This is a genomic window from Blautia sp. TM10-2 (assembly GCF_003480845.1).
In the GTDB taxonomy this organism is placed as follows: Bacteria; Bacillota; Clostridia; order Lachnospirales; family Lachnospiraceae; genus Fusicatenibacter; species Fusicatenibacter saccharivorans.
Genome location: NZ_QUJZ01000007.1, coordinates 173,696 through 214,342, shown reverse-complemented (window position 1 = coordinate 214,342; position 40,647 = coordinate 173,696). Strand labels below are relative to the sequence as shown.

Below are 40,647 nucleotides of genomic sequence, written 5' to 3'. Positions count from 1 at the left end.
TTCAAAAAAATTTCAAAATTCTCTTGACTGTTTATAGTTTGTCACCTCATTTCCTACTCTGGCAATTCAAAGATACCGTGTTCCGTTACTAAAAATTCCCCGTGTTCCTGCAAGTGAGAAGCATAGGCTTCAAAGTCAAAGTAGTATTCTTGACAGTCGTCGGACAGATGTTTGAACGTCGGGTCGTTCATCAGCTTTTGCCTTGCAACATCTATCATGCTTTTGCAGTCGGGATAAACCGTAATCACGTTCCTGCAAATATAAAGTGCTTCTAAATTCTCAAACACCGTAAGTAGTGATACATATTCTTCCTGCATATCACTTGAAAGCTGGCGGTACATAAAATCTAATTCGTTGAGCTGGTACACGCTGGTGTGTTCGTGGACTTCATCAGCATAAGGCAACACCTTTTCGATAATACGATAATCCCCACTTTCTGCACCGATACCTAACTTTTCTTCAAACTCGGCAACATCTATCGGCAGGTCGAACCAGTATGATATTGTTTCTTCGCCAGTTGTTCCTCTCGTTTCCACCAGCACCCTTGTTTCCTGCATTGTTCCTCACGTCCTTTCTGTTGCTTCATCACATCTTTTAAGCTCTGGTACGACATACCAAACACATACTTTGAAAAATCTTCTAACTGTTTTATATCATAATTCGTAAGCGGTAATCGCTTCATTTCATGCCACACTTTACGCTTGTAAGAGGGCAGGTTAGAAATATAATCACAGCCGACGTTTGCCTGCATATCCTTAAAAATATCGCTCATTTCATCACTCCAATCTGATTTTAGGTAAGAAAAAAGCAGTCAATCCTAAGACTAACTGCTTTATGTATATGGATATAATTTGATTAAGTTTTAAAACCAGTTTGTTTTTTCATCTCTAAATTGAGGGTTATCGCTGTGTTGATATGGATTATAGTTATTCAGATTGCAACCATATTCTTTTAATGATTTGATTTTGTTATCTTCTGTCCATTCAATTAAGGAAATACCGTCAAATTCTTCAACGCTTCCCGTATTCATTTCATTTTTAAAATACCATTCTACGACAGTTTGATTTTCTTTATGAAAGAACTGTTTAATATCCCAAATAATGACTTTACCACGAGTATTCCATTCATTAAACCAATGTTTTACTGTTTTAAGATTTTCATATTTAGGACACCAGCTTTCCGTATAAACAACATCTTCTGTAAAAATTTTATCTATTCCTAAGTCTTGCTGTTTCAACCACATATCAAACCATAAACGAATAATTTTTTCTCTCTCATTCAAAATAGAACACCTCGATTACTTCTTTTTTCACATTATAGCACCCATACATCAGCCACACAATAAAATTTTATGCACCGATAATCTTATTGAACAGCTCTAACAGTACATCTTTCACACCGCCAGCATTGAATACCAAGCCGACAGCAATCAAGGCAACTACCAAGAAACCGATAAGTTTTGAAAACTCACGCTTGAACCCTAAGTAGATACCGATAACCACAATCGACATAAGCACTAAGCTCTGTGCGTTGCTTAAAAACCATTGATACAAATTTTGCCCGAAATTCATGTTATTTGTCCTCGCTTTCTTTTAATTTCTTCATTTCATAGTCAGCTCCTTTGCCAACACTTAAAATACACATCAAGGCTACGCCGATACCCGTTCCAACAGATACCAGCAGGAAGTCTTTCAATAATTCCCACATTTTTTCATCACTCCTAACTTTCTACTAAATCTTTTGCAGGGGTCGTCTGCTGTTTGATTATCATTTCATGCTTTTCTGTGAGCTTTGCCTGCTGTTCGATAGTTTTCATGTAGTCTGTTCCGTTTCCCTTATCAATCCTTTTCAGCATTTTCAAGGTCGGTGCTACCTGCCGTTGTACCCACCGCAATGTACGGTCTAAGGTGTAAGGCTCTGGCTTTGTCGTCAGCTTCAAGCTCTGTCTGTTATCGCCGATAAACCACGCCCAGCGGTCATTGAGTTTCCAGTCATTTTTTCGCTTGTCTGCTTCTTCATCAACAAACCGCACATACTGGTTGATGATAGAAAAGGCAGTCTGCTCTGCGTCATAATAGGTCAGCAAATCTCGTACTGCATAATAGGCACGTTCATTTCTAAGCCGTATCTCAAAACGGTTGATAATGTCGGCTTCTTCCAGCGGTGTCCCTAACTTGACGTACTGCTCATAGTCCTTTTCATAGATACAGAAATACACATCTGATTTTAGCGAACCAAGATAAAGGGTGCGTCCCATATATTCTCTGTCGTCCTCTCTATGCTTGATAAGCTCGCCCGACTGATAAAACTTATAACTTCTGGACTTTCCGATATATTCCCGTTTCCTGCATTTTTCCGCAAGCTCTGGAATATCCAAAATACCCGTATGGTCGTTGATAGCAAGGTCGATACGCTTCATCACGCCACCGTCTATGAGTGCGTCCATGAGAAAGTCATACCAACTTCTTTGTTGTGCCAGCAGGTAACTTTCAAACTGTCGGCAACCACGCCCCTTTAACTCTAAAAGGACACCTTTTTCTTCGTCAGCCGACGTATAGATAAAGATGTCCCCTAAAGAATAATGCTCCGTATAACTGTAATGTCCGTAATCTTCATGGAGCATATAATTGATATTCAGTTTTAATATATCTTTGATGATGTGCTGTATATCCAGCGTGGGAAAACGAATTTTCACATAATCAAACAGCATGGTAAGCGGTACTTCTGGATTGAACCTTGCCAGTTCCTTATGCAGAGTTTCCAGAAGTTCCTTTGACGGCTTCATTTTTCCACTTTCTATCTTGTTGAAATATTCCCTTGTGATACCAGAAGCCACCGCCAGCCTGCCTTGTGAGATACCGTAAGCAATCCGTTTCTCCCGTAATTCTTTTATCCGTTGTTCTTCATTCAGAACCATACCCCCAATCTGTAAAGTGTGAAGTTTTTTAAGGCGACTTCACAGCCGATTTTTGCTAGAAAACCATGCCAGAAGCCTTATGTTTCCTATGTTTTTTGTCTATTGTCTATTTGCAAACGTACCCCTCTGTTAGATACCGAGGGGTTTTACCTGCTGGCGTGGCTTCGCCACACCAGCAACGGCTAGTCCGTGCCGTCGCCTTTCGCTTCGCACGTCGCCGTCCCGTCCTGCCTTGCTTGTGCAAGAGAGCCGATAGTCTGCAAAAAATCATGTCCTTTCGGGACTAAAGGCGTGTAAAATTCGCTTATCACGCTTGTTCCCACATCACAGTAGCCACGCCCCTTGATACGCTTCTGAAAAAACTGCTTTTTCACATCTGAACCAAACAGCATACCGTAACCTAATTCGCTGATACGCCCCAATCCCACACGGAAATTGAAGTTATCTCGGATACCGTCCGAGAAATACTTTGCGTCTGGACGCTGGCAGGCAACGATAAGGAAATATCCAGCCTGCCGTCCCAGCATGACAATTTTCTTTAACTGGCTAAGCAGGCTCACGCTTTCTTTCGCCCCCAGCATTTCAAAAAATGCTACATATTCATCAAAGATAAGAAAACAGGGTGGCAGTCCCAGATAGGCGTAGTTTTCGCCCGTCTTATAGTTAGGGTGTCGCTTCATTTCCTCGCTTCGCTGTACCATGCCCTCATAAAAGGCATGGACGCAATCTATCATTTCTTCTTTAGTGTGATACACATTTCCCATAACTGTCCCCAAGTCTGCAAGGTCACCGTTCTTCGGGTCTAAGATATAAAGGACAGCGTTGGTATGCAGTAAGGCTTCAATGAGCGTCAGCAGAAAATAGGTTTTACCGCCACCAGTCCCACCAGCAATCAGAGCGTGTGGGAGTGCGTCATATTCCCAGACAAGATTTTTCATCAGTCTAAGACTGCCGTTTTCTGCCCGTACTTCATCAATGGTAATGCGGTTCGCTATCATATCATAAAGCAGGGTATATTCGATATATCCGTCATGCAGGGTCTTGTCGGTCAGCTCACAATACAAGCCACTTTCCAATTTATCCTCTAACCGTAAAAGCTGGTCTTGATATTTCCCCAGCGTAATTTCACAGCGGATATGAAGCAAGCCTTTTTCCATTTGATAATAAATCTTCGGAAACCAGACGATTTTTTCCCTTGATCTGCTTTGCAGGTCAGTAAAAAAACCGCTGTCTTGTATGGTATCGGCTTCATACCACTTATTTTCCAGTATCATTCTTGCCAGCTTTTGACGGTGCAGGAGCTTCTTGAAACTGTCATAACAGAAGCGGTAATACAGAAAAGCGACCAATGCACAAACACCAGTCGCTATCAGTATGGTTATGAAGTTGCAAGGGGAAAGCGTCAAGCCATTCTCAAACAAGCTGAAATGCTCCCAATCGGTACGCATGAGCTGTTTGATATTCAGTAGCAAAAGAACCGCTACAAATACAAACAGAAGCGTTCCTATGGAAAAGTGATAGACAAGGTGCTTGTCGCTGGCTCTGATACGGTGTCCTTTGTTCCAAATCTTACGCATAAATCAATCACTCCTTTCTGGGTACGAAAAAAGCAGTCAATCCAAAGACTAACTGCTATAAAAAGTTATTTTCACAAATCAAACACAATGCAAATATTAAGCATTTCATTATTATACTCGGCTGAAATTGTACCATTCATCTTTTCAACTAATGCTTTTGAAATAGACAATCCCAGTCCAGTTGAATTTCTAGCATTATTAACTGTATAAAATCGGTCAAATAATTTTCCAACTTCTATTTCAGTCAAATTTGAAGCATGGTTTATAAAATGAATTTCTCCATTTTCAAATAATGTAACTTCTAAATCACCATTACTGTACTTGACCACATTATTCAATAAATTTGCAAATATTCTTGATATTGCAGAACGGTCAAGATTACGAACTATCTTTTTCTGTGGAATGATAATCTTAGGAGAAATTTGCTTTTCTTTTAAAATTGTATAGAATGAAGCGATACTTTCCTCTAATACATTGTTAATAGTAATAGGTTCAATTTTTAAATCTTCTTCTGAAGTTAAAATCACAGAATAACGAAATAATTCTTCTGTTAGTTGTTTTAGCATTTCTGTACGATTTTTTATGACAGCAATATATCTATTCACTTTTTCACTTTTTTCTTCTTGTTCAAGTAAATCCAAATAGCCATATATTGCGGTTAGCGGTGTGCGTAAATCGTGAGAAACATTTGTAACAGCATTTTTTAATTCTATATCGCCTTTTTGAAATTTTCTGCGTTCAGCTCGGAGCTTTCGTAGCTGGATATTTATTTCATTTGCTAAATGACACATATATTTATCGTTGCTTGAAATATCAATCAGAGTATTACTATCGGTTATGAGCTTTTCAGCGAATGAACATTCTATTTCTTTTGCAGATTTTCGTAATAAATGTATCTTGATAAGTAACAAGACAATCACTAAAATCAGTCCACTTATGAAAAGCCATAACCATAGCATAATTTTTCACTCCTTTACTTTAAATCTTTTTTCTTGAAAATCCAAACACCTGCACCAGTTGTAAGTATAACGATTACTAAGGAATATATAGGCAATCGTGTTAAATTAACAACTTGCATTGTTGAACATTGAATTGCTTGACCGCCTGGATTTACATCATAAATGAATTGCACAATTTCTCGTTTTGTTCCGTCTAAATATTTTGGATTTTCCATTTCTTGAGCTGTGTTTTCTCCATTTTCTCCTATCGAATAAGCTGGAATAGTTTTTGGAGCGTCCAACATTCTATTACATATTGCACCAGCAAACAAAAGCCCAAATGAAAATAGAATACAAGCTACTGCAATAATAGCTTTATTTTGAGAGAGCATTGCTACAAGTGTAAAAAGAGAAGCAAATGTAACTGATAAAACCAAGACAGTTACTCCTATCATTACAATCATTTTCATATCAGCAACAAAAAATCCAAGTAAAGGAATTCCAACGCTGAGATACGGAACAAAAAACACAATACACATTGTAATTGCAATAATAGAACAAGTTACCATATTTGATAAATAAATAGTTTCTCTTTTCTGTCCTACGATAATTTTGTTTCTGATTGTCCCGTCATTATGTTCTGTACCGATAAAAAGACTACAAAATACAGCAAGAATAATTCCTATGAACAATGCACACATGAAAAATCCATTGTCAAGATTATTGATATATCCAGACTGTTTCATATCCCTATATCTCAATAGTGGGCTAGCTATTCCAATCACAAACATAAAAGCTAATGAACCCCAAAAACATTTATTTTTCCTTAATCGAAAGAAATTAGCAGATAATAATTTATTCATGTCTTGCACCCCCTACCAAGCTAACAAAATAACTTTCTAAACTTTCATCATGTTCATGTATCGAAATAACTTCACAATCTTTTTTGGATAATTCTGTCGTTAATTTTGAAATATTAACTTTTTCAAAAATATCCGCTTCTGTATTAGAAAGTATTTTATATTCAATGTTCATAGTGTCTAAAACATAAGCAAGGGTTTTTGTGCTTGATACTTTTAAATGAGTACATTTTCGGCATTTACTTTCCAATTCAATAGAGCTAATCTGTTTTATCATTTTACCATTGTCAATAAAGCCATAGTATGTTGCCAGTTTTGATAGCTCGTCTAATATATGACTAGAAATCAAAACGGTAATTCCATGTTCTTGATTGAGCTTCAAGATCAATTCCCTAATTTCTATAATTCCTTGTGGGTCAAGTCCATTGACTGGCTCATCAAGAACGAGAAAATCTGGCGAACCTGCAAGAGCAACCGCAATACCTAGTCTTTGACGCATACCAAGAGAAAAATTTTTTGCTTTTTTATTTCCCGTATTTTCAAGACCAACTAATTTTAATATTTCGGAAATTCCATCATCAGAGGGAATACCTAATACTTTGTATTGCTCCTTTAAATTTTCATACGCTGTTAAATCAACATAAATTGACGGTGTTTCTACGATTGCTCCCATTCTGCGACGAGATTTTGTAATGTCTTTATCTATGTGCTTTTTGCCATAAAGAACATAGTCGCCAGATGTAGGCTCTTGTAAACCACATATCAACCGTATAAGAGTTGTTTTGCCTGCTCCGTTTTTGCCGATAAGACCATAAATCGAACCTTTAGGCACATTCATTGATAAGCCGTTGAGTGCTTTAAAATGCCCGTAGTTCTTACATAAAGAATTTGTTTTAAGAACATATTCCATGATTTTTACCTCCTGTTTTCTGATATAGTTATTCTATCTTGTAAGAGTAAAGAAAACGGTAAAGAAAACAGTAAAGAAACAGTAAAGATTTATTCTGTTCTCATTTTAAATCCAATTCCCCAAACAGCTTCAATATAATCTTTTCCACTTATATCACGAAGTTTTTTTCTTAAATTACTAATGTGCATTTTTAATGAGCTTTCAGTACAGTCTGGTGTGTCCTCACTAATTTTTTCTAAAAGAAATGACTTTACAATAACTTGCTTCGGATTTTGTATTAACAATTTCAAAATAGCATATTCCGTTCTCGTCAGTTTTACTTTTTTGTCCTCTATGAACACTTCATAAGTAAATGTATCCAATGTAATATCTTCAAATTCTAATGTTCTGTTTAATGAGGGTGTTTTAACTCTAAGTGCAACAGTAATTCTTGCCAATAATTCTTTTGTATCAAAAGGCTTAGTAACATAATCAACTGCACCACCAAGTAAAAGAGATACCTTATCTTCAACATCTACTTTTGCACTCATAACAATAATGGGAATATCTGATATTTGTGGTAATAATTCTTCCCCAGACAATCCCGGTAACATTAAGTCTAGCAAAATCAAATCTGGTTTTGTATCTGCTAAAAATAATAATGCTTCTGTACCAGAGTAAGCATGGGAAACCATATATCTTTCATGTACTAAAACTTCGTCCAACATTTTGTTTATATGAATATCATCATCAACAATTAAGATATGCTTCATTTTCATCACTCCATTATATTTGATATGAAATAATTATACCGTTATGCAGTATGCTCTACAATATAATTTTTACTCGGCAATCCTATTTTTTCTGTTGTCCCTGCGGTGTAGGGTTCTGTGGATTACCTGCGTTCTGATTGCCTTTATTCTTCAATACAATATCCTCTGCCTTTACATACCAGTCCACATCTGCACCCGTATAGGTTTTTCTTGATACCGTATCGGCTACGGGATTGACAAGCTCCACAACCGCATTGTACGGAAATTCCCTTAACGGTACTTCTGGCGGTACGGACACGGGGATAATTCCACCATGCAGACTGCACTTCAAATCATAGATACGCTTTTTAAGCTGGGTACTCGGTGTCCCGTCCTCATTCTGCAAGAACACATCTCGCACCGCTGTAAATTTTAATTCTCCAAATGTTTTCTCTTTGTCAATAACAAACCCGTTTGATAATCTCATAAATTCTTCACTCCTTTACTTTTCTTCAACTGCTACAATATCATCAGCAACTAACACATAATCGGTATGTCCCATATCCCCGATTGCGTAACCTCTGCCGTATAACTTCGGATTGACAAGTTTTACTTTCTGTTCATACTTGAAATGCTTTTCGCCAGCCTGCACGGGAATTTCTACCACAACATTTTCGCCTTTCTGTACGTCAGAATAAAGGTTATAGCTTCGTCTGGCTAAGACCCTGCGGTTATTTTTATCTCTTTCAAAGACTGGCTCACTTTCGCCTGCAAATTCAAGAGTTCCAAAAGACTGTGCCATATCTGGCACGACATATTTCATTTCCATATTGTTTTACCTCGTTTCTTTCTATTTTTGATAAATTGATTGTGATTTCTTATTCTGGCGGTTCGGGAAGTACCAGCAATCCCCCAGATAGTAAAGGGTAAAATCAATGCTTACGCACCCTTGACTATCCGTGTTCTTGCAGGTTGTTGGCAGACAAGCCAGAATAAGCAAAAATCTGCCGTTTGACAGCTTCGGCGGAGAGCGTGATTTTTCTTTCCTCATACCGTTACCGCCTTATGATTTCTTCATTTTACGGCGTTTGTAAAGATATGTTCCAGCCAGTCCACCAGCAGACGCAAGCAACATCACGATAAATGCCATTACATTTGTACTGTCGCCCGTTTTGGGACTGTCGCTAGGTCTGTTAGGCTTTTCCGGTGTCGGTGGTGTTTCGGGTTTCTCTGGTTCTTCTGGCTTTTCCTTAAAGGTAATCGTCTGTCCCTTATCCTCAATATCCTTATGCTCGGTAACTTTCTTCGGCTCGTCTGGATTGCTTAAATCGTATAATTCCTCAAAAGTTACAAGCTGTTTGCCGTCAAGAGAAGTAGCGTCAAACGTAAAAGCAACTTCCACTTTCATAGCTTCGCTGTCAGCAATAAAAGTGTAATCACTTTCCACACGTTTTCCATTGATAAGAAGTTCTGCATTTTCTTCTTTCAACATCTGCCAGCCCACAAGTTTGTACTGTGTACCGACTTCTAAGCCCTCTAAGGTTACGGTATCAATGATTGTAACGTCTTTTCCTGCTTTAAGCTCTTTATTGCCGTCCTTATCGGTAACGGTAGTATGTATCTTGATGATACGCTCTGTGATAAGTACCGTTTGCCCGTCGTCCTCAATGTCTTTGTGTTCTGCAACTTTTACGGGTTCGTCTGAATTGCTGAAATCATATAATTCTTCAAAGGTAACAAGGTTTTTGCCACCTAAAGCAGACGCATTGAATGTATAGGAAATTTCCACTTTCATTTCTTCATCATCAGCGACAAAGGTATAATCGTTTTCTACACGTTTCCCGTCAATGATAAGCTCGGCGTTTTCTTCCTTTAACATCTGCCAGCCTTTGAGCTGATACTTTGTGCCTTTTGTAAGTCCGTCTAATTTGACTGTATCAACGATTGTAACCTCTTTTCCTGCAAGGATAGTCTTTTCGCCGTCTTTGCTGGTCGCTGTGGTATGGATAGAGATTTCTTTTTCGTATTCATCAGTCAGCGTTCCTAAATCAATCACAAGGTTATTTCTTGATACCACGATTTCAAATGGTGGGATAAGTTCAAAACCTTTGTTGCTGTCAGAGCGTAATTCTTCAATGATATAAGTATCGTAAGGTAACGCACCTTTGCTGTCGTCTGGTTCAGAAGTCCCAAACCATACACCGTCCTCGCTGGTCTTGCCTGCGTTGGTATTGTGCTTATGGGAAGCCCAGTCAGCAGAAGTGGAGAATTGCCCGTTATCATCAGTTACTACAACATGACTTTCCCCAGTCGTCTTGCTTGTGATCCTAAAGGGAACATCAGCAAGACGCTTGTGTGTGCCTGCACCGATTTTTACGCCCTCAATATCTCCACGCTTAATCTGATTGTAGATAGAATGGGCTTCGTCGGTTAAGTCCACGATTTTTCCATTCTCTGTGATTGCAAAATCAATCGGTTTTGCACCGTCTGTCAAATATCCGTTTGGAGCTTCACTTTCAGCGATACGGAATTTTCCATAAGGTAAAAGGTCAGCAGAAGTAGAAGCGACACCCTCAAGGTCTGTATGGATTGTTTTTACCACTTCATTTTTCTTATATAACTTGCCCTCAACCAATACTGCATTATCATTTAAGGAAATGATGTCAAAAGCAGTATCTTTCAAAGTGGCACTTCCTTGTGGCTTCGTATCGCCCGTTTCTAAATCTCGTTTCTGAATTTTGACACCGCCACGGATAACCTTGTCTGATACGGAAAACTGGTTACTTCCAGTAAGTACGGCAAGGTCGCCGTCCTCGGTAATCTGTGTTACATATAAGCCCTTAATCTGTTCGGACTTATCGCCAGCCTGCATATATGCACCCTCTAACAAGTAGCCGTTTGGAGCTTTTGTTTCCTCAACGGTTAGTGTCCCAAGTGGAAGAACTGCCTTGCCGTCCTGCATATAGAAACTGTCGCCAGATACTTTGTATGTGTCCGCTAATTTTGTAACATAATGGATTGTACCGTCGCTGTCTGTTTCGGCGATTGTCTTTGTAACCCATGTTCTTGTAGCTTCGGCAGGGAGATTGTCTTTATTGTAGAAGCCTGCATAATACTTCCATGTAAATTCCGCACCTGCTAAAGAAGCGCTCCCTTGCGGATTGTCTTTCTGTGTTTCCATATCAATCTTGAAGAGTTCAATCAAAGTGTCTGTTACCTTTGGTGTATCTGATACGTTCAAGGTCGCTGTCCTTCCAGCTTCAACCTTTAAGGAATATATATTTGTATCAACCTTATATCCTGCTGGTGCGGATAATTCCTTGATATAGACTGTGTCAGCCTTTACCTCTACGACATCTGTATTTCCGTTTTCATCAGTCGTAAGGGTGGCAAGCTGTTTCGTGCAGTCCTTATCAGCAAAGACACCGTATGTCGCACCAGCGATAGAGTAATTCCCGTTACCGTCTGTAATGCTGGTATTACTGGAAGTCTTTTGAAGTTTCGCATTTCCAACATTGAGTTTCGCCCAGAATTGTCCCAATTCCTGCCCCTCGCCAGAGTAGATATAACCGCCACATTCATAGCGTCCTTTATTCTCTTTGACAAAGGCTCTTGCACCAGAGAAAACTTCGTCCTGCGTAGCTTTTGGAATTTCATTATAAGAAGCTCGCACGTTATCGCATTGCCAGCCAAGATGTACGCTCAATCTTTGCCAGACAACCAGCTGTCTTAAAAGGTAAGCGTGATTTTTGCTTATTCCGCTGTGGCTGTCTGTGTACTGTTTTACATATTCGATAGATAAGGCAACGTCGCTTATCTGGTCGGCACTCATACGGGTGCTTGCGTCAGCTCTGGTCTTGTAGCCATTCTTAAAGTCTGTGTTAATGTCGATACAGTAAGCGTCCTCGCCCTCAACGGTCAAATGTCCCTCATTAAAGGTAGAACCAATCGAACCGTCATTCATTACTTTTTCAACGATACCGACACGCTGTTTTGACTCCGTCCAGTATTGCTTACTTTCTGCATGAACGGGTGTAGTCGGCAAAGCAGTAACGACAGTTGCAAGAGCTAAGAAGCCCGTACACAATCGTTTTAACATCTTTTTCATAAATCTAATGCTCCTTTCATTTTTGGTAATAAAATAACCGTCCATAATGAACGGCTGAAAATAGAAAAGGAACGTCATTTTAGGCGTTCCATAGTCTATAAGTTATTCAATTTTTTCTTGTTTCAATACTGATGTGCTGTACCATATCTTTGCATATCTAGGAAAACTTGCGTATCAAGGCTCATTCGTTAGTAGTAAATAAGTAGTAAATTGATGTGTTTGTTTCCTTGAAAATGCTGATAGATACTGTGTTTTAGCGGATAATCAGATTTTTATTGTGTTTTTAAATAAAGATAACATCAAATTTGTTTTACTTCCAGTCGCAAATCAAAGATTCAAGATCGATGTAGATCGAGTAGGAGGCGGCTTTCGCCGCCGACCTCTCACACCACCGGACATGCGGTTCCGCATCCGGCGGTTCAGTTAACTTAACATCTTGTTTGACAAAAATATTCCTCTGCTGAGAGTAACCCGAACTCTTTCAGACGTGCATTTGACATTGCATAGCAAATAGTTTCTGTACGACAAACCCGAGCATATCCATGGAACCCTGCCGCACTTTTTGCATTCTTTTTACTAACACCCAGTTTTACCAGATTTTTATATCTGGTTTTAGGATTTTTCCAATGTTTCCATATGCACATTCTGAACCTGTACCTAATAACCGTATCGAGTCTTCGGGTTGCTGTAAGAATTGAGCCAATTTTAAAGTAATTGATCCAGCCTCTTACCACTTCCGCTATCTTTTGGGCTTTATATGAGTTACTTACACCCCACTTGCGGCTCGTTAATTTTCTGACTTTCTTCATTACCTTATCCAATGACTTTTTAGGGACTTTTATCTTATATTTCTTTTCTTGAAACTGATAATAGAAGGCAAATCCCAGATATTGTATTTCTGTGGGTCTCCCTATTTTACTTTTGCCCCTGTTCACTTTCAGCCGCAGAACATTTTCAACATACTTCGTGACCGATTCCATTACCCTTGCCGCAGCTTTTTCGCTTTTGACAAAAATAATACAGTCATCTGCATATCGTGCAAATTTAAGTCCTCGGCTTTCAAGTTCCCAATCCAATTCATTGAGCAGTATGTTAGCGAGAAGTGGTGAAATATTTCCCCCTTGTGGGGTTCCGATTTCTGTTTCTTCTATCTGTTCTCCAACCATAACTCCACTTACTAGAAATTTTCGGATTAGCGAAAGTATTTTTCCATCCTTAATCTCTTTGTTCAAAACAGATATTAACTTGTCGTGTTCTACCGTATCAAAAAACTTTTCCAAGTCAATATCCACGACCCAGTTATATCCTTCATTCATGTATTCAACTGCTTTTAATACTGCCTTCTGTGCACTTTTTCCGGGTCTGAATCCATAGCTGTTCTCATGAAATTTTCTTTCATATATAGGTGTTAATACCTGTGCAGCTGCTTGTTGTACCATGCGATCTGTGACAGTTGGAATACCAAGTTTTCGTTTGCTTCCGTCTGCTTTAGGGATTTCCACTCTCTTTACTGGCATTGGTTTGTATGACTGATTTCTTATACTCTCTCTGAGTTGCTGGCCATTTACTTTCAAATGAGAAAGCAAATCGGCACATTCCATTCCGTCTATTCCTGCCGCACCTTTATTCTTTTTCACCTGTTTGTAGGCACGATTCATGTTTTCATTTGACAGAATGCGTTCTATAAATATTCCTTGTTCCTCCATGCACTGTTTCCTTTCCTTTTCGTGAGTTCCGACCACTTAGTACTTGTGGTACTCCTCTCGGCATGTGTTTCGTCTAAAACTCTCAATTAGGACGTACTCCAGATGATTAACTGTTCTGTCCTTTGCTCCATCCGGTTTCCCGGACTTCTTCGCTGTCGGGTAAGGGACAAACCTTACGGTTATTCCCTCCCCAAAGAACGGAACGTGCGACTTTCACCGCATTCCGCTCACGTATCTATAACGCATAATATCCCATTTGCGCGGCTCGATTGGAATTCATAGCTCTTTTTCGGTTCAGACGGTGCCTTTTTGCTCGGCATTCAAAGTATTCCCTGTCAAGAAATGGATTCTTGTTTAAAGATATTTGCCCTTTTCGCACAATTGGCATATCCATCATCAGAAATAGGATGTTTTTGTCCGACATAAATGTCCACTTTCTGCCTTTATGCTCTTTCCAGTATTTGTTAACTATCCAGTGCTTGTTTTTGTTTGGGTGTCTGCGTTTGGACCATCTCCACAACATTTCCCATATGCGATGATCCAACGTATGAAAGCACTTCTTAGCACATGATGAGTGATGATAATTTGCCCATCCTACTGTCACCTCATTTATTTTCTTTATGAGTATTTCCTGTGTGGCTGTCTGGTTTTCTTTTATTATTTCACTGATTTTTCTCGTAATTTTCTTCATAGATTTATGTGACGGCTTGATAATCAGTTTTCCTTTAAATTTACGAAAGTTCCAACCCAGAAAGTCGAATCCATCATTAATGTGAGTAATGACCGTTTTCTCTTCTGACAGTCTCAGTCCTCTTTCTTCAAGAAATCTTTCTATCATTGGTTTGATTTCTTTCAGTGTTTCTTTGTCAGATGCTGTAACGATAAAGTCGTCAGCAAATCTCACCACATGTACTTTATGCGCATTGTACTTCACACTAAATGTCCTTTTAACTTTGCTTCTCCAGTATACATCCAGTATCATGGGTTCTAATCCATCAAGTACCATGTTTGCATAAGTTGGCGAGATAACTCCTCCCTGTGGAGAGCCTTCTATAGTCGGATATAACTTTCCCTTTTCTACATATCCACAACGCATGAACTCTTTCATAATTCTTTTGTTTCCGGGAATGTTATCCATCATCCACCGATGGCTGATTTTATCAAAGCAGCTTTTTATATCCCCTTCCAGAATCCATTGTGGAGAATCCTTTCTGCTAAGTACACTAAACGCATACTCACGTGCATCTTCAGGACTTCTGTATTTCCGAAATCCAAAGGAGATCCTGTCGGCAGTTGTTTCTGCCACTGGTTCCAGCGCAAGAAGTTGTAATGCCTGCATAGCCCGGTCTCTCATAGTAGGTATTCCCAAAGGACGCTTTTCTTTCTTGCCAAACTTTTCGATATATACCCTTTTCAATGGTTTTGCATGATATGTCTGGCAGTCCAGGCTCCTTACTGCGTTTACTTTTTCTTTATCAGATTTCCAAAATTCTCCATCTATACCTGGAGTTTTCTTTCCTCTGTTGCTAACCACTCGTTTAACAGCCAGAGCCTTCGCGTAAAATGAATTAGTTATTAAATACTGTAATCTCTTAACCAATCTCAGCTTTTGTTCTAATGTTGCCTTTACAATTCGAATCTGTAGCCTGTTAACTTGTTCTTCTGCTTTCTTCCAATCTATCTGGTTCCATTGAAGTTTCATGTCTGTATTGTCCTCACAAATGTGCCATTGAACTTGATACATTCACAGTTTCCAGTTTCTTCATGTAATTGATACGCGTTGGAAGTCTGCTTCCTTTCGGACAGGGCAAATCTTGAACCCTTATTTCATGCATTACACATGAACTTTCGCTTTTTCCAACATCCTCTGCCTTCTGTGCATTGTGCTTTTCTTACGATTAGCCTACCTTTTCCCAGGAGCACATAAGGTTTACCTTGTTTCGTCATTTAAATAATCTTGATATGTTTAGGTTCTGCCTATAGACCGGGAGTTCTCTGTCCGTTTGGCATGATACCATAGTAATTATCATGTCCCTGACTCCGTACTATTTTAGTCAAGGTGTATCAACCACTTTCACCTTTTACACGAGTGACGACCCTTACGACAGTTCACATATGTTAACCTTGCATATCTTTTCCTTGCAATAGGACAGATGTGGTTTCTGTCTTTCTCACGTTGTCCCGCTGCTCCGCACCTTTCATTACTTACTGGGCACTATGCGGTAGAAATACTACAAACGGATGTAGTAGTGAATTTATCACAATTTAAATGACGACTTGCAAGTCGCACACTATGACATCTGCTGACTTCCTATGATTCGTTGTTACTATGGCTGATGAAACCACTCATAGGATCTCCCCGGTTAAAATACGCTATCTTTCTCATCACCTATCCGCCATGTCTACTACCAGTCCTCTGTTAGCTATTGGACTTCAACTTGTTCAGCAGTCTTATCCGAACTGTAAGCCTTATACATGATTTCTGTCCGTCGGACCAATGGTTTGCCTCAGGCTTCCTTCAGATTCCATCTCACAATGGACACCCTTGCCTTGTTGGCTATGTGCTTCCCGCTAACAGGCGCACTTAGGACTTTCACCTTTAAGAATAACGTTCGCGCCGGGCGAACTGACATCCTCCCCCGCCTACAGAGGCGGGGGCTTCCTTTCGCAAAAAGCGAACCGTCGGTTCTCGTTCGATGACACCACTGTGTCAAGCATAAGCGAGCTATCCCCGTGTGCCCCACGGTTTTTTCTATATTCCTGTCACTGCAGGCTGTACATAAGACGCATACCCTCATTCCGGATATTGACTGCAGCATTGACATCCCTGTCATGGTGTGTACCGCATTTCGGACAGATCCATGCACGGATTCGCAGATCCTTCGTTTCGGTATTCTTATACCCGCATACACTGCACAGCTGGCTGCTTGCAAAGAAACGGCCTACTTTCACCAGCTGTTTTCCCTGTTCTTCCATTTTGTACTTCAGGAAATTCACAAATATCCCCCAGCCGTTATCCAAAACGGATTTGCCAAAGTGCAGCGCCTGTGACATTGCTTTCATATCGAGATCTTCTATACAGACGCAATCATACGCATCTGCAATCTTTCGCGATTGTTTGTGTAAAAAATCTCTGCGCTGGGCCGCTACTTTCTCATGCATTCTGGCAACCCGGATCCGCTGCTTTCCACGGTTTTTGGAACCTTTCTGCATTTTTGAGAGCTTTCGTTGTTCTCTCTTTAATTTCTGTTCCGCTTTTCTGTAATATCCCGGATATTCCGGTTCTCTGCCTTCACTGTCCCTGTACAGTTCCTGCATGGAAAAATCCAAACCAAGAAATTGATGCATGGGCTGTTTTTGTACTTGGTTTTCGTACTCGAACAGAACGCTTGCATAATAGTCCCCGCCCGGATTTTGACTGATGGTGACCGATTTGATCCGGTAATCTTCCGGTATCGCTCTGTGCTGTTTGACCTTCACATACCCTGCTTTTGGAAGCTTCAGGTGCCCATTTTCAAGGGCTACCGTGCCCTTCTGGTTATTCGTTGTATAAGAAGCGCGGGTTTTATGTCTGGATTTGAATTTCGGAAATCCAACTTTCGGATCCCGGAAGAAGTTATTATATGCCTTTTGCAGATTCATCTGTGCATTTGCAAGGGCTAGACTGTCAACCTCTTTCAGCCACGGAAATTCTTTTTTGTACTGCGCCGGGGTATTGTTCCGTTTCTTTTTCGTTTTCTCGTAATATTTGATTTTATCATCCAGCATTTTATTATAGATGAACCGTACACAGCCAAACGTTTTGGCAAACAGTGTTTTTTGTTCCCTGTTCGGATATATCCTGAATTTATATGCTTTGTTTGCCATAAGACCTGCCCCTTTTGCGGCTTTTTTCTCCCTGTGACTCAATATATTTTCTGATGACTTCTATTGGTGCGCCGCCTGTTGTAAGCAGGCAGAAACTCTGGCTCCAGAAACATTCTTTCCACAGTTTCTGCCGTATCTGCGGAAATTCTTTTTTCAGGAGTCTGCTGCTTGCACTTTTATATGCATTTATGAATTTGCTGATTTCTGAATTTGGGTGCGCCCGAAATAAAATCTGGACATGATCTTTATCATAATTCCATTCCTGCAACATAATGTTATACTTCGGTGCAATATACACAAAGATTTCCTTTGAACGTTCGGAAACCGTTTCATCAAAGACCTGCCTGCGGTATTTGACAACAAGGACAAGATGGTAATACAGCAAAAATACCGAATGTGCATTATTGTCTAATTCCATATATGTTCAGCCTTTCTTTTTTTCTTCGACTGATTTTATTATAACGCTTCTTATCCTGTATTTCAATATTTTATGACGGACGCAATTCATCCCCCACTTTAGAAGTCGGGGACTTCTTGCTGAGCATAGTTAAAAACTGAAAATGATACCTTCTATATTGTTTGCGATGAAAAAAGCGTATATCTGGTTACAGAACAACTTCCCATTGATATGGATTTAGCGCTCATTATTGATGACACGATAAATCAGTATAAGCATAAAACTCCTATGCCACTCAAGTCAAAGTTTAAAAAAATTTTTGATGATGCCTGGGGAAAGGCTCATTTGATGCAAATGGAAGATCTGCCGGCTGAAGAAAAATATGCTTTCTCTCTCTTTTACAAAAAGGCAAACGACACCATGACAGATGAAGAGAAAGAAAAAGATGAGTGGAGTTGGGATGATGAAGATCCTGTTGCTGATAAAGCAGACTTTTTGTACAGCTATAAACTCGCTGCTGACGTATTACAAAAAAAACGGTTATAGCTATGAATACGTAAAATTCGTTGCCGAATTAGACCATCACGATGTGCCAACTTTTAAAAACGATCTTGAGTGGTTGTATGACGGATTCTTTTGGCGGAGCACAATGGCAAAGTATATGTAATATCAAATGAGGAAGAAAAAATGGAAATAAGAGAGATGCTTTCTGAATCAAGAGCTGAATTCTCCAGGCAGTATAATATTCCTGTGCGAACTTTGGAAAACTGGGAATCCGGTAAGAGCAGCTGTCCTGAATATGTTCGTCAGCTTCTTGAAAAAGCTGTAAGGGAAGATGTGATGTCACAATAAAAATATCTAAATAGGGTGTACGTTTTTATACATTGTCAAATGGACAATAAAATGTTAAAATAAAGTCAGAGATTCAATTATTGAACAAAATGTAGACCATATCTAAGAAGTTATTTGTACAAAGAGGAAAAAATGAGTAAAGGTAAGAATATTGCTTATGTAAGAGTATCAACGGTTGAACAAAATGAAGCCAGGCAACGAGAGGCACTGGGAAAATATAATATTGATAAGTGGTTTATTGAGAAGGCATCCGGTAAAACGATGAAAAGACCTAAACTTCAGGAAATGCTGGGGTTCATTCGTGAAGATGATGTCGTATATGTGGAAGAATTTTCCAGACTCGGCCGGACTGCATATGATCTCTTAAGTATCGTGAAAAGAATCGAGAATACTGGAGCAAAGTTCGTAAGTCTCAAAGAAAACTTTGATACATCGACACCGACAGGACGTTTGCAGCTCACCATGATGGCAGCCATTGCAGAGTTTGAGCGAGAAATGATTCTGGAACGGCAGCGGGAAGGAATAGCCATTGCCAAAAAAGAAGGACGCTACAAAGGAAGAAACAAAATCGTTGTTCCTGGAATCGAAGAATACTATAATCGTTATATGACCCGACAGGCAACGAAAACGCAGATTGCAAAAGAATTGAAAATAAGTAGATGTACGCTTGACCGCTTGTTCCGAGAATATAAAATAAGTCAATGAAGAAATGGAGGCGCAATTTATGTATGAAAAAAATATTAATATTATTATGGGAAACCAAATCGCCACTTCATATGTTCGGAAAAGGGATTGTTATAATCAATTGAAAGGTTTCATGCAGCATGAATATCCTGGAAAGATTTGTGCTTTATATGGCCTACGAAGAACCGGAAAAACAGTAATGATGTATCAGTATATATCAGAACTATCGGATAAAGACAAAGAAAAAACAGTATATATTCTTTGCCTACGGGAATGTGATATGCTTGAATTGCGGCAGGCAATGGAAGATTTATACGATAAAGGCGTTCGCAACTTTTTCCTAGATGAAATAACGGAAGTTACAGACTTTCAAAAATATGGAAATACTTTTTCAGATTATTTTGCAGCAAAAGGAGCTAAAATCGTTATCGCTGGAACGGACTCATTGGGAATTATGCTTGCGCAATCCGATATTTTATATGATAGGATTCAAATGATACATACATCCTATATTCCTTTTGCGGAGTTTTCAAAACTTATCGAAAATGATTCCGTAGATGAATATATTGAATACGGAGGAACATTAACAAAAAGTCCATATAAAACATTGCAGGCCAGCGAAGAATATCAAAATACCGCTATTGTTGGAAATATTTTACATTCATTGGAGAAAAGCGAAGATGCAAGAAGGTATGGAGCTGCAATAACTGAGTTGTACGAACAGAATGAATTGAAATCTGTTTTGAATAAAATGATTAATAAGTTCAGCTATTACACTACGGTCAAAGCAGTTAACAAGTGTTTTAAAAGTGCCCCGCTGTATTCTACGATCCATAATATTCAAGAACCATCTTATGTGTCACTAATTAACACGGAAGAAGCCAATCAGGCAACCAAGAATGCTTTGGGAATTAAGGATTTGGATGAAATGCAAACGTCTTTAAGTAAGCGACATCTGGATGAACTAAAGAATTACTTGTTGGAACTCGAACTATTTCTCGAAATTCCATCATATATTTCATTGAATAGTGGGGAACGTTCTGAAGATTTAGAAATTTTTATGCAACCAGGTATGATATATGCCCATTCAACTGCTTTGATCAAAAATTTGGCGGATGATTCTATGTGGAAGGATACTTGTGGTATAGCTGACAGAAATTTATTTATTTTAAGAGCAGATCATTTCGTAAAAGGAATTTTACTTGAAAATATAATTCTTGCGGAAACATATAAAACATTCCAAAAGATTGATCTGGATCGTTATTACGTATCACAATTAAGCATCACCTTGAGAAACAACAACCAGCATGTTGAAGCTGATATGATACTGGTTGATAAGCAAAAAGGAGAAAGCTATCTGTTTGAAGTAAAATACTCTAATCAGATCGTAATAGATCAAACAAAGCATTTAAGAAACACTGATTTTTTGGAATATATAGATGAAAATTTTGGAAAGGTGAAAAGCCGTTTGGTACTTTATACGGGAGCTTCTTCAAAACAAAATGATGTACTTTATTTGAATGCAGCAACGTATTTAAAACGACTTTCGATAGTTTCCAATACTCCACGGCCAGAGATAAAACAATTACTTAATGAAAACTGCAATACTTCCAAACCAAATCTCAAGACTACATCAAGAAAGAAACCACGTAAACTATAATGAATAGAGAGCTATCATAATCACATTAACTTTAAAATCCGTGTCAATTATTGACACGGATTTTTTTCATAGACGAGGAGTTGATTTTTTAATATTTTTCTTTTTAGGTTGATCGGGAGACATATATATTTTTTTTGATTTAAGGATAGATCTTGATTGATGGACTATTAATTTGTTTAATTCAGTTACTCTCCATTTTGGTAAACCGTTTGATGAATCAGAAAATTCAAAGTCCTGTAAATTTCTTAGATCTGATCTTATATCTGGAGTCATTACCATGGCTGCAGTTTCTGAAAAGTCTGTACCGATTCGTGGAATTTTTTCGCTCAAATAGGAATCGAGATCACGAAAATCATCTTCCATTGCGTATGGTAATAAACTTTGATTGTGATCGAATACAGGTGCCATTTTTATCGGTTGAAGAGTATCAGTTTGAAATAATATTCCATAATTTCCTTTGTGACGGTCAGTGTTGACTATAAGGGCATCTAAAACTAGCATTCTACGAAAAGCGTTTTCGCTACCAATAGAAGAAAAGTATTGCAGGGTTTGGGCAATACCGGCTTCTACTCCGATGCATTTATAAGTTGGAGCGAAACCATATTGCTCATTTGTAAAAAGCGGACATTTAGAGGCTTTTTTTTCATGGTAATTTACAACATCGTATGGAACGGAGTCTGGACAAAATACAGCGGCTAGTTGTGAAGCATACATCTCACTGTATGGCTCAAGCCCAGCATTCGCACCACCTTCAGACCCTCTTTTCATGAGGAAAATTTGATTGTCTAAACGAGTCCAACACTTTGCAAAAGTTCCATCAGTAGAAAATTCAGGGGAAGCTGTTGAAAAATGTTCACCATATAAACCACCTTCAAAGGCTATCCGAGCAACAACGTCATCGAAAGGATTTTGGAATAACGAAACATTATTCCAGGAAAGATGACTCTTTGCTGGACGAACCCAAAACGTATCATTTAAAGTTGCAGCATGTGTAACTTGAAGGAAGCCTTCTAAATCATAACAGTTGCAACGCTTAAGCAATTTTTCAATGTGCTGGCGATTGCTAGGTGCTCTACGATTTTCGATCCAGTCTTTAAATGTTTTGAAACCAATTGGTAATTGTGAAAATATATGATGAATTTCAAAATATAAGTCATTAAATTCATCTCTTGTACAGCTTACAGTTGCAACAATATTATCTTTATTCATTAATTCATATTCGTTTGTATTAAAATATGATACTGACATTTTTAAATCACCTCCGTAGTAATGGAACTATATTAATTTTATCATTTTCCTCAAAATAAAACAACAACTGTAAATGTGGAAGAAAGCTATTTATTATTTTTTTTTCTGTGAAGCTTTATGCAGCTGTTCTATTTTACGCTGTAATATTTTCATGCTGTCAATATCTGATTGTGCAGCAAGTGTTCGAAGATCTTCTAAGGTCCACTCTTCTGTTCCTGCTGCATCGAGAAAAAGCGCAGCCTGTTCTTCAGAATGGGATGGATCATAAATGTATTCCTTTGCAAGTCTCTCACGTTCAGCCTGTTCTTGAATGTCTAGTTCTTCTTTGCGTTTTATTTTAGAGTCATGAAAAAAAGATGACCAGATTATTCGACGTTTAACGGGAATGTGTTCAAGCTGCTTCTCTTCTTCCTGGGCAATTTCATTTTCTTTAGCTTGATATACTTCCAACTGCTTTTCAAGTTCATCAATTCTATTATTCAGAATAGCAATTTGTTTTTCATAAGAAGCTGCAGTTCCCTGAGATTTCTGCAGCGATTCAGTCGCATCAACGAGTTGTTGCTGAATGGAAATTTTTTCTTTCTCTGAATCCTGCAGCTGATGAAAAATATCTTCCTTCTCAATGGAAATTTTTTCATGCTCCTTCTGCATAGCATTTATTCTTTCTTGCAGGTCACCTTTAGATTTATGTAGATCATCTTTCTCTTGCTGGACGGCAAATTGCTGCTGCAACAAAGCGGACATTTCGTTGTAAGCGTCTAGTTGGTTATGAATCAATGGAACGTATTGCTCCATTGATTTTTGAATCTGTTCAATATCTGCACTGCTTTTTTTTTCAATATAATATTTCTTCCGAATAGACTGAAAAATTTCTACAGAAGAATTTTTTACGGAATCTTCCAACATGGCTACGAGATCTTCCGGATCTTGATCGAAAAGACTGATCATGCGTAATTGCCATGATGTAGTATCCTCATTTATATAAGGAAGCATTTTTTCAATCCAATCTTTGGGAAATCCCAAATTCAGTAATAAACTTATTTTTCCACGCGCATTTTTTTCCTGTTGAGAATCTAAAATTTCATTACGTTTTTCTTCAGAATATTTTTGGAAAGCCATTTTCACTACTCCTCTTTATCTCTTTTGGATCTTTTTTAATTTTGATAAACGTCTGGATGCCTGTTGCAAATTTTTGATTTCTTTCTGTAGTTGTTTTTCTTTTTTACTATTAGATTCTTTTTGGTGTATCAATTCTTCGATCGGATAGTTTTCTTCGATCTCATCCAATCGGTTTTCAAATTTCCCTTCCATTTCAATAGGAACAGCGGCATTCGCAAATGCACTTTGAATGGAAAGATATTCGGAAATGACATTCTCTGTTTCTGAATCTTCACGGCTAGACTGTATTGCACGAAGTTCTCTTCGAATGGAATCGGTCATTTGATTCAATTCATCCAAGCGGGAGGACAAATCCTGAACGGTTCGAATTTTATTATCTTGCACGGTTTGCAGGTCACGCAAATTTCTATCAGCCTCTTTTGAATATTCTCGAATGTTCCCTGTGCCACTAGTAACTGTGCGTTCGGAATTTTTTAACCTCCAGTATGGAATCATATAACGTTTTTGATGCTGCGTAAGGTATAAACCATTTGCTGAACGAAAACCAGAGCCGATGGAAGATTCAAAACCTCGAATATGTGGTGGCAGTCGTTTTAATGATTCTGGAATTTCCATCTTATTTAATGAAATGCGCTTTTGAATACTTGCGACAGTGTATGATTTTCCAAGAACGTAATTTCTACGGTATCGTCCGGCCGGAGTTTTAAAATCTTTAAATGAAAGATATTCAGAATTCCATTTTTGTGAAAACCCAATTTTTACTTGATATGACTTCCTCATTATAGAAAGAAAATCATCGTAGGAATCAGATTGCGCTATTGCCATGTCAATAGCTTCACGTAATCGTTGACTTCCGGATGGATCTTTCTTTTCCCTCCATGTTCCATAATCAACGCCTTTTCTTTTTCCTGGAACGTAAGTCAATTTTTTCAGTCCATATTTTTCGCAAAGCTGATCCGTTATCGGTTGAATGTTACTCTTCCACTGTCCATCTGAATAATGATACTTTACTCCGTCTACTAAACTGACAGAATTAAAAACTATGTGAGCGTGCATATGCGCGTGATCTGTATGGACAGAAAAAACGTATTCATATTTTCCGGCGAGATATTTTTCACAAAAATCCTGAGCAATATTGAAGCAGGTGATAGCATCCGTTTCGCCTGGTGCGAAACTAATAATGAAGTGATAACATTGTCGGCCATCCAATTTGCGAAATTCTTGTTTTGTTGCCATCATCCGGTTATATACTTCCTGTGTAGTGGAACCCGCGTTTCCTCCGATATAACGCTCTTCTGTTTTGTCAGGATTCAAAATATAATCAATGCAATTATAGAGTCCTGCGTTAGGATTTCCGGATTTCCGTTCTTTGACATGACTCAGTTTGGTGATTGCCATTTTGAAATCTCCTCTTCCAATTTTTGAAAATCAAACTCTAATTTTTCAAGCTGCCGTTTACATTCAGAGATTTTTTCCAACATTTCTTCCGGATAAAAAGATCCTGCCGAATTTTTTTCGATCTGCAAAAGTTTGCTGTCAATATTGAGTAAGGCCTGTTCGACTTGACGAAAATTCTTTTTTAAAAAATGAAAATTTGAAATTGTGGAATCGTGTAAAACGCTGCATAAGTATTTTGAAATATTTATTTTTGTGGATTCCGGATTTTCCATTTTTGCTTTTTCTAAAAAAATATCATAATCAGTTTGAGAAATTCGAATGGCAACTACCTTCGTCAGTTTCTCAGAGGCAGTTGCTTTTTTATTTTCTTTTTCCATCAATACTTTCCTCTTTTCTGTACTCGGTGATAAAAATTTTCGAGACAAATCAATTAAAAAAAGCCCATGGACGTTTTACGACCATGACAAAAATATCCATGGACGTTTTATGACCATGGGCTTTTTGTGGAGAAAAATGCGTTTTTTATGAAAATCCCGGAAAGCCGCATAAACACTGGGGCTGCAGGCTCATGGACGTTTTACGACCATAAGAAACACATTCCTATTTCTTAATTAGCAAGATACGCAAATTGTAAACAATTTGCATCTTGTTAGGGAGTCCCCTAAGACCCCTTTTGCTCGATTTTATATCGAGCGTAGGTATAAGGTAATGTAAATTTTTACAATTCTTACTTAATGTAGATGAGATAATCTTCATCACTGTCTTCAAAATTTGTTTTATCACCATCATCAGTTGTGTTTGTTTCTATGTTCAATGCTCCAACAATTCCATCCATCACTGCGTCTGTGATGAGTTTTTTCAAAGAATTTTCTGGAGTGAAAATTGTGTCATATGCTTTTATTGCTTCAAGAAAAAAATCAGTTCGGTTTGCAAATCCATATTCATTGAAGCGTTCAATTTTTGAAATCAATTCGGGATTGCTCACATTGAAATGATAATTTTTGCTTTCCATTTGCTACCTCGATTCTATTTGAAAAACGGGACGTCCTCACCCCAAAAGGATGTCCCGCAAAAAATTAGTCAGCTAAAAACTCAAGATCATTTGAATCATAATGAGAAATTTTTTGTTCCGGAACAGTGCTGGATGTTTCTTCTGTTTCAGAATTTTCTTCTACGTCATCAGTTGATTCTTCTGAAGGTGCAGAATTTCCGGTCGATTGTGAAACTGAATTTTTCAACTCAGGAGAATAAGTGCTCTGCAAAAACTTCCACATCTCTTCAAGATCTGGCTTTCCATTTTTGCTTGCAGACTTCAAATAAGCTAAAGTCTCTTCGTAACTTTCTGTCTGATACTGAACAGTCAAACGTTCCTCTTCTGCCATAAGTTTATTGAGTTTATCCTTTGTCTTTTTGATTTCGGTCTGAACCTTTTTTAACTTTGCTGTTGTTGCCTGAGTTTTTTTTCTTTCCATTTTAGTTACCTCACTTTTAATTTTTTATGAAACACAGAATAGTGATTCTGCATTTTTCTGATTATTTTGAAATGTGTGGTGTGAAAATAATTCATTATTTTTGTATAGGGACAGTCTGTGATGCACGATAATGGACTGTGCAGCGTGATGATAATTTGCTTTGCACTGCAATTTCTTCTTGCGAATGAAAAAAAGTAAACTGCTTAATAACTTTAATATATTTCTCTTTATTGAATGGCTGCAGTGCCTGCAGTACAATGGCAGAGCGTATTTTTTTTGAAAAGAGGCACGGAAGATCGAGCATCCTGGCCCTTAATATTTTTCCGGTTGATGTATCGAAAAGTGCTATGAATAAATTTATTCCGTACTTACAATTCGGAAAAATAAATTGTTTGCTCTGCCATGTGTCTAAGTATGGAGAATATGAGATGCTGCACCAGTCAGAAGATCCAAAGCGAAAAGAGATAAACATGATTTTTGAAAATTCTGTTATTCGAATTTCAAATTTTTTTTCGAATCCATCCAATTCTTTCAAAGAAGGATTTGCTCGAAAAATAAAAAGCACTGCACCAACTTCATCATAATGTATATACGCACTATCTGGATAGCCGATGTATTTTCTGTTACTGCTGGATGGAAATTCGTCTGCGCATCTATTTTTCTTCTTCATAAAAAATCGTATTTACAGTCTTGGTGTTTTCTTTTTCTTTGGTTTTCTCTTAGCAGTTTTATTTACAACTTTCTTTTTTTCTGAATTCACTTCTAGTTCTTGCGGAAGTAATTTTGTTGCAAGCTCTGGAAAAGCTTTAACTATTTTTTGATCCAGGACAGTTGAGTGTTCCCTAAATAAGTCAAACATTTTCCGCATACTTTTATCCGGATGAAAATTGTTCGGATCGGATTTTTTCCAATCTTTGTAATGACCAGAAAGATGACTCTTTCTTTCGTCGGTTATTTCAAGCCCATAGTGTTGACAAAACATAATACTCATAACATCAGCTTCAAATTCTTTTTGATGCAAATTTGTATTCAGAGATTCTTCGACAGATCCATGTGCAAGAGCGTGTCCGAATTCATGTGTTAATGTTGAGAAAGCAGCGGTATCCTGTAAAGTTGAAGCAATATGAATTTCGTGTTCTGACGGACTGTGATAGCCATAAAGGGAAACTCCTTTAATATTTTGTTCCTGGTCTTGCAGAAAAACTTTAAGCCCAAGATTCTCTTCACAGTATTCTTTTAATATATTTGTGCAGCTTCTGTGAAATTCAGATGGAATTCCACGGTCAAGAAGCTTTGGATATTTTTCCGGAGGAAAGTTTGTCTGCGTAATATCAAATGTATATCCTTTTTTGAAATACGAAAGTTTCTCTCCTTCTATTTCTCCGACATCATAAGCGGCCTGCTGTTCTTTGGATGCTTTACTATAAGGAATATCTCCATCATCTGTTTTTAAAATAGTGATCGGTGTATGGACGTACACTTCCATTCCATGCTCACCTTTTTTTACAGAGTAACCAAGTTCTTTCCAGGCTTTAAAGGATTTACAGAGTAAAGCTCCTCTTTGCTGTTGAGCAATGAGCATCATGTTGCGTGGTGAATAAGCGTAAGAAAATTTGCTGGAGAACTGTAAAAATTCAACAATCTCTTCCGGATTTTGATTCCATCCATTAATAATCTCATTGATTTTCTTATCCAGACTTTCTAGTTCCTCTGATCTGTTTTTTTTCTCTTCGGCCATAAGGTATACTTCCTCTCTAAGTTACTTTAGTTTGCTTGTTTCATATAAAACTGCAGCATAAGACATAATTTTTCCGGTGGAAGAGTTAAACAATCTTTGATCTTCTTTTCCGGGATATGCCGATTCATAGCTTCTGTGATGTTTGATACTTCATCTTCGGAAAGTTCGAGTATATATCTTCGGATAACATCTTCCAGATTCCCGGAAAGATCCCAAGATTGACGCACATCATAAACAGAAATGGTTTCTGCGGCAGATTCTTCATCTGCCTCCAAGGAGGATGTGTTGTCTGACGTATCATAAATTACAGAATTCATTTTTTCGTTGACAGCATTCTGTAATTTTAAAGTGGCACTATCATCTTCCAATTTCTTTAACTGTTGAAGCAAAAAAAGATTTCCTTGCGGGCCATTCAGTTTCGGATCATCCAGATCCAGAGAACAAAATTCATCTTCGCTGAGTTCGAATAACATGCCGGAAGATTTCCCTTCTTTTAGATCATCGCGTATTTTTGCTTGAAGACCTTCATCCGGAAAATAAAATTTCTCCTGGTGATTTACTGTATGCAGGTTTCCGTTTTTATCACGGAAAATTTCAACTGGATGGGTATAAGGTCCATATTTTTTTGCCTTCAAATAAGAGGGATCATGGAATGGCTTATATTTTTTGTCGATGATTGGTTTACTTGCAAATGGAAGAATGATGCAACTGTCTTTATCCATTTGTGCAACTTCATTTGCATCCATAAGCGAACGCTGCAGGCGATCGTAGCTTGTGCTGCTGCTTCCGTTTTGACCGTATGAAACACTACCGGATGCCTTTTCGATTGTGGCAGCACCCAACATTTTACTGATAGTTTCCTGGGTGTCATACGCACCACGGCCGGAACCAAGAAATAAAAATACAGCACAGGAATCCATGAATACTTTCCATCCGTCACCCTTGTACATGGTTTGCAGCTGACTAATTGATTGCAGGAACAGCATGACAGCAATGTTACGAGATCGAAGGGTTGTGATTAAATGTTCAAAACCTTCCGGCCGTAACCCGTTGCCAAACTCGTCCATCCAACACTCAACACGAATAGGAAGAACACCATGGTAATTCTGATCTGCTTCTACCAAAAGTTCATCGAACAGCTGTTGATAAAGCATATTTCCCACAAAATTGTAGCTGCTATCGTTTTCTTTTAGGACTAGAAATAATGCTACTTTACTTTTTCCATCCCTGTGCCAACCGGTTCCAAGTTCCCATAAGTTCATATCATCTGCTTCAAAAATGCGCTGAATAGATTTCGAATAAAAGAACTTGAATTTTCCATTTAAAATTAAAAGAACGGAAGCAACTGTTTCGGGCGCACCTTCTTTTAATTTACGATAATCTCTGACAGCTGGATGATCTGGATACATATCTGCTAATGCATCCATTAATAAAGATAATTCTGTGGACTCTTCTTCATCCTCAGAGCGAGGTGGTACTTTTTTACTTTCCAGCTGCATGAGCTTTGTTACTTGATTTAAAGTTTGCGTAGCATATACAGGTTCCCATTTTAAACCGGCTTCTGCAAAAATCTTTTTTTTATCTGGTACAGATACAGCCCACACGAAATAAAAGAGAGACTGCAGATAAAGAGCGCAACCATCATCCCAGAAAGGGTCGCCTTTTTGGGCATCCGGGGGTTCCACAGACTTGAAAATATTCATAATCAATCGTGGAATATCATCTTCTGTTCGGATATAAACAAAAGGATTGTATCGATCAGAAGATTCCATGTTTTTTAAGTTCAAAACACGGATCTGATAACCGTTCTTTTGCAAATAGTTTCCATATTTTTCCACAAGTTCACCTTTAGGGTCCATGAATAAATAGGAAGAAATACATTTTAAAATATTTGGAGCAATCACAAATAATGATTTACCGGTACCAGGAGCACCGACAACAATCATATTATTATTTGGAAAGGATTTCGAACCGGATAAAGCCTGATTTACGTGTTTGGAAAGAATGCGGTTATTTTCCGGATGCTTAAGATCGGCCATGCGTTTATTTGCAGTGTCCGGATCATCCCATTCTGCAGAACCATGTTCGATGTCTGAATGTGTGTTGCGATGCGTATCCAAATAAAACGCAAGAAAAAATACCCATCCGGTCAGACCACATCCAAGACTAATCAATGTGTACTGATTAAAACAGCGCCATGGATGATTCATCCATGACGCTGTTTTAAGATTTATATCATTACCAGGTTCACCCAAAATACCTGCAAATACAAGGCAGATTAATTCGACCAAAATAAGAATAAGCACAAGACTTTTAATTGGAATCTTTTTTTTCTTTATCATTTTTTCTCCTTATATTAAAGCTTTAAGTCTTTTTTCCTTATAGGGGAAGATTTAGGCTTGTGTTTAGAAGCAGGATTTTGAGAAAACTTTAAAATCTTATTTTGATTCTGGCCGAACTGTTTTGTTATGTTTTTGCGTCGAACTGGATCATAATAAGGTAGTATTTGCGCTCCTTTCATATTCAATAAAGGATTCGATGTTGGTGAATCATTTTTAAAAATTTCATATTCCTTTTGTGGATCAATTGCTGAAACAAGAGTTTTTCCGTCATCAGCAATGGAAAAAAGAGGAAGTTTGATATGCAATTTAGAACCAGGAATACGAGAAATAAAAGTCTTGTCATCCATAATATCATCAACAAGACTACAATTAATGGTAACGGGAAAAGCTGCTTCTTGAGTAGAAACATCTGGAGAGCTTTGTGAAACAGTTTTTTCCATAGATTTTGCTTTTGATGATTGCTTTTGAGGAGCTTCGGACGGAGTTTCAGTTTCTGCATACGGAATATAATCTAAACGATGTGTTTCGTCAGATTGTTCTGTATACTTGGAAAATTCTTTTCCAGACAGACTGCCGGAAGGAGTCTGAAGAATCCCTTTTTCATCCGGACGATAGACATTATAATTTTTTTCCGGATCAAGAAAAATAATAAAGCCCTTACCATTGTCAACGGAAAGAGCTTCCTGAATACGAACATATTCTCGGTCACCTGTCTGCAGCGCAATTTCATCTTCTCTTCTGGCAGCTACTCTTTGAGAAGGAATATATCGTTCGATTAACCCTGGTCGGTTCTTTAAGGTTTCATAACGATCGACTTCTTTCCCAGCCAGGGCTTGCTCAAAAGACTGTGCATTCAGATTTTTTCCTTTCTGCCAATTTTTTGGATCGGTTTTTTCCTTTATTTCCGGCGAAGCTGTTTTCATATAATCTTCCTCTGACATACGGCCAGAATCAAAATATTCTTGTTCAGTTATATCTTCTACCAAATTTTTAGCTGCATCCGGAAATTCTTCTAAATATGCTTTAATAGCTGCTGCGAATTGTTGCAGAGATTGATTCGCAACGGCAATCTGGATGTGATTATCTCCATATTTAAGATCCGGAAGAACAGAATAGTTCACGCCACGTTCGTCCAATATATCCAGGAATTGCTCTAGTTGCTCATTATCTTCCGAAGCATCTCCGAGTGCAAGACTTTTGATTTTATAATTTCCGGAAGTAAGAGCTTTCAACTCTTCAAAATCCAGTGGACCACCAAGATCGAGCTGGTTTGTTACATAAGATTCGTATAATGCCTGCCATTTTGCAACGTCTTTTCCACGTATGGCAATTTGCTGGCAGGAATCCTGAATATCCAGATCAGGAAGGAGACAGTAGGTAATTCCAACCTCTGTCATGGAATCCATGAGTTTATCCAACTGTTCCGGATCGCGTGTGGGGAGATTTGCGATAATATAATCTCCATCACAGGCTTTCATGAATTGTGTAAAACTTTTGAAGTCTGACGTGGAGATTATATGTTGCTTATGTAGTTTCATACAAAATTGAATCAGTCGGAAGGGAGAAAGCAGAGCTTTATTTACTACCTTTCCGGTTACACTACCTGCGGAAGCTGCTGCTTTAACAGCCCCTTTAAGAACAATCATTTCTGTGTTGACCAAGATAGCAAGGTCACCACTTCCACCTGCATCTTCAGCTGCCATTTTTAATACCTCCTTTAAATAACCTTTTTAGTTGTCTTTTTTACCTGCTTCTCGGGTTTCTGCTCAGGACGTTGCATTTTAGAAAGTAATGTATTTGTTCTTTCCTGCAAATTACCCAATGTACGCTCCATAGCGTAAATCTTACGCTGGACAGAAGCAATCTTACCCTTTTCTGGGTCCCACGGGACATATTCAAGAAGTTCTTTTCCGGTCAATGCCCGGCCAACGTTTTTTACACTATTGGAAACATCTTGTACGGCCTGCTTTGCATCGTTCAGCCGCTGGAATAGTACATCGAGAGAATCCTGCGTATGCTGCATTCCCTTTTGCAACGAAGCCAAAGCTTTTGGAACATGAATTTTTTCAGCAAACGATAAAAGCGCATTTTTTCCAGCAGTTTTTAATTTACTCTTAGTCTGCAGAACAACATTGGCAAGGCGGGACTTGTTAAGTGTTATGAGTTTTTCACTCTGATCAAGATTATTCTGTACAGTATCAACACTGTCAGAATCATTAAAAAATCTTTCGTCAATAGAATTTACCTGTTCTTTGAGTTCCCGGAATTCTACTTGCATTTTCTGATGCTCTTCTTGTAATTTATCCAGATGACTTCCGAGATATTGCAACAGATTAGCTGCTTGAGACATATCATTTTTCAGAAGAGCCTGTAGTATCTCTTGAAATGGTTCCTGATCAACCAATGGAAGAGATATATCCATAAGATTTTCCATTTTTGCTTGTTGATGTTCTGCCTCCGGACTTTCCGGAGTGGTGTTTTGATGCTGCATAACTTCTTCATTGTTGGATGAAGGGATACTAATTTCAGGTGCAGAATTAAGATCAAGGACAGCAGTTTCTTCTGGAGTTTGTTCGGAAAGCGGAACTGCAACTTCTTCGTTTGGCTTTTCAAGAGTAATAGAACTTCTGGTTGGCCGCTGTGGAAGTTGTTTTCCAGAATTTAAACATTCCCTTGCTTCTCTTACATAGGAAAGTAGAGCATTTGCATAAGATACATTTTTTGAATCACAATTTAACTTCTGCAATCGTTTGGCTCCAAGTTCTGTATCGTTTAATTGTTGATGCCGCTCAAGGTAATCCGATAAAGCAGGTGGAGTGCTGTGCGTAACGCCATCCATTAACGTGTCGGCCACTTTAACTTTAGAAAGATCAAGGAATGCATTATACTCCTGCGGCGTACCATTCATCAAATAATGAAGTTCATAATTAAGAACACCGGATTCTTGGTGAATCAAAAAGCTATCTGCGTCTGATAATGGGATTTTGTCTCCGACGGACAACTTTTCTACTGTACTTTGCAATATAAAAATCATAGGCTCTTGTACATCTAATTTACTTTGAGAACCCCATGTTTCACGGCGTTGCTGCATAGTAGCCAAAGGGAGTTTGATTCCATTTTTAATCTCTTCATCTGGCATTCCAGAAGCTTTTTCCAAGTTGATTTCATTAAGCTCATCATTAGTCAGTTGATATATGTACCTTCGAATAACATCGTCCAAAAGCCCGGTCAAGTCCCAGTCTTTCTTTCGTTCTTCAAAATTATTTTCAATTTCTTGTGACATAAGAACCCTTCTTTCTTTTTAGTTCATGTGTTGTAACTGATCCTGAAAGGATGTTGAAGTGTTGGATAAACGATTGGCTGTACGTTTCATTCCATATAATTGCTGAGAGTATAAAGTGATCGCGTGTTCTCTTTGATTTAAAAGGTATAGATTGATTTCCTCTAATTCTTCGTTGGAAAGTTCGAGAGTATGACGATCCAGAAGAGTTTTTAATGTGGATGAAAAATCCCAATCCTTTTTCCGGGGGCCCAGTGACTCTGACATATGGTTTCCTCTTTTCTACAAGTCAAATTTTACTCATCGTTTTTTTGGGACGTTTCAGTGGATGCTGCGTAGGACGTGACTTCTGTTTGCGCTGCTCTTCATATTTGTGGTCAATATATGATAAGTCCTGATCGCGAAGCGCACGTACATTTTCAGCTCGTAATTCATAGTCAGATCCATTACTTGGCTTACCTTCTGCAGCGAGATCTGCCTCGATTTCATCAAGAGATTCATAGTATGATCGGTAAATACTCGCAACTTCTTCCACGTCTTCCGGGGTATAACCATTTTTCAAGGCAATAATTTTATGCTTTTGGACCCGAGGATCTTCTTCTTGCTCAACAGTCTTATTTGGTTCATCAAATGCTATTTCCTGATCTATTTCTTGACGTAATTTTTCTGCTTTCATTAGGTCAAGTGTAGACACCATCGCAGATAAAAGCTGTTTTTGATTTTCAACCAGTACTTCTTGTCGCTCAATTAATGTATCTATATCCATAGTTTCTTTCTCCTTTTTTGTAATAAAAAAGACTGCTTAGCAGTCTTAAATGATTGGGCGTTTTTGGGAACATTTTGTATGCTTGTTTACTGTTTTTTGCCTTTTGAAAATATTATTTGAAAAGATATTCTTTTTTGATATATTCTTCTAACGTCATTCCTGCGGCAGCAGATTCCTGATTAAGTTCTTCCTCTACAGGAATTAAATCCGGAACATAATCTGTAAATAGCGGCTCATCAGGCAAATCTAAACCAGAATTAAGGCAGTATCTACATTTGGATACATATTTATCAAAATCTGTCAAGTATTTTTGCTGCCATGATCCTTTCTTTACAGATTGCTCGTTAAAAATCTCGTGAATTTTCATGGATTTCTCAGAAAGTTCCGCTTGCATTTTGTCAATAGACTTATAGTATGATCGGCAAATACTAGCAATTTTCTCCGCTTCTTCTGGAGTATAACCCTTTTTCAAGGCATTAATTTTATGTTTTTGAATCCGAGGATCTTCTTCTTGCTCAATAGTTTTTTTCAGTTCAGCAGAAAGCTGTTTTTTATCTTTGATTGGTCTTTTTTGTTTTTGAATTAATGCATTAATATCAAATTTCATATTTCTTTCGCCTCTTTCATTTTTTCTCACTTTTATAATAACAGAAAATTAGGTATATGCAAGAAGCCGGGGATAGATTGCTGAACATAGGTTAAAGGGTTGGCTGTTTTTTTGTGGCTTTCTTATTCGTTGTTTGCTGCTTTGGAGAAATAAAATCATTTGCAGCATATTCCTCTACCGTCATTCCCGCAGCAGCAGCTTCCTGCTTAAGTTCTTCCTCTATTTTTTGCCTTTCTGCAATTAAAGCTGGATCGTAATCTTTTAACATCGGTTCATCGGGTAAATTCAAACCAGAATTAAGGCAGTATCTGCAGTCGGATACATAGTTATCGAAATCTATCAAGTATTTTTCCTTCCATGATTCTATCTCTACAGATGGCTTGTCAAACAGAACATGCACTGTTACTGATTTATCGGAAATTTCTTCATGTGCTCTCAAATACAGCACCAGCTTATTTAAAAGAAACAGTCCATTGGTACGGATTTTCTCTGCAAGTTCCGGTGTATTACTGGATGCCACCGAATCATAATACTCAGAATCATATGCATACATAAGTGCCATATTATGAAGGTGATCGATCAAGGAACCCTCATAATCACCGAAATCCTGGCGGCCTTCATAGGAAAAATTTTCTTTCCCCATATTATAATTCAACAGGAATTTTGTCTTTTCATAATAGTGGCCGCCATATTGTTCTCGAATATCGGCATCAATTAATTCAAACCTTTTATTTGCTTCTGCGATCGGAATAACCTCGCCATCTTCAAAATCGTTACACTCTGACCAAGTTATTGTAACAGTAGGTTCTTTACAGCGATCCTGATAGTCCTTTGCAACACGTTCGATGCAATCATATTCGGAATAAATACTGCTGTCAGCATACATATCATATGCCTCTTTTGCGAGATCTTTCGAATATTTATGTGGTACATCATATGAATTTTCCAATTCGGCAACCATAAAACTGGTAACAAATTCTTCGTGGGCTTCCATAACTTCTTCGGCCGTCAAGGTATATTCTTTCCCATCTCGTTGTATTTTCATGTTTTTAATTCTTCCTTTTTTTGATTTGTGGTTCAAAAAAGGCAGCCTCAAAATTAGGCTACCTTTTTCGGAAAATTTATAAGTATCAGTTTTCCTTGGAGACTATGAATTCCAGTTTTCGTTCTCCATATACGCTATTAAGATGTTATTGAGGCGCGAAATATTATGTTTATTTTGCTCGATTTGCTTTTGAATCCAGTTTTTCTGTGTCTGATTTGTAATGTCACTTAAATCATACTTAATAATAACGTAAGTATCATCATATTTTGAGATTGCCGGTGAATCCATGGGAAGAAAAATCCACTCGCCAAATATGTCTCCGGTTTTGTATAAGTAATCATCTACAACCAGAACATATACGCCGGTATGTTTGATTTTATTGATTTTGTTCTGCATTTTTCTCCATTTCATTTAAGGCAGATTCAGAAAGTGGTGCATCACCGGCATCAGAAGTATTATTGGAATCTTCCTGGTGCCCTGTGGTGTCTGATGTATTTGCATCCATTTTCTTCATTTCCAGTACCTCACTCTCTGTCATGCCGGCAAATTCAAAGGAAAAGTCCTGGGAATTTTTGTTGTATGTAACCAGAGTTACGGTTCGGTTACTGTCATTCAGTACGAGATAGAATGTTTCCTTACTTGGTTTATAGGTTCCATAGGCCAGATATTCACCTTCCGTTGCTGTGATATTGTTTTCCGTGATCCATTTATGCAGTCTGCAGGGAAGAAACCAGCTTTTATTGTAACCATAAGCGTCTGTACATATGGCTGTGATAGAGTGGGCGGAATCTTCTTTTACCGGTGTGCATTTCTTCAGCCAATCGTCTTTCTCTTCATCAGACATATAGATCCAGTTACTTTGATTGATAACTGGAAGATAGTCGTTATTTTCATAAATATAATCTTCCCCAAGGATATGGTATTTATCTTCTTCTGATACAGAGGAAGAAGTAACCTCCCTTTCACTGGAAGAAGATGTTTCCGTTGTCTGTGTTTCTTTTCGTTGCTCTTCTTTTTCACTCAAACTTCTTTGGTCTATGTAATCGAGTGTTTCCTGCAGCGTGCTTTCTATGGTACGTTCAGACTCAGCTTTTTGGATGTTTTCAATATTCTGTTTGATATAAGAGTCAATTTCGGATTGCTGGTCATCCGATAAGTCTTTTACGGCATCCTGAATCTGCTGGATTGCCTCTTCCTTTTTTTTACTGTAGTCTGATTGCTCCACGGTAATAGAATGTCCAGTATTTGAGTTGCTGGAATCTTTATGGATAGCGACCGCGCCTCCAACCGTTGCTATTGCAAGAGCGGCCGCCGCTATGCTTATGGCAACCTCTTTTTTTGAAAATTTTCTTTTACTCATAAATGCCTCCAACAAAAAATGTCGTAAGAGAAAGATGAAATTTCCCTTAGCGACCTTTTTTTCTTTTTAACACCTTTTTTATTTCGAAACATCAATCATGTAGTCAACAACCTTCTTGTAAAGCTGCCGTTTTTGTTCCGAATAACCGAAATATTCAAATGCAAGATCTGGGGAATATTCGGCTTTTTCGACAAGCCGCTGCATAGCCACCAGTTGCATCAGAACATCCTCTCGTTTTTCTTCCGTATCAAGCTGCAGCTCACTTCCTAGCTGCATCCCAAGAATTAAAATAGCTCCGGCTTTTATCCGTAGGATTTTGCATTCTATTTCTGTTATTTCCATTGAAATCCTCCCCATTTTCTTATAAGCATAGTCCAACCACTTTTTTCTTTAGCATTGGTTTTGTTTTCACGGATGTGATTGGCGTAACTGCCATGTCGGAGTTTACTATTGCAGGTTGTTCATCATCTTCCAGTATAAGAGCATCTGTTCCTTTCTCATCCATGTTCAGGAGCGCATTCAGTTCTGCCAGTCGCTTTAGCTTTTCAGCGAGTTCTTCTTCCTGTTGGAATGGTTTCGTTACTTCTATTTTCGCTGATTCTAATTGATTAGTTAAGGTTTCAAGTCTGTCTTTGGCTTCGGCAAGCTTATCCGGCATGGTTTTCAAAACATTGTTCAATCGAATAATATTTCCAACTGGATCAGGACCAATCTCAACAGGGTGGTTCATAGCTCCCTTAAGTCTCAAAACGAATTTTCTATTAAAGGAATCGAATGCTATATTCATTGAAAATCCGAGATATGTTCCGATTTTGGCAGTTCCATCCGCATCAGTTTGAAAAAATTTTATGATAGCGTTTCCTGCATCCTTTCTTGTGTCATACACACCTGATCCAACCTGCATATGGAACTTATCTTTGCTTGTGGCAGCATTTTGTTCATAGAGAGCTATATCCTGTTCAAGTTTTTCGATTAGTTCTTTCACCATAACGATTTGGCGTGGATAATGCTGAACAATATTATCTTCCATCCGGTATTTTTGACTTGTATAGTTTGCTTTTAACAGTCTTAAACGTGATACCTGAATGTCAAGATCCATTTTTTCTTTGATATATGGATTTCCGGTTGCAAGAGCCTTTACTTCCGCATAGGATAGAGCGGATTCGTCTACATCTTCACAGCTACGGACCGGCGATTTGCTTGTCATGATCTGGCTGATGAATTTTTGCTTGTTTTCGATCAGCTGCCAGGAATAAGCATCAAATGTTCCTTCTGTAACATAACGGAATATTTTTACCTTGCGGTTCCGGTTTCCCTGCCTTAAAATACGTCCTTCCTGCTGTTCAATGTCAGTCGGTCATTTTTTGCGGACAGTTCATACATGCTATCCTTTTCTGTTCTCTGCTCCTGCGTTTGCTCTCGTTTGATTTCTCCCTCCGTATCTTCTTGGCACAAGCAGGACAATACCTTGATGCACCAGAGCCCGGGACATATTCAACGCCGCACACCGTACAATTTTTAGCGGGCATTGCTGCCCACCGTTTTGTAGGTATGATATGTAATTCATCGACAAAGCCGATGAATTTATAGTAAATCTTGATTTCCTGCTTCACTGTTCCGTCTGCCATCTTCTCACGCTCCGAAACAAGTATCTTGTCTATGAGTGCGTTTATAACTGTTGCATCCAGTTCTTTTAAGCCTTGATAATTTCGGATAAGGGCGAGGAAGTCACGGATTCCCCGTGATTTCTCGTAGCTTTCATTAAGAGTTTCCGTCACCTCTTTCAGCCTTGCTTCAATTTCAAGCTGCTCTTTCTGGTATTTCCCCGACATCATCTCAAAATTCCGCTCGGTAATACGCTCCATGACCTTATCCTCGTAGAGAGAGGAAAACAGCCTGTCCAGTTCCGCAAGGCGTTTGTTCAGCTTCTTACGTTCTTTCTCTAATGCTTTCGCCCTGCTCTGGTCTGTTTCCGTGAGCCGCTTTTCTATGGCCCTGACCGCCTTTTCATCATTCACTGCCATATCCGCAAAACAGTTGATGTCGGCAAGAACGGCATTGAATAAATCCCTTGCTTCTATATTGTGGGCACTACACTCGCTTCTTCCGTTTCTTGCATAATTATTACATGAATACTGTACACAGTCGATAATCTCTGGGCGTTTCCTCCTGTGTACGTTCATTGCCCGCAGAGCACATCCGCAGTCCACACACTTGATAACGCCTGCAAAAATATTTACAAATCCTCCCTTGTTCTGTGGAAGCCTACGACTTGTAATAAGCTGTTGGACAATATCAAATTCCTCCTGCGTGACTATTCCCTCATGGGTATTGGGTATCACTTCCCATTCTTCGGGCAGCTTAGAGGGGCGTTTCTTGCTTTTCATATTGGCGGCAATCCGTTTGTAGCCTACAAGATTTCCCGCATATATCGGGCTTCTTAAAATGCTCCTCACGCTGTTCCCACTCCAAATATAGCGTTTGTCCTCGTTCCCCTCAAAATGACGTTCAAAGCCTGTTTCGCCACGCTCCGCCGCATAAGCGGCAGGGCGTAGGATATGCTGTTTATTAAGATGTCTGCAAATTTTGGCAACTCCATTCCCTTTTAATGCAAGGTCGAATATCTCTTTTACAACATGTGCCACTTTATCATCTATCAGCAGATGGTTGTGGTCGGCAGGGTCTTTGATATAGCCATAAGGGGCGGTAGTTCCCATGAATTTCCCCTGTTGAAACCTCGCCCGATATGCCGATTTTATCTTAACAGATATGTCAGCGGCATACATTTCGTTTAAAATGTTGCGGAAAGGCGTGATGTCCATAGCAGATTTATTCAAGGTATCTACGCCGTCATTGACCGCTATATACCTCACGTTATGCTCTGGGAAGAAAACTTCCAGATATAACCCACAATCAAGATAGTTTCTCCCCAGACGGGATAAATCTTTCGTAATCACGCAGTTTATCAGACCGCTTTCAATGTCTTTTATCATATTCTGGAAACTTGGTCTTTGGAAATTTGTACCAGAATAACCATCGTCCACATACGTTTTTGCTATGTGCCA

Annotated in this window: 41 protein-coding genes and 1 pseudogene (1 of these 42 running past the window's edge); 4 read left to right on the top strand and 38 right to left on the bottom strand. The window is 38.5% G+C overall.

What is annotated here, in order from left to right:
• Nucleotides 1-53: 53 nt before the first annotated feature.
• From DXD92_RS09190 to tnpA, 18 genes are all read right to left on the bottom strand, one after another.
• Complete coding sequence (locus tag DXD92_RS09190; RefSeq protein WP_118640436.1) at nucleotides 54-557, bottom strand: antirestriction protein ArdA; 504 nt, start codon at nucleotides 555-557, stop codon at nucleotides 54-56.
• Complete coding sequence (locus tag DXD92_RS09185) at nucleotides 476-772, bottom strand: hypothetical protein (RefSeq protein ID WP_008687105.1); 297 nt, start codon at nucleotides 770-772, stop codon at nucleotides 476-478. Before DXD92_RS09185 ends, DXD92_RS09190 begins: the two co-directional genes overlap by 82 nt.
• A gap of 90 nt (nucleotides 773-862) precedes the next feature.
• Nucleotides 863-1,282, bottom strand: coding sequence for a nuclear transport factor 2 family protein (locus DXD92_RS09180; protein WP_003060053.1), 420 nt, complete (start codon nucleotides 1,280-1,282; stop codon nucleotides 863-865).
• Between the two features lie 67 nt (nucleotides 1,283-1,349).
• Complete coding sequence (locus DXD92_RS09175; RefSeq protein ID WP_003060793.1) at nucleotides 1,350-1,571, bottom strand: hypothetical protein; 222 nt, start codon at nucleotides 1,569-1,571, stop codon at nucleotides 1,350-1,352.
• Nucleotide 1,572: 1 nt separating this feature from the next.
• Entirely contained in the window at nucleotides 1,573-1,707 is a 135-nt protein-coding gene (locus DXD92_RS09170; protein WP_003061156.1) for a DUF3789 domain-containing protein, read from the bottom strand.
• A gap of 13 nt (nucleotides 1,708-1,720) precedes the next feature.
• On the bottom strand, nucleotides 1,721-2,917 hold the full coding sequence (mobT, locus tag DXD92_RS09165; RefSeq protein ID WP_003062030.1) for a MobT family relaxase: 1,197 nt from the start codon (nucleotides 2,915-2,917) through the stop codon (nucleotides 1,721-1,723).
• A gap of 182 nt (nucleotides 2,918-3,099) precedes the next feature.
• The gene (locus DXD92_RS09160; RefSeq protein ID WP_118640435.1) at nucleotides 3,100-4,494 is read right to left on the bottom strand and encodes an FtsK/SpoIIIE domain-containing protein; all 1,395 of its coding nucleotides are present in this window, start codon (nucleotides 4,492-4,494) and stop codon (nucleotides 3,100-3,102) included.
• A gap of 71 nt (nucleotides 4,495-4,565) precedes the next feature.
• Entirely contained in the window at nucleotides 4,566-5,456 is an 891-nt protein-coding gene (locus DXD92_RS09155) for a sensor histidine kinase (protein WP_117719197.1), read from the bottom strand.
• 11 nt (nucleotides 5,457-5,467) lie between these two features.
• Nucleotides 5,468-6,295 carry an ABC transporter permease subunit gene (locus DXD92_RS09150; protein WP_117719196.1) on the bottom strand — a complete coding sequence of 276 codons (828 nt, stop codon included), beginning with the start codon at nucleotides 6,293-6,295 and terminating at the stop codon, nucleotides 5,468-5,470.
• The gene (locus DXD92_RS09145) at nucleotides 6,288-7,202 is read right to left on the bottom strand and encodes an ATP-binding cassette domain-containing protein (RefSeq protein WP_022621470.1); all 915 of its coding nucleotides are present in this window, start codon (nucleotides 7,200-7,202) and stop codon (nucleotides 6,288-6,290) included. Before DXD92_RS09145 ends, DXD92_RS09150 begins: the two co-directional genes overlap by 8 nt.
• Before the next feature lie 89 nt (nucleotides 7,203-7,291).
• Nucleotides 7,292-7,954 carry a response regulator transcription factor gene (locus DXD92_RS09140; protein ID WP_028088146.1) on the bottom strand — a complete coding sequence of 221 codons (663 nt, stop codon included), beginning with the start codon at nucleotides 7,952-7,954 and terminating at the stop codon, nucleotides 7,292-7,294.
• Between the two features lie 82 nt (nucleotides 7,955-8,036).
• Complete coding sequence (locus tag DXD92_RS09135; protein ID WP_055297303.1) at nucleotides 8,037-8,420, bottom strand: YdcP family protein; 384 nt, start codon at nucleotides 8,418-8,420, stop codon at nucleotides 8,037-8,039.
• 15 nt (nucleotides 8,421-8,435) lie between these two features.
• Nucleotides 8,436-8,762 carry a YdcP family protein gene (locus tag DXD92_RS09130; protein ID WP_002606075.1) on the bottom strand — a complete coding sequence of 109 codons (327 nt, stop codon included), beginning with the start codon at nucleotides 8,760-8,762 and terminating at the stop codon, nucleotides 8,436-8,438.
• 234 nt (nucleotides 8,763-8,996) lie between these two features.
• Nucleotides 8,997-12,041, bottom strand: a complete 3,045-nt coding sequence (locus DXD92_RS09120; protein WP_117719194.1) for an SrtB-anchored collagen-binding adhesin — start codon at nucleotides 12,039-12,041, stop codon at nucleotides 8,997-8,999.
• Nucleotides 12,042-12,469: 428 nt separating this feature from the next.
• Complete coding sequence (gene ltrA, locus DXD92_RS09115; RefSeq protein ID WP_118640434.1) at nucleotides 12,470-13,747, bottom strand: group II intron reverse transcriptase/maturase; 1,278 nt, start codon at nucleotides 13,745-13,747, stop codon at nucleotides 12,470-12,472.
• A gap of 235 nt (nucleotides 13,748-13,982) precedes the next feature.
• On the bottom strand, nucleotides 13,983-15,449 hold the full coding sequence (ltrA, locus tag DXD92_RS09110) for a group II intron reverse transcriptase/maturase (protein ID WP_082424990.1): 1,467 nt from the start codon (nucleotides 15,447-15,449) through the stop codon (nucleotides 13,983-13,985).
• A 1,061-nt stretch (nucleotides 15,450-16,510) separates the two neighbouring features.
• Nucleotides 16,511-17,614: an RNA-guided endonuclease TnpB family protein gene (locus tag DXD92_RS09105; protein WP_055265145.1), complete on the bottom strand. Its 1,104-nt coding sequence runs from the start codon at nucleotides 17,612-17,614 to the stop codon at nucleotides 16,511-16,513.
• A complete protein-coding gene (tnpA, locus tag DXD92_RS09100; protein ID WP_117812949.1) occupies nucleotides 17,595-18,032 on the bottom strand; it encodes an IS200/IS605 family transposase in 438 nt (145 codons plus the stop codon). The genes DXD92_RS09105 and tnpA overlap by 20 nt, the downstream gene beginning before the upstream one ends.
• A 210-nt stretch (nucleotides 18,033-18,242) precedes the next feature.
• Between tnpA and DXD92_RS09095 the strand changes: the two genes are divergently transcribed.
• From DXD92_RS09095 to DXD92_RS09080, 4 genes are all read left to right on the top strand, one after another.
• Entirely contained in the window at nucleotides 18,243-18,557 is a 315-nt protein-coding gene (locus DXD92_RS09095) for a hypothetical protein (RefSeq protein ID WP_117812948.1), read from the top strand.
• Nucleotides 18,558-18,698: 141 nt separating this feature from the next.
• Nucleotides 18,699-18,863, top strand: coding sequence for a helix-turn-helix domain-containing protein (locus DXD92_RS09090; RefSeq protein WP_117812947.1), 165 nt, complete (start codon nucleotides 18,699-18,701; stop codon nucleotides 18,861-18,863).
• Between the two features lie 132 nt (nucleotides 18,864-18,995).
• Complete coding sequence (locus DXD92_RS09085) at nucleotides 18,996-19,568, top strand: recombinase family protein (protein WP_055265151.1); 573 nt, start codon at nucleotides 18,996-18,998, stop codon at nucleotides 19,566-19,568.
• 19 nt (nucleotides 19,569-19,587) lie between these two features.
• On the top strand, nucleotides 19,588-21,207 hold the full coding sequence (locus DXD92_RS09080; RefSeq protein WP_055265153.1) for an AAA family ATPase: 1,620 nt from the start codon (nucleotides 19,588-19,590) through the stop codon (nucleotides 21,205-21,207).
• Between the two features lie 66 nt (nucleotides 21,208-21,273).
• Here DXD92_RS09080 and DXD92_RS09075 read toward each other — a convergent pair whose 3' ends face one another.
• From DXD92_RS09075 to DXD92_RS08980, 20 genes and pseudogenes are all read right to left on the bottom strand, one after another.
• Nucleotides 21,274-22,455 (bottom strand): HipA protein, encoded by a 1,182-nt coding sequence (locus DXD92_RS09075; protein ID WP_117812946.1) that lies wholly within the window; start codon nucleotides 22,453-22,455, stop codon nucleotides 21,274-21,276.
• 93 nt (nucleotides 22,456-22,548) lie between these two features.
• Complete coding sequence (locus DXD92_RS09070; RefSeq protein WP_118640433.1) at nucleotides 22,549-23,574, bottom strand: hypothetical protein; 1,026 nt, start codon at nucleotides 23,572-23,574, stop codon at nucleotides 22,549-22,551.
• Nucleotides 23,575-23,589: 15 nt separating this feature from the next.
• Complete coding sequence (locus DXD92_RS09065) at nucleotides 23,590-24,972, bottom strand: relaxase/mobilization nuclease domain-containing protein (protein WP_117812944.1); 1,383 nt, start codon at nucleotides 24,970-24,972, stop codon at nucleotides 23,590-23,592.
• Complete coding sequence (locus DXD92_RS09060) at nucleotides 24,954-25,349, bottom strand: hypothetical protein (RefSeq protein ID WP_117805178.1); 396 nt, start codon at nucleotides 25,347-25,349, stop codon at nucleotides 24,954-24,956. Before DXD92_RS09060 ends, DXD92_RS09065 begins: the two co-directional genes overlap by 19 nt.
• A gap of 350 nt (nucleotides 25,350-25,699) precedes the next feature.
• On the bottom strand, nucleotides 25,700-25,984 hold the full coding sequence (locus tag DXD92_RS09055) for a hypothetical protein (protein WP_117805179.1): 285 nt from the start codon (nucleotides 25,982-25,984) through the stop codon (nucleotides 25,700-25,702).
• A 64-nt stretch (nucleotides 25,985-26,048) separates the two neighbouring features.
• Entirely contained in the window at nucleotides 26,049-26,444 is a 396-nt protein-coding gene (locus DXD92_RS09050) for a hypothetical protein (protein WP_117812943.1), read from the bottom strand.
• A 94-nt stretch (nucleotides 26,445-26,538) separates the two neighbouring features.
• Nucleotides 26,539-27,114, bottom strand: coding sequence for a hypothetical protein (locus tag DXD92_RS09045; RefSeq protein ID WP_118640432.1), 576 nt, complete (start codon nucleotides 27,112-27,114; stop codon nucleotides 26,539-26,541).
• A 12-nt stretch (nucleotides 27,115-27,126) separates the two neighbouring features.
• Nucleotides 27,127-28,182 (bottom strand): ArdC family protein, encoded by a 1,056-nt coding sequence (locus DXD92_RS09040; RefSeq protein ID WP_117812942.1) that lies wholly within the window; start codon nucleotides 28,180-28,182, stop codon nucleotides 27,127-27,129.
• A 26-nt stretch (nucleotides 28,183-28,208) separates the two neighbouring features.
• The gene (locus DXD92_RS09035) at nucleotides 28,209-30,524 is read right to left on the bottom strand and encodes a VirD4-like conjugal transfer protein, CD1115 family (RefSeq protein ID WP_118595993.1); all 2,316 of its coding nucleotides are present in this window, start codon (nucleotides 30,522-30,524) and stop codon (nucleotides 28,209-28,211) included.
• 14 nt (nucleotides 30,525-30,538) lie between these two features.
• Nucleotides 30,539-32,227, bottom strand: coding sequence for a hypothetical protein (locus DXD92_RS09030; RefSeq protein ID WP_118595994.1), 1,689 nt, complete (start codon nucleotides 32,225-32,227; stop codon nucleotides 30,539-30,541).
• A gap of 14 nt (nucleotides 32,228-32,241) precedes the next feature.
• Entirely contained in the window at nucleotides 32,242-33,807 is a 1,566-nt protein-coding gene (locus DXD92_RS09025; protein ID WP_117805185.1) for a DUF6674 family protein, read from the bottom strand.
• 18 nt (nucleotides 33,808-33,825) lie between these two features.
• On the bottom strand, nucleotides 33,826-34,071 hold the full coding sequence (locus tag DXD92_RS09020) for a hypothetical protein (protein ID WP_118595995.1): 246 nt from the start codon (nucleotides 34,069-34,071) through the stop codon (nucleotides 33,826-33,828).
• 22 nt (nucleotides 34,072-34,093) lie between these two features.
• A complete protein-coding gene (locus tag DXD92_RS09015) occupies nucleotides 34,094-34,570 on the bottom strand; it encodes a hypothetical protein (RefSeq protein ID WP_117805187.1) in 477 nt (158 codons plus the stop codon).
• A 112-nt stretch (nucleotides 34,571-34,682) separates the two neighbouring features.
• Entirely contained in the window at nucleotides 34,683-35,177 is a 495-nt protein-coding gene (locus tag DXD92_RS09010; protein ID WP_117805188.1) for a hypothetical protein, read from the bottom strand.
• 91 nt (nucleotides 35,178-35,268) lie between these two features.
• A complete protein-coding gene (locus DXD92_RS09005) occupies nucleotides 35,269-36,222 on the bottom strand; it encodes an LPD25 domain-containing protein (RefSeq protein ID WP_118595996.1) in 954 nt (317 codons plus the stop codon).
• Between the two features lie 102 nt (nucleotides 36,223-36,324).
• Nucleotides 36,325-36,618, bottom strand: coding sequence for a hypothetical protein (locus tag DXD92_RS18800; protein ID WP_118595997.1), 294 nt, complete (start codon nucleotides 36,616-36,618; stop codon nucleotides 36,325-36,327).
• Entirely contained in the window at nucleotides 36,599-37,582 is a 984-nt protein-coding gene (locus tag DXD92_RS08995) for a hypothetical protein (RefSeq protein WP_118595998.1), read from the bottom strand. Before DXD92_RS08995 ends, DXD92_RS18800 begins: the two co-directional genes overlap by 20 nt.
• Nucleotides 37,583-37,660: 78 nt before the next feature.
• Entirely contained in the window at nucleotides 37,661-37,924 is a 264-nt protein-coding gene (locus DXD92_RS08990; RefSeq protein WP_117805192.1) for a hypothetical protein, read from the bottom strand.
• A gap of 607 nt (nucleotides 37,925-38,531) precedes the next feature.
• Nucleotides 38,532-38,939, bottom strand: a pseudogene (locus DXD92_RS19655) (helicase); the annotation flags it as partial.
• Nucleotides 38,932-40,647, bottom strand: partial view of a recombinase family protein gene (locus DXD92_RS08980; RefSeq protein ID WP_001820670.1) — the 3' portion only. Its footprint extends 141 nt past the window's final position; only the last 1,716 of its 1,857 coding nucleotides appear in the window; the start codon falls outside the window, past its right edge; its stop codon occupies nucleotides 38,932-38,934. The gene DXD92_RS08980 and the pseudogene DXD92_RS19655, both read right to left, overlap by 8 nt.

Coding starts and splice junctions, on each gene's coding strand:
- DXD92_RS09190 (WP_118640436.1), bottom strand. CDS start 557: ATGCAGGAAACAAGGGTGCTGGTGGAAACGAGAGGAACAACTGGCGAA.
- DXD92_RS09185 (WP_008687105.1), bottom strand. CDS start 772: ATGAGCGATATTTTTAAGGATATGCAGGCAAACGTCGGCTGTGATTAT.
- DXD92_RS09175 (WP_003060793.1), bottom strand. CDS start 1,571: ATGAATTTCGGGCAAAATTTGTATCAATGGTTTTTAAGCAACGCACAG.
- DXD92_RS09170 (WP_003061156.1), bottom strand. CDS start 1,707: ATGTGGGAATTATTGAAAGACTTCCTGCTGGTATCTGTTGGAACGGGT.
- mobT (WP_003062030.1), bottom strand. CDS start 2,917: ATGGTTCTGAATGAAGAACAACGGATAAAAGAATTACGGGAGAAACGG.
- DXD92_RS09160 (WP_118640435.1), bottom strand. CDS start 4,494: ATGCGTAAGATTTGGAACAAAGGACACCGTATCAGAGCCAGCGACAAG.
- DXD92_RS09150 (WP_117719196.1), bottom strand. CDS start 6,295: ATGAATAAATTATTATCTGCTAATTTCTTTCGATTAAGGAAAAATAAA.
- DXD92_RS09145 (WP_022621470.1), bottom strand. CDS start 7,202: ATGGAATATGTTCTTAAAACAAATTCTTTATGTAAGAACTACGGGCAT.
- DXD92_RS09140 (WP_028088146.1), bottom strand. CDS start 7,954: ATGAAGCATATCTTAATTGTTGATGATGATATTCATATAAACAAAATG.
- DXD92_RS09135 (WP_055297303.1), bottom strand. CDS start 8,420: ATGAGATTATCAAACGGGTTTGTTATTGACAAAGAGAAAACATTTGGA.
- DXD92_RS09130 (WP_002606075.1), bottom strand. CDS start 8,762: ATGGAAATGAAATATGTCGTGCCAGATATGGCACAGTCTTTTGGAACT.
- DXD92_RS09120 (WP_117719194.1), bottom strand. CDS start 12,041: ATGAAAAAGATGTTAAAACGATTGTGTACGGGCTTCTTAGCTCTTGCA.
- ltrA (WP_118640434.1), bottom strand. CDS start 13,747: ATGGAGGAACAAGGAATATTTATAGAACGCATTCTGTCAAATGAAAAC.
- ltrA (WP_082424990.1), bottom strand. CDS start 15,449: ATGAAACTTCAATGGAACCAGATAGATTGGAAGAAAGCAGAAGAACAA.
- DXD92_RS09105 (WP_055265145.1), bottom strand. CDS start 17,614: ATGGCAAACAAAGCATATAAATTCAGGATATATCCGAACAGGGAACAA.
- tnpA (WP_117812949.1), bottom strand. CDS start 18,032: ATGGAATTAGACAATAATGCACATTCGGTATTTTTGCTGTATTACCAT.
- DXD92_RS09095 (WP_117812948.1), top strand. CDS start 18,243: ATGGATTTAGCGCTCATTATTGATGACACGATAAATCAGTATAAGCAT.
- DXD92_RS09090 (WP_117812947.1), top strand. CDS start 18,699: ATGGAAATAAGAGAGATGCTTTCTGAATCAAGAGCTGAATTCTCCAGG.
- DXD92_RS09085 (WP_055265151.1), top strand. CDS start 18,996: ATGAGTAAAGGTAAGAATATTGCTTATGTAAGAGTATCAACGGTTGAA.
- DXD92_RS09080 (WP_055265153.1), top strand. CDS start 19,588: ATGTATGAAAAAAATATTAATATTATTATGGGAAACCAAATCGCCACT.
- DXD92_RS09075 (WP_117812946.1), bottom strand. CDS start 22,455: ATGTCAGTATCATATTTTAATACAAACGAATATGAATTAATGAATAAA.
- DXD92_RS09070 (WP_118640433.1), bottom strand. CDS start 23,574: ATGGCTTTCCAAAAATATTCTGAAGAAAAACGTAATGAAATTTTAGAT.
- DXD92_RS09065 (WP_117812944.1), bottom strand. CDS start 24,972: ATGGCAATCACCAAACTGAGTCATGTCAAAGAACGGAAATCCGGAAAT.
- DXD92_RS09060 (WP_117805178.1), bottom strand. CDS start 25,349: ATGGAAAAAGAAAATAAAAAAGCAACTGCCTCTGAGAAACTGACGAAG.
- DXD92_RS09055 (WP_117805179.1), bottom strand. CDS start 25,984: ATGGAAAGCAAAAATTATCATTTCAATGTGAGCAATCCCGAATTGATT.
- DXD92_RS09050 (WP_117812943.1), bottom strand. CDS start 26,444: ATGGAAAGAAAAAAAACTCAGGCAACAACAGCAAAGTTAAAAAAGGTT.
- DXD92_RS09045 (WP_118640432.1), bottom strand. CDS start 27,114: ATGAAGAAGAAAAATAGATGCGCAGACGAATTTCCATCCAGCAGTAAC.
- DXD92_RS09040 (WP_117812942.1), bottom strand. CDS start 28,182: ATGGCCGAAGAGAAAAAAAACAGATCAGAGGAACTAGAAAGTCTGGAT.
- DXD92_RS09035 (WP_118595993.1), bottom strand. CDS start 30,524: ATGATAAAGAAAAAAAAGATTCCAATTAAAAGTCTTGTGCTTATTCTT.
- DXD92_RS09030 (WP_118595994.1), bottom strand. CDS start 32,227: ATGGCAGCTGAAGATGCAGGTGGAAGTGGTGACCTTGCTATCTTGGTC.
- DXD92_RS09025 (WP_117805185.1), bottom strand. CDS start 33,807: ATGTCACAAGAAATTGAAAATAATTTTGAAGAACGAAAGAAAGACTGG.
- DXD92_RS09020 (WP_118595995.1), bottom strand. CDS start 34,071: ATGTCAGAGTCACTGGGCCCCCGGAAAAAGGATTGGGATTTTTCATCC.
- DXD92_RS09015 (WP_117805187.1), bottom strand. CDS start 34,570: ATGGATATAGATACATTAATTGAGCGACAAGAAGTACTGGTTGAAAAT.
- DXD92_RS09010 (WP_117805188.1), bottom strand. CDS start 35,177: ATGAAATTTGATATTAATGCATTAATTCAAAAACAAAAAAGACCAATC.
- DXD92_RS09005 (WP_118595996.1), bottom strand. CDS start 36,222: ATGAAAATACAACGAGATGGGAAAGAATATACCTTGACGGCCGAAGAA.
- DXD92_RS18800 (WP_118595997.1), bottom strand. CDS start 36,618: ATGCAGAACAAAATCAATAAAATCAAACATACCGGCGTATATGTTCTG.
- DXD92_RS08995 (WP_118595998.1), bottom strand. CDS start 37,582: ATGAGTAAAAGAAAATTTTCAAAAAAAGAGGTTGCCATAAGCATAGCG.
- DXD92_RS08990 (WP_117805192.1), bottom strand. CDS start 37,924: ATGGAAATAACAGAAATAGAATGCAAAATCCTACGGATAAAAGCCGGA.